Consider the following 57,671-nt stretch of genomic DNA (forward strand, 5'->3'; position numbering starts at 1 on the left):
CATGCCATGCAATCACTGGCACCAGCCAAATAAAAAAAGCCAGCGGTTAGTCGCTGGCTTATCGTTGCTATCGGCTGTAAACAGAGTCTTTTAACGGTGTCGCCCTATTTCACGTTAGGGTTTTGTCCCAATACTGTTTCAGCGGCTTGAGCATTATCAAACATCGTAAAGTTGTACTGTTCAATTTCCCATGTATCGGCACGATCTAGCGTCCATGATTGGTTCGCTTGGTCGGTGTAAATTGTCCATAACGTTGGGAATACATCATTCACATGTGCGTCGATACGGTCGTAGCCAGAGAACACATTATTAGCAACTGCTTTAATACTCAGTGCCGCTTTTGCTGGGTCTTTGACATCTCGAGCATACAAGTCTTCAACAATCTCTTTGGCGCGAAGACGACGGTCGTATGAACGGATACTGGCGTCCGCTTTTGTGCCCTCTTTGTCCATGATTAAATGCGTACTGAACTCTGGATCATTCGACATGAACTGTACACCAGGCGCAGTTTCATGGGTGCCTTCATAGATTTTTTGCTCACCCTTCACATACTCAATCACCGCACTCTTACCCGAAGCATCTGTAATTTGGTAATGAACAGGAGCAGATATACACTCATTGGCATGACCCGGTAAGTCACAAATTTTCTGGTCAATCACATCAATGCTGCGCAGCGCTGCGAGTGCTTCATCGGTTGTTGCAAAGTTATCAACCACGAAGCGTGGCACTTCACCTGCACTCACATCTGGAACACCGGTTTTACCCTCAGGGAACTCAGTGTAATCTTTACCCAGGTATAAGATACGCGCTACCAGACCTTTTTCATTCATGGCTTCAGCCACAATGCCTGGGTTAAAGGATTTAATCTGCATAGAGGCATACTTAGATTTACTTGTGATGCCATCTTCAGTATCGGCATACTGGTTTTCAATACCTCGCCCTTTACCGACAACTTCTGCTTGATCTTGACCAGCCCAATCCATAGTACGAACCGTCATGCTCACGTCACCATTATTATAAATAGCCGATGTACATGCTGTTGCTATGCTTGCCATACTCAATGTTGATGCTGCAATCAGTGTTGCGATAATTGTTTTAGATGCTTTCATTGCTTCGCCCTCATCAGAATTCGACTGGTTGTCTCGTTTATATATTCAATCTTGATGCTCAACTTGAATATTGATTGAGTCCCCCGTTTCGTTGGGGTTGATATTACTCATCTGATAAAAACAGCACCAACGAGTAGCTTTAAGTTTGACTTACAGGGCAAAGCTTCATTCTGAAGAAATGACGCATATAAACCATACCACTAGGCCTTACTATTACGATACAAACCACCTGCCATATGAAAGGTTTTTTATGCTACTATCTCTTTGGTTTACAAGGCCAAATCAAGACATGATGGCCCTAAATATTCACAAGGAGTGTGAGTTTGAGGAAATATTTTGCGATCTTTTTATCTCTGTTTTCATTCAACGCGTTCGCCGAGGATAAACCTCTCACCACGCCCACTTGCTTACCAGAAGCAGTGTTAACAACGCCTGTCACTTTGTTTTTAACAGAATCGATTAAGGCGCAATATGCCCCTTTTGTTATTGAAGGTCATATAAAGAGTTGGTTGGAACATTCCAATACCGTCATGCGTAATTCTTGCATTCCCATGAAACGGACCTTAAAAGAGGTGGTGTACATTAGTGAATTACTCGATATCAACTTCCAAGATATCTATGCTGTGCATGATCTCCTCGCCTATTACTATCCAGATAGAATGGAAGCGCTGCAGCCAAACAAATCACATCATCACGTATACCCTTACTACGGCGTAGTATTCAGCACACGAAATTCAGCGTTCAATCCCGATAAATGCGGACAAACAGACGTTGCGCTTTATCCTCAATTTTTCGTGCTAGATATAAGCTGTCCAAAAGTCGTGTTAGAACATGAATTAGGCCACTTAGCATGGGCAAATCACGATATCGATACACTCTCATATCAAACTGAGGGTTACCTATTCGATTTAGCAGCTTGGTTACCTGTTGGGCTCCATTCTAAAATAAAGCAATACGCCTATGGTTATCATTGCGGAGGCAAAGGCACAGTGATGTCTTACGCGGATGAATTTCATCCCTTCTACTCCAGCCCTTCTATCGCTTTCGATGGCATAGCTTGTGGCAATGAAGTATATGCAGATAATGCTCGCGTACTAAGAGAATACGCAGAAGCTAAACTAGCAATAACAAATTAAAATCAACCATATGCAGCGAATTATCACCCTCATCGAAAACGATAAATTACGGCAAGAGGCGCTTCATTGTGTATCGCTACTGGCACTTCCACAATGTTATTTAGCCGCTGGCTTTGTCAGAAATTTAGTCTGGGATCACCTGCATCCCGAAAAACAGATAACAACCCCGCTCAATGATCTGGATGTTATTTATTTCGACCCAACTGAAAGCGATCCAAGCAGGGATATTGCGCTTGAGCAACAACTCTCAGACATGATGCCCAATCAAAATTGGCAAGTGCGAAATCAAGCAAGGATGCACGGCTATAATGGCGATCGCCCATATTTAAGTACACTAGATGCCATGCGTTTTTGGCCAGAAAAAGAAACAGCCATCGCCATTCGAAAAGTGCCAACGACAACAGGCAGAGATGGTTACCAAGGGATAAGCGCTTTTGGCCTAGATTCTTTATTTGATCTCAAGATCACCCATAACCCTAGGCGTTCACGCGCTCTCTTCGAGCAACGAGTCCTAGCAAAGCAGTGGTTAACCCACTGGCCTAAACTCACAATTGGAAGTTTTAGTGATGCAGAATGATGAAAAGTACATGTTACGGGCACTTGAGTTATCACAACAAGCGCTACCGCAATGTCGCCCCAACCCTCCCGTTGGCTGTGTGCTGGTAAAAAATGGGAGCATCATTAGTGAAGGTTATACTCAGCCGCCCGGTCAGCATCATGCTGAAGCACATGCTATCGCGCAATACCTAGAGAATAGACTCGCTAATCAGCTAGTTAATGAACATAAAGAGAACACGCCAGTCGATTTTAGTGATGTAACCGCTTATGTCACACTTGAACCCTGCTCTTTTGTGGGACGAACGCCTTCTTGCGCAAACACCCTTGCAACATTAGGGGTTAAACGTGTGGTCGTCGCTATGATCGATCCTGATCCGCGAAACAGCGGTAAAGGCCTAGATCGAATAAAACAAGCGAACATTCAAGTTGATGTTGGAATATGTGAAGACCACGTAAAAGCCTTTATAAGCCAATATCTGATAAAGTGAATGACTGACAAGTATTCATTCTAAACAACATCTGTATCAAGGAAGATCATGAACCCAAATCAACAAGCGATGCTAGATGCGTATCTAGTACAACTGAGCCCAGAAGAACGAGCTGCAATACCTCAGGTTGTTGCGGAGTATTTTTGTGCCGATGAGTACAATGCCAATGAGTGCGCCCGTTTGATCAATAAGGGCATTAAACGCGCATCATGTAGCCTAAAAGAAGGTTATGACATCGACAATGAGCCACTGCCGCAAGTTGGCAACTTAACCCTTGTACTGAACTGGGCTGAAGAACCTGTATGTATAGTACGGCTCACTGAGGTATCCACTAGCCCTTTTAATCAAGTCACGCGTGAGTTTGCAGAATCAGAAGGTGAAGGAGATGGTAGCTACGAATGGTGGCATCAGGCCCACATCGACTTTTTCACATGTTATGCGGCTCAGATTGGTGCAACTTTCAATGATGAATCTGAACTTGTGCTGGAGCGCTTCGAAAAAGTCTTTCCTCTATAACTGCATAGATCACCAACTATTCAACTAAAAGGGCATCTACGTTATGCGATATCACCAAGTTTCACCTAATCAGGTGCCCTTAGCTTTGCTGCTCGAAGCCGACCCTTCAGAGGCGAGCATCAAGCGTTACTTACCCTACGCTTGGTGTTTTGTGGCAACTGAGAATACGGATATACGAGCAGCCTGTATTGTTGCACCTATAGAATATCAGGAGACACAAGACACGCCGACTGTCGTCGAGATATTCAATGTTTCTGTTCACGCTGAATATCAACAGCAAGGCATAGGTTCAAAACTACTAAAATTTGCTATCATCTCCCTTAAGGAAAAAGGGGTCATACGAGTAGAACTCGGTACTGGTGCCTTCGGCTATCAACTCACATACTATCATCGGTTAGGTTTTCGCATAGACAGCGTGCTCAAAGATCATTTTTTAGACCATTATACCGACCCCATATTTGAAAATGGTATTCAACACAAAGATATGCTGAGGCTTTACTTAAATATCTAGTCTGCTCACCCGCGGTAATTAACAACTAGGGAAACGAACTACGCTGCCCCACGAACTTAGGAGGGGCAATGAACAAGATAAATATTGTTGGGACAAGTGGCAGTGGTAAGTCGACTTTCACCAAAAACTGGCTAAAAAGCTGTCTTATCCTTATTACGAAATGGATACACTATGCTGGAAGGCCGACTGGGCTGAATCAAAAAGAACTATGGCCGAACTTGGGAAATAAAGAAAGTTTTAAAACGTTACTGACCAGAAAAAACTCGATACTTCTATAGACAATTAAAACCCATAGCAGTAACAAACAACGCTATCAAAAAGTTATTAATGATAAACAATATTCTCACATTCAATTTATTAGAATAACATCCCCAACAGAGGCGAAGCGATTCATTGCTAATGCTGTTTAGCTATCTTTCTGTATTTAATATCTAGCTTTACTACCTCTTTAAGAATAGAGCTAGACCGAGGCTCGCTAGCTCTAACCATTATTATTTTATCTACAGTTTCCGACCTAAACGCTTTTCTACTTGCTTCTTCTCCCAGCCAGCACCGAAGAAGTTCATGATTTCAAATGCACTCAATGCATGAGACACAATACCAATTCCCCAACCCATTGCTGGCCACCACGCCCATATATAACTAGGATCAGTCACAAAGTTAATGACAAACAACATACTAATTACAAGTGTATAAGTAATTAAATGAGAATAGAAACCTTTGATCTCTCTTACCTGAGCGAGCACTTTACTCTCTTCATCTGACACACTAACATCACTCGGTGTCTTCGTCGTCTTGATGCCAGACTCATTCATATTTGATTCGTTCATATCGGGCTCCTTTTGTAAATCCGTTACTTGAACTTCAAATACAGCAGCAAGAGACTTTAATGATTCAAGACCAGCATTATGTCCTCGTTCAATACGTTGGATGGTTCTAATACTCAATCCACTTATTTGAGATAAATGGTCTTGCGACCAACCACGTTGTAATCTTAATTTTCTGACAATCATCGTCGATTCCCTTCTGCTGTTTCGATGAATATTATCCTTTCAGGACAATAGGGGTAACGTCACGAGCACGACACAAATATGACACTTTATATTTATCAATATCTTAAAGTGAATTGTAGGCTGACTAGCTCAATAGCTTGTAATGAAAAAGTGCATCTTGCGAGCTCGCTTACAAAATCAGATGTCACCCTAACTGCAGTCGACCCAATACCGAGCAATAGGGTTCGGAAATACCTTACCTATAACGACTCTATCGAATTGACCACCATTACTTTCGATAACTCTACGCGATGCTAAATTATCTTCATCTGCGGTGATAAGCACAGAATGAATCCCTAGCGCCTTTGCTTTGGCTAACGCAAGTTTCAGCATTAGCTTGCCATTGCCTTTTTGACGAGATAAAGGCGCCATATCATAACCAATATGACCCGCTTCCAATGCAAGGAATTCATTGTCTATATTATGGCGAACACGAATAGCACCAAGTATCGATTTGTTATCATTAACTAACCAATAGTGGTTACAAGGCACATACCCATCAGCTAAATTCACGCCATTAGCTTCATCAAGAAGATGCTTTACGTACGAGGTGAAGTCTTGTTTACCCGCTAAATAGTACTCTGAATTTTCATGGTCGTTCGCTAAAAAATCATCATAAAATGCAGTAAAAGCGGCTTCAAACTCATACGAAGGTGAAACTAATTCCATTTATTTTCTCCTATACTTTTTATGCACTAGTAGCGGCAATCCATACCAGTATGACTAAAATACTTATACCATGAAAATACGTTCACAGTGAAAGACAGTTTATTTAAACTTATTAACAAGCCAAGATAAATGAATACGCCATAGGTATTGAATAACAAAAAATATCAGCTGACTGAAATACGTCTTAATGACTTCCACTTCAATATAGGCTTTATGATATGCCAATAGGCTATGATGCTGCCGTAAACAAGTAAAATACACAAAATGACATCTGAAATTAACTCATGAGTATCGTTACTCCATGGATTATTCCAGTCTTCAGTAAAAATAATAATGATCGTAGCAAAAAACGTTGCTGAATAAGCAATCATAAGATGCATTGCGACAAAAAGTGAATGCTTTAAAACAGTGAACTTCATAAAAACATATTCTTTAATAGATTTTATTTTTTATAATATCTCGTTAATACATATATATAGACACACACCTAAAATATAAATACTTATTATTAGGTATATAGTGATTAATACAAGTAACGAGAATTACAAATCCAGAAAGACGAACGAATAATATAATAGAAGTTTTACTGTAATGCGAGCGTAGATTCATATTAACCATGAATAATTAAAGATATGAGTTTTGTTGTATGAAAATAGAGCGACTTACGCAAGCGAGCGCTTAAACGTAAGCCATAACGTAAACGATAGGCCTAAGCGGTAGATGTAGGCAATGGACGTAAACGTTAATGTAAGAATAGAGGCGAAGTTTGGCCCAATCATATTGGGTGCTTTATGAGTATCAAAACCAATTCGACCAATGACCAAACCATTCTTGTCGGTGTATTAACAGAATTGGTATAACAGACGCTCAGCTCACTATTTTACGAAATCAAGCATAGGTCCAAGCTTCTAACCTGCTCGACTACCATTTGGCATCGGAAACTCGGGCATCGCTAAGCATGGAAGCTGCTTATCTGCATAGCCTATATCAAACAACATTCCCTGCGAAACCTCGCCTGCCATCTTCTGTTCAGGCAAATTAACGACAAATAAAGCCTGCTTGCCTTCAATTTCACTTGGGTTTTCACGCTCCTGCTTAATACCAGCAAGGATTGTGCGAGTATGATCGCCAAAATCAACCGTTAACTTCATTAGTTTTTTGGATTTTTCCACGTCCGAGACTGATGTGATAGTACCGACACGAATATCTAGTTTTTCAAAATCACTGAATGAAATAAGTTCTTTTATGGGTGCAGGTGTCATTTTTACCATCCTTTAAGCTGAAAGATCTATTTACTCTATCAAAAAAATACAGTGTGATGCGTGATCGTCCACACTTAACGTTATGATAAAAATCATTTTTATTGATAAGGCACAGGCTAAATTACAACCACTTCTCTAGTATGAAGTTATTCATATTTTGTCCTCTTACCGTGATTGTCTGTTCTCGCACGACGGTAAAACCGTAATGCTCGTAGAAAGGTTTAGCCGTGATGCTGACTTCTGAATACAAACGCGCGATAGCCCTTTTTATTGCCGTGCTAATAACATACTGCATTAGCGCCTTACCCACCCCTTTTCCCTGATATTGATGGTGACAAAAAAAATGATCAATCAAACCAGAGGCTTGTAGATCGGTATAGCCAACAATCACACCGTCAATTTCGGCAACAAAAGGTTGAATGCCAGCCATGCGCTGTCGCCAAATATCAAAATCAAAATTGTCTGGCGCCCACGCTTCAACTTGTTTTTGCGAATAATCCCGCGAGTTTACTGTTCGAACCGTATTAAAAAACAGCAACCATAAGGCTTTCGCGTCAGCAATAACATAAGGCCTAATTGTTATCATCGTCACTCCTGTTAACTCATCACGTTCCACTTATTATCTCTCTGCTAATAAACAATGCAGTCCATCAAAACACAATATCAGATGCAAGGTCACTAGCTAAAAAACCATGACATGATCCACCAAATAACGCCCGTTTTGATGCACAAGCACCATCTCAGCAACAAACTCACCTTTTGCTTTACTAAATGTCTGCTTCCAAACAAAAACAGCTGAGTCAGGACGTTTAAAAACGGCTACTGCTTCACGTAATGTAAATAAGCCTTTTTCTCGCTGATACTGCAAACAGACTTCCGTTAGGTGGTCAGGCGTAACAATGTCTCGCATGCGTGGTGTGAAATTTTGAGTATGCTTTGCATGATTAATTTCTGTCGATGCCGCCATCAGATTATCCATAATTGGATTAGCAATCGCCCATAACGCACTATCAGACATACCGCTGAAATCGCTTTCTATAACATCCATTATTCTCGCCTTTCCCCATTCAATTCTGTTCTTAACCTAATGCGTCCTAATAACACACACAAAACAGTTCACCATATAAATGTGCACCACGTGAACGACTTTCAAGACTCGCCCCTGACGCCAAAGTCTTTTATACACCATAGACATACAGTGCTACAGTTAGGGATGTTCTTTACTCAGCCAGTAGCTACATGAATTTCAGCCTAGAGCAACTCAATGCCTTCGTTACCGTTTACGAACAGGCCTCCTTCAGCAAAGCCGCGACTAAGCTCAATAAGCACCGCACCACTATGGGTCAGGTTATCTCCAATTTAGAAGATCAACTGGCAATAAAAGTCTTCGAGCGTATTGGCCGATCCGTCAAGCCAACCGAAGACGGTGAACTTTTATATCGCTATGCAAAACAAGCCATTGAACAAGCACGTACTTTTGATCGCGTCGCATTAAGCCTTTCTTACGGCGGGCTAGAATCCGTTACCATTGCATATTGCAGCTTTTTACCTAATAAAGTCCTGACCGATATTCGCGTCAATCTCGCAAAGTCCTTTCCGTCCATGCGTGTTAACTTTCTCGTTCGCACTAAACCTGAAATCAAGAAAGGCATCCAAGACGGTTCAATCCATTTTGGCATGGTTAACGTTCACCAGAGTACACTCATTAACAGTATCGATTATATTCTTCTTAACTATATTGCTTTCGCACCCTTTGTCGGAAAAAGCCACCCTATTGCCGCCATGCCAATCTCGGAGCAATACGGTGCATTAAAAACAAGCCGTCAGCTTGTGTTGAAATCACTAATCGATGATGAAATGGGAGATAAAGTCATTCTCTCACCCAACTATGAAGTTATCGAACAGCTGTCTTTAATTGTGAAGTTTGTAGAGCAAGGACTCGGCTGGTCATTACTGCCAACCAAAATTATCCAAGCTGAATATCTCAGTGAACATTTGCTCAAACTGTCAGCAGAACAATTAAAAGATGATTTAAAAATCCCTGTTGCCCTATGGTGCCCACATTCCAAGCAAATCACTAAAGTGAAAGAGAACATTGTCTCAACGATTTCTCAATATACCCAATAGTCACACTGCCTACGATTGATTGCTTTTGATGGATCCGATCCATCAAAAGCGATTACGAGTATCAACATTCTCCCGCTATCATAGAACGTCATTCAATTACTTCGTTTATTCGTCCAAAGGTGGCGCTAATTATGATGCCGCATGAAATTGCATTAGGTGAAGTGTACATCCCTCCACTTTTATTAGTTGTTGTCATCGCTTATGCGCTAGCAAGCTTTGTCTTTTTTATTGGCGGGAAGCTCGGGTTGTACCGTTTTATTGCATTTCCCATGATCGCAGAGCTGTGCTTAATGGTTATTTTTGTAAACGTACTCAGCCAATACATCACGATTTTTTAAGAGAAAGATTCAATGCTCAAACGTTATTTCGTCACCTTTATTTTAGTGGTGACAGCTTCAGTGATCCTCTATTCGCAATACCTCACTTACACTCAAAATCCTTGGACGCGCGATGGACAAATCCGTGCATATGTTATTCAAATCACCCCGCGTGTGACCGGGCAAATCAATAGAATGAATATTGAAGATAATGCGCAAGTTAAAAAAGGCGATGTGTTATTTGAGATTGATGCCAGTGTGTATAACAACAACCTTAAAAAAGCGATTGCAGGCCAGAAACAAGCGCTGGCTTTGTTAAATAAAGCCAAAAATGAAGAACGCCGATCACTGAATCTCGTCAAACGCACACCTGGTGCAATTCCAACACTGACCTTGAACAACCTGCACAATGCAGTTGAAACTGCACAAGCCAATGTTTTTGCAGCTGATGCTCTGATCGATGAAGCACAATTAAATTTAACCTATACAAAAATTACGGCACCAACAGATGGCTATATCACGAACTTGAGTCATCGCGTAGGGTCGCAGGTTGTCGCCAACACCCCTGTTGTGGCGTTGATCGACCAAAATAGCTTTTGGGTTGAGGGCTTTTTTAAAGAAACTGATCTCAAAAACGTAAAACCCACAGACAAGGCTTTGGTCACTTTAATGATGCACGATGATCTCCCACTTGAAGGTGAAATCAAAAGCATTGGCTATGGCATTGCGAAACAAGACGGCAGCACGGGCAATGCTTTGCTTCCAAACGTGAACCCTAACTTCCAATGGATCCGTCTAGCGCAACGGATACCAGTAAAAATACACCTTAATAATACACCTCAAGACTTGCAACTTCGTGTTGGCATGACGGCATCTATCAAAATAATGAAAAATAAAACAACAGAATAAGTGAGATCGTCATGCCGATTAGCCCATCGACAAAAAATGCAATCAAAGTTGCGGTATCTGTAGTGTTAGCCATTAGTCTTGCACTTTGGTTTCAATGGGATAAACCTTACTGGTCAGTGATCAGTATCATCGCCATGGCGGTAAATGAAACTTACGGCCACGCTTTACGTAAAGGTCGAAATCGCATGCTCGGTACGTTTTTGGGTATGGGCTACGCCGTCTTTCTTATTGGTTGCTTCTCACAAGATCCACTCCTATTTATTGTCTTCTACACGCTATTTTTAGCTTATTGTGTTTTTATGGCCGGTAACCAACGTTACGGGTATATGTTCACTATCGCTTTCGTTGTTTGCGCCATCATCGCCTCAATTGGTGGTTTTGATAGTACCAATACCTTTAATATTGCTGTATTGCGTATTCAAGAAACATTATTAGGGGTTGTCGTTTACTCCCTTGTCTTTCGCTTACTCTGGCCTCAAGAAACCGAAAGTCATTTCTTCTCAACGCTAAATAGCGTAGTAACGGATCTAAATAGTAGTTATTACACCTTACTTGATAACAAGAACCTTGATACAAGCACTATCGGCAATGTTCAGACGCAAATATATAAACTGCAAGAACTGCTGTCCCTTCCTTTAACGGGCAGTCATCAGCTTCAACATCAGCACCGGAAATGGCGATTCTTCGTTAGCGTGTGTCAACGAGTGCAATCACATATGGAGCATTTATCGCAGGGACAAAACACAGAATCGGAAAAGAACCAAACGGCTTATTCTGAAAAAGATTTACGCACTTTGGCCTGTGTACTATCGCTGCTGGATAAAGCAACAACAGGCGACGGTGATAACAATGGAAATAGTCATAAAGCGCTACGGCTCTATATTCAGGAGCATGCAGCCAAATTGAAAGTTCCGCTTCAGGAAAGCTCACCATCAACAACGGCAGCATTGGCGCAACAGCCGATGCTCAGTAACGAGACTAAAGCACGGCTGCGTAATGCATTCAAAGCTGTATGCATCTTGCTAACGTGTATGGGGTTGTGGATTTTTATTCCACTGCCTGGCGGAACAATATTCCCCATGATAGCTTCCGTTTTTGCGAATGTGATTGTATCTATGCCAGATAGCATGGTTAAGCAGGCTTTTTGGGGAACACTTGGCTGGGGAGCCGCGATACTTATACAGTACACACTTGTCATGCCAGGGTTTACAGAGTTATGGCAACTGGCGGGTTTCTATGGCGTTAATATATTTATCATTTGGAAGCTGTGTGAATCACCAAGCCTCGGAATACAAAAAGTGCTTGGCGGAAATTTACTGGTTGTTTTAACGATGAGCGCCTTACAAAGCACACCCAGCTATAGCATAGAAACACCCTTACTAATGCTGGTCAATGTCATGATATGCATGGCCGTTATTCGTTTTTATACTGGCTTATTTGCAAGCCAAGCATAAAGCTGTATGACGGCACTTGTAGTGGTCAACTAAGGCGATAAAAGTGCTGGGTAAAGGGCATCTAAGATTAAAACCTACTGATACGGCCGATTGTTAAGATCAGTTCAATTAGAGGTTTCATTTCCAGCCTTGCAGCCATAGATCTTCATTCATCAATTCACGCCAATCTATTTCCATTTGTCGCTTCGACATAACAGCCTCGATAATACATAGCTCAACAATACCCTCGTCATTAAATACTACTTTAATGACGATAAAGTGTTTCTCTCGGTTCTCAGGAGCTGTCGATGTCCACTTGCTATTATATAGTTTCTTCGGTGTGACTTTAGTCATCGTTTTCTTCCAATACAAACGTTAAAAAACTAGCCTATATGCCAAAACAATTATGAACTAAAATCAGAGACTATGGCCTGTTAGATCACGAACAAAAGGGTTATTCGTAATCCACCTTTCCTGCAATTTTCAGCTATCACGCTGCCTTTCATTACTGCCATAGATTCTTTGACTATCGCAAGTCCTAAGCCATTTCCACCCGACAGTTTATCTCGTGAATCTTCTATGCGCGTAAAAGGATCAAATATGCGCTTCAAATGCAAAGGAGAGATCCCGCACCCATCATCCGCTATTTCTAGTTTCACCTTACCATCCGCTTCATACGCTGAAACTCGAATAACAGCATCTTTACCTGCGTATTTAATGGCGTTGCCAATTACATTTTTAATAGCACGAGACGCTAATCGGCTATCGGCCATAACTAAGGGTAATGTTTTATCAACATAGCAACCAATTGTTTGTCCTGGTAGTTTACTATGTTGTGCTTCCAGCACATGTAAAGAGCAAAGAGCTTCCAGTTGCACAGGCACTAATTGAGGATCGTAGCTCGCATTTTCTAATCGACTAAACTCAAGGATTTCACTCACAAGATCGTTCATCTCGTCGGATTCCCGCTCTAGCCTATCCGCCATTACTTGTTGCTCTTCCGACAGATTACGACGAAGAAGATGAAGCGCAAGGCCATGGCGTGCTAACGGTGTTTTAAGCTCATGTGAAACATCTCGAATTAAGCGCTTTTGTTTTTCCGCAAGTTCATGGATACGATGCGTCATATGATCGAAATCTTTGGCTAACTCACTAAATTCTTTAACACTTTCACCGACTTCACTTGCTACTCGAACAGAAAAGTCACCTTCAGACAAGCGGCGGCTAGCTTCTTGAAGCTGAGTAAGCGGTCGCTGTAAATAACGCGCTAACAAGCCTGAAAATACAGTCAGAATCAACACAGCAATAACAATTTGGCTTAATGCAAAATAATAGCGAAAAGTGTGTGCCGGGTGCTTTTCATGCGGGAACTGAATAACAAGCTGATTACCGTTAGTTAATGGCACAGCAATAATAGGCTGGTTCACTCTATCATCTAAAATTGAGTCTAAACTGCGGATAAAATTGAGCTTGAACTTAAAATGTGGATGCATTTCACGTCCACTCAGTACGTTTTGCTGCGCATCAAGAACAAACAGGTAGTACTCTTGTCCTCTTTCCCAGTCTGCTAGTTCATCCATATCACCTTCTGCAATCATGATTTCAGCCTGCAGAGAAAGAGCAAGCATCTCGCTCTGTACTCGGCTTGGTACATGCAGAAGCGCTTTGATCAACGCATGTTCAGCAACGTTTTGCAGGCCTAATATCAGTAATAAGATGACAGCAAAATACGAAAAAAGCTTATAGGCTAAAGGGCCCTGACGCTTACGTTCAAAAAAGTCATGTCCCAACCATTTGCTATCCACGCTTAAATTGTCTGAGTTTTTATTTTTAAAGAGGTTGATACGTTGGAAATTAAACATGAGTTCTCAATGCAAAAGGCCACGCAATGCGCAGCCTTATGGATAAATAATGTCAGATATAGAAAGTATAAGCATCGTTTTAAAAGCTTTGATTACACGGTTTGATCAAAATGCCTGAATGCATTACCGAGTTAAATGCCGCTTTAAGAGGCCATCGCTAAGAAGCTATATCCTTTACCACGAATAGTTTTTATGTGCTGCTTAGATAAGCCAGATTGCACCATTTTCCGGCGAATATTACTAATATGCATATCAAGGTTACGATCGAATGGGCTTAGGTCTTTTTTGAGCACTTCTTTTTGAAGTTCGGCTTTAGACACCACAATTTCGTTATTTTTAATCAGATACTCAAGCAATTCGAATTCAGTACCAGTTAATGGCAAGCGAGCAATCTGCTGCGATAAATTCTGTTCATTACAATGCTGAGATTGACGTTGACGTTCAAGCCCTACCCGACGAAGGATCGCCGTCATACGTGCCAGCAATTCAGGCACACGAAATGGTTTGGGCATATAGTGATCTGCCCCAGCTTGTAAACCATCCATCATGGATGCTTCATCAGCTAATGCAGTAAGCATCAAGATAGGTGTAGCAAAACGCTGGCAAATACGCCTAGCGACTTGCATGCCATCGATGTTTGGTAGCATGACATCTAACAATACGAGATCGACGGGATAGTCTTGCATATAAGCTAAAGCAGTTTCACCACAGTGCCTACATTCAACATCATAACCCTCAGCTTCTAATACGTCAGCCAACAACTCGCAGAGCTGTACATCATCATCAATGACTAAAACACGGGACACATCAATTTCACCTTAATAAAAACTATTCGTATTTTAATTAACCTTTATAGTCGCTGCAATGATTAGCTTCATTTTTTATCATTCCAAGACGATGTATGTGTATAAGTAACAAAAAAGCACGTTTGCTCTTACACAAAAATGCTTTTTAGTAACCTTTAATGCGCTTATTGTATTATTGACAAACTAACGCTGACTTAGCATTTCTCTGAGGTTCATACCAAGTTACAAGGCCTTGTTGAATCGTTTGAGCGGCTTGAGCTGGTGTTATAGACCCGTTAATGACATCTGCACTGGTTTGCCACAACTGGTTTTCAAGTTCTGGTTTTCCGCGTGATAAAATTTGTGCTGAGTTACGAATCGTGGAATCACACTCATCTCGCCACCCTATCATTTCCGCCGCTATCGGATTTTTCACATCAAAAAAATGATTCGATAATGAGAAAAATCCCGGTAAAGCATTGGTCATCAGTTCTGCAAACTCCGCGGTAGTCATCCAGTTAAGAAACGCATTAGCCGCAGGATCATCCTTCGCTTTGCTATTTAAGCCCATCCCCAAGTCAGTATGATCACTGAAATAACACTCACCATTTGCTTTTTCTACTGGTGGTCGAAAAACACCGAGTTCTATGCTTTTATCAAAGGTGGAAATATCCCACGAACCTGTTGGGAAAATCGCAGCTTTACCCGATTTAAATAGCGCAATAGCATCGTTGTAACCGCGCTGTTGATACCCTTTGCCTAGATAAGACTGCCATGATGCAAGTTGAGCAAATGTTTGCTGATAAGCCGCATCAGAGAAACGTTCAGTACCGCGAATTAACGCTAAGCGGCCATCTTCTCCTTTCCAGTGATTAGGCCCAATATTTTGGAAGCCCATGGTGGCGGCTTCCCATTTATCTTTAGTGCCCATCGCTAATGGTATGTACTTGCCATTTTGCTTCACCCGCTCTAGCACTTGCGTAAACTGTGCGGTTGTTTTTGGTGCATCAATTTCCAGCTCTTTAAATACCGTTTTGTTATAGAAGAAGCCATGAATCACCGATGCCATTGGCAAACAAAATGTTTGTGCACCAGAATCAGTTTGCCACGGGCCTAATGCAAAACTAGGAAAGTTCTCCATTCCCGAGATTTCAGTAATATCACTAAAATACCCTTGTTTGAATAAAGACAGGGACGCATCGAATGGACGACAAGCGATCAAATCACCAGCCGTACCTGCCGCTAAATTTTCAGACAGCTGCGCGTTAAAAGTAGAAGGATCGGCTGGTGCACGATATTCCACTTTTATATTAGGATAATGTTGATTGAATGCAGGAATGATAGTGTTTTTCCATACTGCATCATCATTACGCCATGAATCAATCATAACGCTACCCTTGATACTCGTATCGGCGGCTATGGCTATATTGGTGGAAAAAACAGAGGCCAACACACTGAATACACCAGCGATTCCCCAGCGTGAGAACATCGTTGGCGAACGGCGCATAGCTTGCTTACTATTTAATAACATCATATTCCCTACACCTTAAAGCGTTCGATTAAGGTTTGTTGCTGAGACGCCAGTAACGACAGGGCCTCACTACTATCGGCAGATTCACGCGCTTCATTTTCTGCATTGTAAGCAACGTGCGCTATACCGTTAATGTGTTCAGCGACTTGCTGACTCACAGAGATTTGTTCTTCTGTCGCTAGCGCAACTTGTTCTGCCATCTCATTAATTTGCATCATACGATCGGCAATACTCTGTAAGGTTTGATCCGTTAAACGACTCTGCTCAACGCACTCATCCGTTTGCTGCTGGCTACGGGCCATAACAGAGACAACCTCAGCAGCGCTTTGCTGTAAGTTTTGAATCATATGTTGAATTTCTTCTGTCGATTGCTGTGTTCGGTTTGCTAGCGCGCGTACTTCATCAGCAACAACCGCAAAACCTCGACCTTGTTCGCCCGCTCGTGCTGCTTCAATCGCTGCGTTTAATGCCAGTAAATTCGTTTGTTCGGCAATCCCTCGGATCACATCTAAGATGCTGCCGATATTATTGCTAAACCCTTCTAGGTTGCGCGTTATACCTGCAGCTTCAGTAATGTCAGTCGCCAGGCGCTCTGTTATCAAACGGTTTTGAGCAACTTGATTACGGCCAGCTTGAGTTGCTGAATTCGCTTCATTGACTTCAACGACCGTCAAATCAGATGAGCGTGAAATTTCTTTTGCACTGACTTCCAATTCTGAAATGGCTGCAGCAACCTGATCCGTGCGGGCTTTTTGGTCTTCTACACGGCCCATTGCCTGTTCGCTGATATTGGCAGTTTTAGCGGCCTCATCCACTAAACGTGCTGAACCATGGTTAATCTGCTTTAAAATATCCGCCATGCTTTGCGAGAGTTGATCAATGGACTGCGATAATGCACCAAACTCACAAGCAGACTGGTAGTTTGTCCGCTGGGTCATATCCCCCGCTGTCATTTTACGTAAAACAACATTGATAGATTTTAATGGCGTATGAATACTTTTTGCTGTTGAGATAGCCACAATAATTGCCACGGCGGCTGAAATCAGAGCGCCAAGCATGATCATGAATTCTGCATTTGAAACCGCTTCATCGGCCATTTGTCGGCTTTGTGTCGCCACTTGGCGGGCATAACCTACATAGTTCTCTAATGCGTTTTGAGTGGTAGCAACATGATCAAGTGCTTGTTGGTTCTGATTTACAATTGCATGCTGTAATCTTTGCTGTTCTGCCATAACAGAAAGCAAGCCACTGTTACCTAACGTTAAGTCATGCACCTTATTTAAGTTTCGGCTATAACGCGCACGCACATCAGGTTCCACATTAATTCGCGCTAAGCGCTGACCTGCAATTTCAATATCTTTGGCTAATACTTTACCTAATGCGGCTAAATCAGTTTCTGCATTTGCACGACGTAAATTTTTCAAATCACGGCCAATACCACTCGTGATCAATTCAGCACGATTATGCATTGAACGTTTTACGCTCGCGCGTTGTAGTAGCAAATTAGCAGCCCATTGGTAGGTATCTTCTAAACGAAGAAACTGCTCATTAAGCTCTGCACGTTGCGTATTGACTGAAACCAGCTGGTTATGCAGTGAAATAACAGACTCTGCGGATAAGAAGAAATTGTCAGAGGCAATCAACACAGGGCGCAGCGCATCATGAGCGGATCCGCTGTTCGCTTGCGATATAACGTGCTTTTTAGCTTGTTCAAAGTCAGCTTTTGCACGCTCAAACGCTTGCTTTTTTGTCGTTAACGTTGAGAGTTCATTAGTCATTCTGTACTCCACCAGCATTAACTGGCTTTCCAGAAGATTAGCTAAAAGTTGGCTAGATGAAATAACCATCGGTGTGGAGTTTTCAGTGACATCAAGTAGACGGCTATGGATGCGATTGGTGTTGCTATAGCTAATACCGCCAACAATGGCGATCAAAAGGAACATCAATGCAAAGCCTGCAATAGTTCTTTGTACTATCGAGAGAGACATATTTTACTTCTATATTATGCGTTGCTGTAATGGTATGAACGTTACTGTTCAACACATCAGTATTTTATCAGCCGCCAATATACTTATTTCACACCTCGAATTAAAAACAATAAAATCAGATTTATTAGATAGATCACAGATTTATAAAAAGTAACCGTGGTTCGCGAATGCAGTGGCATTAAGGTTCTTTAGCACGATCCTCAATAAAAGTGACTTTTTTTCATGTTCTTTTTTCAGGAATTGAACTAAATCAAAACAAGCTATTTTTCGCTTATTTCTATCAAGCTAGAGTATTGACTTTACCAGATGCGGCATGATTTCTAGCCTGTGAGGATTTCCCACAGAGTTATTCACAGCTTCTGTGGATAACGAAAGATCTGTGATTAACTTTACCCACTATAAAAACAAACGACTCCCCCTCCTAACAAGGCGTACTAACCATTTGTTTTAAAATATTTTCCTCCTATTAAGGCACAATTTTTAATACCCTTATATAAGTCAAAATGCCCTGTTAATCATTATTTGAACTAAGCAGATGACATGAGCTTAACTTCTGACTTTTCCATAAATGAAAAACAGTTTTTCATTTATTTATAGTGAATTTTCAATTACAAGCTTATTTGCATAAAAGAGCGAATAGATACTCAACATTTATCTATAAGATCGACCACATCTCAATGTATTCATAATAAAAATACAATCATTTAGCGTTGTCAGTATCGCGTTAATAACCGATATGTTACCGATTGCATTACCCAATGCAAATATCACCCTTTATTCAATTAATCTCACATTCATCCATTTACCTCAATTAACCTTATGAAAATCGTTTGCTTTGCATTTATCTCATATAAAGCAAACGTTTTCACAATAAAACACAAAAAGAAGTAAACCAGTAAGATATTGATAAATAGTTATTTTTAATTAAAAGAATGACAAAATAACAAATAAAAATAAAAATCACTTGATAAGTTCGCTTATATCCATAGAATACGCGCCGTTTGGCTGAAATATGGCAACAATATTTTAATTTAGTGATAATCGACTGTAGAGGTTTTAAATGGCTGGCGACAATAACTATAGCTTAGGTCCCGTACCGCAATCGGCGCGAAAAGGGGTGCTATCACTAACGATGGTGATGTTAGGGTTAACGTTCTTTTCTGCCAGTATGTGGACAGGGGGGACATTGGGAACCGGGTTAACTTATGATGATTTTCTCCTCGCTGTTCTTATTGGTAATTTAATCCTCGGTATCTATACTTCCTTTCTTGGTTACATCGGCTCTTCTACTGGCCTCTCTACTCACCTTCTCGCTCGATTCTCTTTTGGTTCTAAAGGCTCTTGGCTTCCCTCTCTTCTTCTTAGCGGTACTCAAGTTGGTTGGTTTGGTGTTGGCGTGGCAATGTTTGCTATCCCAGTGCATAAAGCGACAGGCATCGATACCAACATCCTTATCGCCGTCTCCGGTTTATTAATGACAGTCACTGTATACTTCGGGATTGCCGCGTTAATGATCCTTTCTGCAATCGCAGTTCCAGCCATTGCATTACTAGGCGGCTACTCTGTTATCGAAGCCGTTGGCAGTTTAGGTGGCCTTGAGGGCTTAAAAGCAATCACGCCAAAAGACCCTATCGAATTCTCTACCGCACTGGCACTCGTCGTTGGCTCGTTCATTTCAGCAGGTACACTCACCGCCGACTTCGTTCGATTTGGTAAAAAACCCAAAGCCGCAGTGTTTATCACCATGATTGCCTTCTTTATTGGTAACTCTTTAATGTTTATCTTTGGTGCCGCAGGTGGTGCCGCAACGGGTCAAGCAGATATTTCAGAAGTGATGATTGCACAAGGGCTATTAATCCCTGCGATTATCGTGCTTGGTTTAAACATTTGGACAACCAACGATAATGCGCTATATGCCTCTGGCCTTGGTTTATCAAACGTCACAGGGATCCCAAGTAAATACCTGTCAATGATTAACGGTATTGTCGGTACTTTATGTGCACTATGGCTCTACAATAACTTTGTTGGCTGGTTGACCTTCTTATCGGCAGCTATTCCACCAATTGGCGGTATTATTATTGCGGATTTCTTGAAAAACCGTCATCGTTATAAAGATTTCGCAAATGCCGAATTTAAAACGGTTAACTGGGCAGCCATCATAGGTGTTGCTATCGGTGTTGCCGCTGGCCATTTCCTACCAGGTGTTGTTCCAATCAACGCAGTATTAGGTGGCGCATTAAGTTACTTAGTGCTGAATCCGCTTTTAAACCGTCACAATCAATCTGTTCAAGCTAACGCATAAGGTATATGACGATGCAACAGTCAGAAATGCTCATTAAAAACGTTACAATTCAAGGCAAGGAAGGCCTGCATCAAATCCTAATTGAAAACGGTCAGTTTTCTAACATTGCACCAGCTGATGAAGCTATTGCGTTTGATGGTTATGTGCTCGATGGTGAAGGTGGCATGGCTATGCCTCCTTTCTGTGAACCTCATGTTCACCTTGATACAACGCAAACAGCAGGTGAGCCTAGCTGGAATATTTCAGGAACACTTTTTGAAGGTATTGAGCGCTGGTCTGAGCGTAAAGCCCTTCTTTCGGTAGAAGATGTAAAAACACGCGCAAAACAAACACTAAAATGGCAAATCGCTAACGGTGTTCAACATGTGCGCACCCATGTCGATGTTTCTGACCCAACGCTTATTGCTCTAAAAGCAATGTTGGAAGTAAAAGAAGAAATGAAAGAATGGGTTGATATCCAGATTGTAGCATTCCCACAAGAAGGCATTTTATCGTACCCGAATGGTAAAGAACTGCTTGAAGAAGCAGTTAAATTAGGTGCCGATGTTGTAGGTGCTATTCCTCACTTTGAATTTACCCGTGAATACGGCATTGAGTCTCTGCACTTTGCTTTCGAATTAGCGCGCAAATACGACCGCTTAATTGATGTGCATTGTGATGAGATTGATGATGAACAATCGCGTTTTGTGGAAACCCTTGCTGCTCTAGCACACAAATACGAGATGGGCGATCGCGTAACAGCAAGCCATACAACGGCAATGCATTCATACAACGGTGCTTATGCGTCTCGCTTATTCCGTTTGCTAAAGATGTCGGGCATTAACTTTGTTGCCAACCCATTGGTGAACATTCACCTGCAAGGCCGCTTTGATGATTACCCGAAACGTCGTGGTATTACGCGCGTAAAAGAGATGCTAACGGCTGATATTAACGTCTGTTTTGGTCATGATGATGTATTCGACCCATGGTATCCGTTAGGCACTGCAAACATGCTACAAGTTCTGCATATGGGGCTGCATGTTTGTCAGGTAATGGGCTACGATCAGATTAACCAATCGTTAGATTTAATCAGTGTGAAATCGGCTCGTACGTTAAACATTCTGCCTGAATACGGTATTGAGCATGGCAAAGCGGCTAATTTGATTATCTTACCCGCTGAAAATGGCTTTGATGCGGTTCGCCGTCAGGTACCTGTGCGATTCTCTATTCGTGGCGGTCAGGTTATTGCTGAAACACAACCAGCAACAACCCACATTACATTAGATGAAAAAGAAGCGATTACTTTCCGTCGCTAATCGTTTGTAACGATTAACTATAAATGAACGCTAAAAGCCACTGTACATCAACTGTCAGTGGCTTTTCTTATCTACTCTAAATTACTTTCTATTGTCGCTTGCTATCTCGGCAATCTGACAGATTAACGCTTACCTCGCCTAACAAGCGCAAACATTCCCAGCAGTAATCCAATATACCAAGGCACTGACCCACCAGCACCATGGTCGATGAAATTACAGTTATTTGGCGATACCCCTTCTGCATTAGGATTGCATTTCTTATCACCATCTGGATTATTAGGATTATCTTTAATAAAGTCAGGCACAGTCACTGTGTTACTTGGTGGACCATTCACAAGGTAGCCCTGCACCCAGCCGAAATAGGTGCCTATCCGAGTGTAAAATGCCGGTCGGTTAATCGAACCACATAATGGTGAGCCACCAGGAACACCACTCATAATACCAAGTTGAATTGTTTTACCCGAAGCGTCTTTAACCGTCGCAGGGCCACCGCTATCCCCTTTACATACATCAGGGCCATATGGCGGCACATCTTCAGCTGCATCAACAGGTGGCGTACTTATTTTAGAGGGCAGCGAACAGATCTTCGTTAAATTAAACGGGCTATCAACGAGTGATGGTGCATCATCGCCACTTTCTAATCGCTCAAAACAAAGATTCATCGGTAAAAAAGCCACTTTTGCAGTTTGCAATGTATCAGCGGCAGAATCACTATTACCGTCGATTGCTGTCGTTCCCCAGCCAGTTACAGTGAGATTTTCTGGGCGATTCCCTTCATCCCACAGCTTGCCTAAGGAGGTATCAAAATCACTGGCTATTTGTGAATTAGCTAGCGTAATTGGTGTCAATTCTGGCGGGAAAGCACGATTAACCCGTAAGAGCGCAATATCGCTATCGAGAGCTAACGCTTTTACATCCGACTCAACTGAGCCATCCGGACGCAAACTGTTTACGATTTTAGATAATCGGGTGTATTTAGGGTGAACCACAACATGAGAGACCGAATAATAGTTACCGATTTGCGCATTTGATAAGGCAGTTTCACCAACAGTAATACTGATTTGATAAGGCTTAAGTACAAAAAAATCCGATTCAACAGAACCGTCAGTTCTCGCGTGTACCAGGCAGTGCGCCGCTGTTAATACCCAATGGCTATCAATGATGGTTCCGCCGCACATCGGGTGCTCATTACTCACACTTAACCGAAGTGATGCCATCCATGGGTTTTCGGCAATGCTTGTATCACTGCCATCAATGATTCGAGGGGCAACCTCAAACTCTTGTGCATAAGAAGGAAATGAAACACCAGCTATTCCTAGCCCGATAGCTAGACAAATTGTCTTTTGAAACATGATTTTCTCACTACTAACATCCTTTTATTAGCAGAATCTAATCATATTAGTTACAAGCTCTAATCATCATTCCACCTGCTTTGCGAGATAAATCATTAAATAGAGTACAAACTTTACAACCTGTTATTACTAATAGTTATGTTTGCCGAACTTTGCCAAAAAAAAACCGTACACAGTATGTACGGTTATCTTTAGTGAAAATCAACACATTGAAAACACGTTTATGGGCAAGCAACTGCCTCAATATTTACTTGATTCAATCCCTGAATGCCTAACTCTGTTGCCAACGTTGGAAAAAACTTAGCATTCTCGTAAGCAGATTTAATATCAGTAATGTCAATCTTGTACACTTTCAGGTTCAATTGCTTCATTTCAGTCGGTGTACAGCTTTTCCCATCTTCGAAACACACTGGGTTAGTGGTATCAATTTTTGCGCATGATGACGAATGTGTGCCAATGCCGTAATTATCTAAATCACTTTTTGTTCCATTCGGAAACACATCTGGCAAAATATTCGCAAAATGGCTATCTGTTACCGCATAAGTACCATCATCTAAGCCAGTAACACCTTCAACATTTATGCTCTCGACTGCAAATACTTTAGTTTTGCCTGATAGAGTGTCTTTGATTTCTTCTTCTGTGCAGCCAAATAGGGCTACTAAGCTGATAAGTACAATGGCCTTTTTCATGTTCATCCTTTTTGTATGTTTTAATTATGTTGGTTGCTTGCTACTAAATATCGGCTAATTATGCTGTTTCTTGATAGGTTCATCATCAATTAACTGCATTTTTTTACTTTTGAACCATTTATGCTTTACTAAACCGTATGTCGCTACAATATAATTGTGTGATATATGCCCATATGCCTTCCAAATTCACTAAATGGTGGCATAATACGGCCTCACAAAATCTACGGACAATTTCTAATGACTATTGAAAATATTCTAAAACAACGCAGCGAATCTAAGTGTGAGCTTTGTTCTTCAGACAGCAACCTAAGTGTTTATGAAGTACCAGCATCACCGGATCAAACTGCAGGTTGTTGTGTAATGGTTTGTGATACTTGTCGTGGACAAATCGAAGATGCAGATACTGTTGAAGCTAACCACTGGCGTTGTCTAAATGACAGCATGTGGAGCCAAACTCCAGCTGTTCAAATCGTGTCTTACCGCATGCTTAACCGTCTTGCGACATCAGAATCTTGGGCTCAAGACCTTAAAGATATGATGTACATGGAAGAAGATATGGTTGAATGGGCTGAAAAAGGTATCGCTCTTGAAGAGCTAGAATCTATTCAAACTGTTGATGTTAACGGTACACCGCTTCAAGCTGGCGATAACGTAACTGTGATCAAAGATCTTCCAGTTAAAGGTTCTAGCCTAGTAGTTAAACAAGGTACTGCGGTACGTGGCATTCGTATGAATGACAACCCACTTCACATCAGTGGTAAAGCTGCAGGCACGACTATGGTGCTTATCGCTGCTTACTGTAAAAAAATGTAATTCAAACGAATTCATTATTTAAAGGCGCTTATTTAGCGCCTTTTTGCTATCTGCTCTCCGCTAGCCACTGACAGTAATAAATCACCTCTTCTCGATTTCGAAGCCTCAGTTAGCAACCATTCAAACTGATTAACACAGTACTCTTCTGCTATGTTTTTTCTATTTTACTCATGATTAATACCAATTAATCTAGGGTAAGGGGTAGATGATCCGTGCGATTACGTTATAATCCCAGCCATACAAAATGCTAAACATATTGATATTTTCAGTATGTTATTGAAAGTTAGTCGGGGGGCCTTAGGCTGAGACTGCAAGATACGATGAGTATCAAATGCGGGACCCGTTGAACCTGATCCAGTTAACACTGACGTAGGGAACTAACAGCTGTGTCCCCTATTTCGATCACTCAAGATCGCTCTACAGGCACCTGTTATCCCTATATCAATTTTTAGGGATAAATTATGGTAACGCCATCTAAAACACCAATTACTTTAACCATCGCAGGCTCAGACAGTGGCGGTGGTGCCGGTATTCAAGCTGATATAAAAGCAATTTCTGCCACAGGTGGTTATGCTTGTTCTGTTATCACTGCGCTAACCGCTCAAAATACCCTAGGTGTCAGCGGTATATTTGCCATACCACCTGAATTTGTTGAACAACAACTTGATGCTGTCTTTTCTGATTTAGATGTAAAAGCAGTCAAAATCGGCATGTTAAGCGATACTAAGATCATCGCAATGGTGGCCAAAAAACTTCAACAATATCAGCCGAAACACCTAGTTATTGACCCTGTCATGGTCGCCACTAGCGGTGATTTATTATTACAGCAAGATGCTATTTCTACGCTGAAAGAAACCCTACTCCCCCTTGCCGATGTTATCACCCCTAACCTACCTGAAGCTGCAGCATTGCTAGGCTGTACAGTGCCTCAAACCGAAGCTGAGATGGATGCGTTAATCGAAGAAATGCGACAGCTCAATACAAAGACCGTCTTATTAAAAGGCGGACATTTAGAGCAAAGTGAGACCAGTACCGATCTGCTCATCACCGCCGATGATGTTTATCGTTTTAGCACCCAGCGCATTCAAACCAATAATACTCATGGTACAGGCTGCACGCTTTCAGCCGCAATTGCCTCTTACCTTGCTCAAGACCATGATTTAGTCACGGCAGTTACTCACGCTAAAGGCTACATTTCACACGCCATATCCCATGCTGATTCGCTACAAATAGGATCGGGGCACGGCCCAGTTCATCACTTCTTTGCTGGTCATTTTGATCCAACGGCATAAGAAGTATGAGATCAGATATGACAACTCTAATTCAGCCATTACCCACACAAGCAGGTGTCGCAGTGACACTCACTCAGTGTCAATTACGCTATAACACCAGTGATAAACCGCTCTTTACACAGCTAAACCTCACGCTACCAAAAGGCCAGTGGAGTTGTATTTTAGGTAAAAGTGGTTGCGGTAAAACATCGTTATTACGCTTATTGGCAGGCTTACTGGATGAACAAGCCGATTGGCAAGGCGTATTAACGGCATCTGACCAGCAACCCATAGATGATCGCGTGGCATACATGGCGCAGCAAGACCTGCTGTTGCCTTGGTTATCGGTACTTGAGAATGTTTGTTTAAGCTCTCGCTTTAACCCAGAACAATCCGCAGAAAGTAGCCAAGTTCGGGCGTGTGAATTACTTAACCATGTGGGCCTTGGCGATCATATCCATGCTCGCCCTGAAAGCTTATCAGGCGGTATGCGCCAACGCGTTGCACTTGCCCGCACACTACTGCAAGACAAGCCGATTGTGTTAATGGATGAGCCTTTTTCGGCGTTAGATGCCGTGACACGCCATAAATTACAAACGCTGGCCGCGACCTTATTAAAAGATAAAACCGTCTTGTTAATCACCCATGATCCACAAGAAGCGTTACGGCTTGGTGACCAAATATTGCTGATGTCGGGTTCACCCGCGACCATGGTCTCGCTCCCTACCCCACAAGGTCAGGCTCCGCGTAATTACAGCGCAGAACTCGCACAACACCAACAAAGTATTATCACGCGTTTGGAGCAAGATTATGGTTAATCATCCTCAAATTGCTTTACAAAAAGCGGCTTTGCAGAAAACGGGGCGACCAAAAAACAGACAAGCAAAATCGTGGACGAATGCGGTATCACACCCTGTGATTCGTCTGATGATCAGCACAGCTATCATCGTGGGATTATGGCAATTAGCGGTTGTTGTATTTGAACTACCCAGCTTTATTCTACCGACACCTCTGGCTGTTTTTTACAAACTGCTTCAGCGCTATGACGTGTTGTTTTATCACGCATCAGTCACCGCATCTGAAGTCTTATTAGGGCTGTTACTTGGGCTATCAATGGGGCTCATATTTGCATTGCAAATGCTATTGTTTGATCCGCTAAGACGTTGGTTATTGCCTATTTTAATCGCAAGCCAAGCCATTCCCGTCTTTGCCATTGCTCCTATTTTGATGCTTTGGCTGGGCTATGGCATTGCGTCTAAAGTCGTCATGGCTGCGCTCATCATTTTCTTCCCTATTACCACCTGCTGCTACGACGGGCTACGTCATACACCAACGGGCTATTTAGATCTGGCGAAAACAATGGGTGCCAATAAATGGCAGCTTTTACGTCATATTCGCCTGCCCGCAGCGTTACCTGCATTAGCATCTGGTATTCGGGTAGCTGTTGTTGTGGCGCCGATTGGCGCAGTGGTTGGCGAATGGGTGGGCTCTAGCGAAGGCTTAGGTTATCTGATGCTGCAAGCTAACGCACGGATGTTGATCGACGAAATGTTCGCCGCGTTATTCATTCTCGCGTCATTCTCGATTGCACTCTACTTCTTTGCGGATATAGCACTTAAGCGTCTTATCCCTTGGCAAAGCACAGAACATACACATTGATTCTATGTACTCATTTTCAGCTCATACCATGCTAGATAAGCCACTCTTTAGCTATCTGTTTAGAAAGCTAATTGGCTCAGTGGTATTGGCGTCACTATAACTATTACGATAAAGGCTCAATATGAAAAATTGGTTTACACAACAGAAAGTTACAAAGTGTGCTTTAGCACTAGGTTTAGCTATTGTAACCATCGGCAGCACAGCAGCTTCTGCAGCAGACACTGCGAACAAAGAAATGACCTTGATGCTGGATTGGTTTGTTAACCCTAACCACGGTCCAATTGTTATCGCCCAAGAAAGAGGACTATTTAACGATCAAGGCTTAACTATTCAGATCCAAGAGCCTGCCGATCCTAGCGTACCTGCGAAACTGGTTGCTGCGGGTAAAATCGATATGGCCATTTCGTACCAAACAAGCCTAACCACTGATGTTGCCGCTGGCTTACCTCTTATCCGCTCTGCAACACTCATCGCCACACCGCTCAATACACTAATGACATTAGATAATGGCAAAATCAAAACACTTGCTGATTTAAAAGGCAAAAAAATTGGTATTGCGATTGCGGGGAACGAAGAAGCGACCATAGGCACTATGTTACAGAGCCAAGGGGTGGCTTTTGACGATGTGAAAATTATTAATGTAGGCTGGGCACTCTCATCTTCACTTGCATCAGGCAAAGTCGATGCGATTTGGGGCGGTTTACGTAACTTTGAAACGAATCAATTAGCACTCGAAGGTTACAAAGCAAAAGCCTTCTTCCCAGAAGAGCACGGTGTACCGTCATACGATGAGCTTGTTGTTGTCGCCAATAAAAACAGCTACGACGCTGATGCGCTGAAGAAATTCAACAAAGCCATTGAACTTGCAACACAGTACATAGTGAACCACCCAGACCAAGCATGGAAAGAGTTTGTTGCCTATGCCCCAGACACGCTAAACAACGAATTAAACCGCCGCGCATGGCAAGACACTTTACCTCGTTTTGCATTACGTCCATCCGCTATCGATCCCGTTCGTTACGACAACTTCGCGCAGTTCATGTTTAAGCACAAGATCATCAGCCATGCACCTAAAGCGCAAGATTACGTACCAACGTTATAGATTCTGCACTTGATTTATTAGTTAATGAGTCACAAAGCAACCCATTGTTATTTAAAATATTTCCCCTGCTTATATCATTAAGCAGGCACTAAAGGACAACCATGAACTATCAGGATCTTATTTCCGCTTGCCAACAAGATTGGACGGACTACACCCAACACAGCTTTGTTCAAGATCTTGCCAATGGCACTTTAAACGCCGCTGCGTATCTACACTACTTGAAACAAGATTTTCTCTTTCTTAAGCATTACGCACGCGCTTATGCGCTAGCAGTTTATAAAGCACCGACATTGGCAGACATGCGAGAGCCGCTGCCAAGCCTTACTGCGCTATTAGAGACTGAAATTCAACACCACGTAACATATTGTGGCCAATGGGGCTTAACAGAGTCTGACATGGAAGCCGAACTCGAAGATTTTGGTACCGTCGCGTATACCCGTTATGTGCTTGATACTGGTATGGCAGGTGATTTATTAGACCTTTACGTTGCCCTTGCACCATGTGCTATTGGTTACGCCGTCATTGGTGAGCAACTTATTCAGTCACCAACAACAAAGCTTGAAGGTAACGCCTATGCCAGTTGGATTGAAATGTACGGCAGCGAAGATTTTCAACAAGGCGCGCAAAAAACCATAACTCGTCTAAACAAGATGTTGGCGGAAGTTGAGCTTAACAGCACCCGTGGTCAGCGTTTGTGTGAAATTTTCAAAACGGCGACACGTATGGAAGTGGCGTTTTGGCAACAAGGACTAAATGCCTCACTTTAAACATAAAGCCGAATAGATAGCGATTCGAGTCGGTCAGTCAATGAGTGTTAACTAAAAAGCCGCAGTGTATTGAATACACTGCGGCTTAATTCATTGTGACTGTATCTTAGGTTGAGGCAGTATTTGAATAAAATTCAATAAAATATCTAAGCAAATACCTAAAAATACCCTCTACCAGTCAAATAGATTTTGGAAGAAACGTTGTACCTTCTTCACGCATGTCACTTTCAGCAAACCGTTAGGATCCCATGCTGGTAGATGTTCTTGCCCTAAACAACGCTGACTGTAAGTACCGTTTTGATTACGCTGATAATCAAAAGTGGCTATCTCGCTAGGACGCTGCAATACCAAAGGTTCTGGATCTCGGCGTAAAATATAATCGGTGTACAAACGCAATGCACCCGATGATCCCGTGAGTTTAGAGTTAGAGTTATCGTCCTTACCAATCCATACGGTCACCACTTCACGTCCATCAATACCGACATACCAACTATCTCGCCCTTTATCTGACGTACCGGTTTTACCCGCTAAACGCGATGACGGTAATTGACCGTTAAGGTAACGCGCTGTCCCTTCTGTCACCGCTTTTTGCAATCCGTACATAGTCAACCATGCTGATTGTTCAGAGACGACTTGTGATGAAAGCGGTAACTGTTGAAATAACACCTCGCCGTCATTGGTGACTACGGCACTTAATGCTTTCAGCGGTGCTTTACGCCCACCACTCGCAATGGTTTGATACATCTGCGTCACCTCAAATGGCGTCAAGGTAAACGCCCCCAGCAGCATTGAAGGCAGTGGTGGTATTTCCTGACGATCGACACCCAACTTCGCCATGGTATCAATCACCCCTTCAAGCCCGACGGCCATTCCCAAATTTACCGTTGGAATATTATAAGACTTAGCCAACGCCAAATAGAGTGGAACTGCCCCACGGTATTGACGGTCATAATTTCGCGGCGACCAAATCTCACCACGCTCTCCTGTTAACTTCAGCGGTTTATCTTCAAGGCTAGTGGCCAGTGAAAAACGCTCTGGTTGTGATAACGCCGCTAAATAAATTGCAGGTTTCACCACAGAACCGATTTGACGTTTTGCATCAATCGCACGGTTAAAACCCGCATAGCCCGGCTTACTTCCACCAACCATTGCACGCACTTCGCCCGTCAATCGGTCAGCAATAACGATGGCATTTTCTATATTTGCGCCCGCTTTTTTAGCCAGTTTAGGCATGGTGGTACGCACCGCCTCTTCTGCTTTTTCTTGCGATAGTGGATCTAGCGTTGTAAATAAGCGAAGTCCTTTACCCGATTCAAACTTATCGCCGACTTGTTCGGTAAGTTCACGGCGAAGCTGATCAAAATACGCAGGTTGTCGGCGAGAAAGTTGTCCTTTTTCTTGCACATCTAATGGACGTTGAATTGCCTTTTTATAACTGGCGTTATCAATCATTTGGCTATCGTGCATCATACGCAGCACAAGATCACGGCGTGCTGTTGCACGTTCAGGATAACGCCAAGGATTGTAATAAGAAGGGCCTTTCACCAAGCCTACCAGTAAGGCTTGCTGATCAACTCGAAGTTCAGATAATGGTCGTCCAAAGTAAAAGCGCGCGCCCAAGGCAAAGCCGTGAATAGCTTGTTTACCACTTTGAGCAAGATAGACTTGATTCAAATAAGCATCAAGGATTTGGTCTTTCTCATAATTATGGTCAATGATCAGTGCCATATAGGCTTCTTTGATCTTTCGCCATAAGCTACGTTCACTCGATAGAAATAAATTTTTCGCTAACTGTTGAGTCAGCGTGCTGCCACCTTGCACTGTTCGCCCTGCTTTTATATTAGCAACGAATGCACGGCCAATAGCCACAATCGACACACCATCATGCTGATAAAAGTCGCGATCTTCTGTCGTTATCAGTGCATCTATTAGTGCAGAAGGCATTTGATCTTTTGGCAGATAGATACGTTGTTCGGTGGTTTGTGATTCCAACATCCCCAGCATTTTGGGTTCAATTCGAATAATACCTAGTTGTTTTAGTTCTTTCTTACCACCACGCTCAACCCATTCCGAAATACGTTTGACAGAAGTGTAATCAAATTCAACCACCACATGCCTTTCATCCTCTTTACCTTCCTTAAAGATAAAAGGACGACGGACGAACTCAAGTTTCAATCTTGAAGATGTATATTCTCCAGATCGACTCGGTCTATCGACTTGTTGGTATTTAAGCTGTTTTAATTCATTCAGTACTTCTTCGTAGCGAACTTTAGCCCCTGGTTGCAAAATCAATTCACGAGCATAAACAACTGACGGTAACTGCCACAACTGCCCGGTAAATTTATCACTAACAACTTGCTGTAACCTAAACCCCAGCAGCACAGTCGCTATAAAAAAGGCGATACCAACCGATAACAAGCCATACATAATATAGCCGCGTTTATTCCTGCCCAAGGCATGAGGTTTACTAGCAACACTCGACTTAGCTGACGTTGGCGTATCAGAGATATCGGCCCCTTGAGGCTGCTCTGAGTGCGATGTGGGTTTACGGTCTGGCATAGGGATACGCTGAATAGGTCACAAAAAACAGCGACTATATGAAAGCCTCCTTCGAGAGATGTCATCCCATTGTCAGGATCACTCCAACTAAAACTCTTAATAATCCCCCACGTTCCACTATCTTGGGATGAAACAGCAGTGGTAATTAGCCATAAAATCACTCAGAATACGCGCCCGCTCTTTTTATCATGCAGTCCCGTCATAGATAAGTTGACACTTCGGAGAAGTATTATGGAACGCGATTACACATTTGAATGCCTTGTTACTATGCCACGACACGAGCTGGAAGAATTCAGTATGCGAGTACTGAGCCGCATGGTACCCGAAGATATGATGGAAGAGCTGTTCACGTTCGATCAAGAAGAAATCGACAATGAAGACCGCCTGAAATCAGCACAATTTGATGCCATGCTTCGTATGACAGCGATTGCACTTGGCGAAGTAAAAGGGGCGTTTGAAGCCTCTGAGAATTCGCATCAAAATACTGAACGTATGACTCGCTTACTGCTTTGGCATTTCTACGCCTTGTCATTCAACCTAGAAGAAGCTGTAACGCTGGAGCAGCACTGTGAAGAAGTAGAGAAGATCTTAAAGAATGCACCTGAAAATGCATTTGGCTGGGTTTCTGTTCTTACCGAACTTTTGCATGCATACGCAACACTGAGCGATAAAGCATAAAGCCACAATGCGGCCTGCTATTGCCATTGAAATAAACAAAAAGCGGCTAAGGCCGCTTTTTATATAACTAAAATCTTGCTGTAATTCTACTTAGACCAGCGCTCTTCACGCCATGCTTGCTGTTGCTCTTCATCTAAGAAGGTCCAAGCTACGACACGCGTTATTTTCTGGCCTTGTGCCATCTCAATGGTTTGCACCTCTGATGCGCTTTCAGTTTTTAGTTGCTGATAAATCGCGGGCAGATTCTCTTTCTTCGAAACCAACGTTGTGAACCAGAATACCTGTTCGGCACACTGAGTGCTCTGCTTAATCATTCGCTGAATGAAAGCAGCCTCGCCACCATCACACCAAAGCTCTGCTTTTTGACCACCAAAATTAAGCGATGCTGATGCTTTATTCGATGACGATAACACCTTCCCACCCTTTTTAGCTGAGTTTGCAGCTAGGTTACGTACTTTTCGCTCACTCCCTGCAAGCGCTTCCGCTTCTGACGCATGAAAAGGTGGGTTACATACAGTGAAATCAAACAGATCGTCACCCTGAACCATATTGGTAAAGATATGATCCGAGTCTTTTTGTAAACGCAACTTAATACCATTTTTCAATGCTTTGTTACTGCTGACGATAAACTTAGCTGACTTTATCGATAATGGATCGACATCTGCACCAACAAAACGCCAACCGTAAACACGGTGACCAACGATTGGATACACGCAATTGGCACCTACACCAATATCTAAACCATTAACAAAGCGCCCTTGAGGGATTTCGCCATCATTCGATTTGGCTAATAAATCTGCGATGTAGTGAATATAATCCGCACGCCCAGGGATAGGTGGACATAGGAAACCAGCGGGAATATCCCAATAATCAACCTGATAAAACTGACGCAATAACGCTTTATTCAGCATTTTTACTGCCATAGGGTCAGAAAAGTCGACAGATAGATCACCAAAGCGGTTTTCTGCAACAAAAGGTGCCAACTCTGGACTAAATTGGATTAGAGCAGGGAAATCGTAACGCTCACGATGCGGGTTTCTTGGGTGTAGTCCCTTACTCTGTTTTGTTGTCTGTTTTTTCTTTTGTGTCATTCCACTTACCAATAACTGTCGGCACAAAGCCATTTATAGTCGCTATTGTAACCTTGTCATGATCATAAGGGGAAATTGATTCAATTATTAACAGACGATTGCGCCAGCACACTCAAAGGTTATTGTGTTAGCTTCGACACACTTCACCTACATATCCCTTAAAGAAATTAACAAATACATAGCAAATTCATTGTGATGGGCTTAGTATCATTAGTATGAGGCATAATGAATATGCTTATAAATGTCGTTTCACGCAAAAGGATTGTTGCTATGCGATTGACACTGTTATTGCTACTAAGCATTACATTCAATGTATTTGCGAAAACTCCCCCTTCCATCGTTTTCTACTATAACGATGTCGATTCCGTGCGTGAATTAATCAACTACGATCGCGTTGTGGTGAATGCCAAACTCATTACCGATAAACAGATACAGACCCTACATACCGCTGGTTCGCTTGTTTTTGCTTACCTAAGTGTGGGCGAATACGATGGTGAAGTATTGCCTGCTGCTCTTGCAGATGCCTCACCGGCAAAAAACGAAAACTGGCAAAGCCATGCAATGATACTCACTAATCCAGCTTGGCAAAAACACCTCCTCTCTGAAGCGAGAAAAATGACAGACCGAGGCTTTGATGGTCTGTTCCTCGACACACTAGACAGCTATTACCTGTTTGCAGATTCAAAAAAAGAGCAAAATATCCAACAGCAAGCACTGGCTAAAATCATTGACAGTTTCCACCAGCTCCCCAATCAACCTAAGCTGATTATCAATCGGGGGTTTGAAGTTCTTGCAGAAGTCGATGCCCCTATTTATGCCGTAGCTGCTGAATCTCTTTACGATAGCTATCACCCTATTGATCAGACTTACCATAAAGTCAGTGAAAGTGATCGTATTTGGCTTGCTGGAAAATTAGAGGAAGTCAAAAAGCTCGGGATTGAGGCTATCGCCATCGATTACATACCCGCATCTGATCGTGACCGACAAAAGTCCGCAGCACAACGCTTAATCAGGGAAGGTTATACCCCATATATCAGTGATGGTTTACTGTACGAATTTGGCACCAGTACCATACAGCCGATCACCAAGCGGGTTCTTGGTTTTTATGATGGCCACTATGGTGCAATGAATAGCTCGCAATGCCACCGTATGATGGCGATGCCAATCGAATACAATGGTTACGTACCCGACTGCCAAGACGTGAATACTTTCAATTTTTCACGGGTTGATATGAGCCGTTACGCGGCTGTTTTTACATGGTTAGAGCAAGCGTCTTTCCAGCGTGTCCCAGCTCTATCGCAATGGCTAAATACCATCATATTTAAAACCCCAGTGCTCTTTATTAATCAATTACCCGCCGATAATAGTTTACTTGCTCGGTTAGGTATTCAAAGCAGTGGTGATCTGAACGGAAAAATCACGCTAACAACGGGCAATAGTTGGCTTAAAAACCGCTACCCATTACGTTTTAGTCAGTTTGAAACGCAAACCAAAGTCACGATAGATAAAGCCACTGTAACACCACTTATCACGCTAAAAGACGAGCAACAAAACACATCAACATTATTTTTTAAAGCTGGCTGGGGAGGCGCTATCTTAAACCCACTCCCCGTGGCTAGCTTGGCGAATGACACCGAAGTGTGGCAAATCGATCCATTCCGCTTAGTGAATGAAACATTGCAACTCCCCGCTATTCCAGCGGCTGATGTAACCACCGAGTCTGGCCGTCGTATTCTAACTAGCCATGTCGATGGCGATGGTTTTCCGTCTAAAGGTTGGTTCCCAGGTAAACCGTACACCGCCGAAGTCTTGCTCGAGCATGTATTCAAAAAGTACACATTCCCACAAACCGTCTCAGTCATTGAAGGTGAAGTCGGTAAACGAGGTTTATACCCTAAAGAAAGTCCGCAATTAGAAGCGATTGCGCGAAAAATTTTTCAGTTGCCGCATGTGGAAATTGCCTCGCATACTTTTAGTCACCCATTCTTCTGGGATTTTGATAAAAGCGTTGATTCTAGTTCCTATGGTGAAAACTTACCGATCCCCGGCTATACCGTGGACTACGACAATGAAATTATTGGCACCATTAACTACATCAACAAAAATCTTGCGCCAAAGAATAAAAAAGCACGATTGATACTCTGGTCGGGTAAGGCTGACCCCAAAGAAGATATCCTCGCTATTGCTGAAAAAGCCAATTTACTCAACGTGAATGGTGGTAACACTTATGTTGTACGGGGCAATGACAACTTCACGCAAGTCTCTCCTACAATCACTTGGTACCCATCTGCCGTTCATGTTTACGCGCCTGTGTTGAATGAAAACCTCTACACCAACCTTTGGACAGAGCACCACGATGGTTATGGCCGTGCAGTTGAAACCTTTCAATTACTGGGTAAGCCTCGTCGCTTAAAAACAATTGCGATTTACTACCATATGTACTCAGGCGCTTACCCTGCGTCGTTAAAAGGCTTAACGAATGTCTATGATTGGGCGATTAAACAAAAATCAACCCCGCTGTATTTAAGCGAATATGCGGAACGTGCTCGAACACTCTATGAAACAGGTATAGCCAAAACCTTATCCGGAGAATGGCAAATCACTTCCACAGGTATTAAGAGTATTCGAGTCCCGAATCAAATAGGTTACCCTGTCACCTCACTACCTGAACTTGCAGGGTGGAATCAAGGACCTGATGGCCATTATTTAATCTTAAATAAAGCACGAACACGCCTTAACCTTTCAGTGAACAACCCCCAATCACCAAGGCTACTCAGTGCCAATGCTCCACTCATTAAATGGCAAAAGTATGGGCGATCCATTCAATGGTCATTTAACAGCCACGTCCCTTTTGAAATGGAACTCGTCAATATTAGCCAATGCACGCTTAGTAGTGATCAAGCGCTGACTAAAAAACAAATGAAGAAAAATACGGTACGTTATCGATCAAATAAAGCTGGCATTTTCCAAGGCACACTAACGTGTAACAACATTTAATCTGTTGTTTTTGTAGTCGGCACCGTAGAAGGATTGCAAATTATTGACATAAAAAAGCTTGAGCCAGAAAGCACACATAAAAAGCCGCCAAGGATACGACTGGTCAATAAGTTGTCATTGGTCATTCTAACGCTCACTTCACTTTGGGCGTTATGGCTTGTTGCACCAACAAAATCCATGTTGGTTAAACTGATCTCTCGCTCGACGTCGCCAGAGGTTTCACTGGCCTTCCTTAACGAACTAAAAGGCCAAGAACCACAAAGCCGTACAATTGTGTTCATGCAGGCCCAAAATCAATATGAATTGGGCTTGGTAAATGATGCACTTGAATCACTCAACCCCATTTTATTTTACTCGGATGGCCGTCGAGATTGGCACAGCCATAGCCTTTTTTTAGCCATCCTTTTACAACAGTCATACTCTGATGATGCCGCAGTGAAAGAAAAGGCGACCACTAAAATAGCGACATTCTTCTCAGGCATTGACTATATCCCAGAAGCAAACCTTGCTCGCCAATTTGCAGATGCCGCTATTTCATTAGCCATGCCGACATTTGCCTATCAGTTCTTATACCCTCACCTTAAAAGTGGGGAAACCAGCTACAAAGAATTGGTCGAGTTAGCCCTACAGACCTCTGATTATGAAAACGCAGCCAAACTGCAACGTGAAGCATTCATGGAATATCAAAGCCTTGAATCCCTTGCTTCACTCATTAAATTAAACCAAACCGCGAATAATACAGCGGCTAATCTTCATTTTTTCCATCAGTACGATGGCAAGCTCTCGAATAACCCCCAATATCTCACCCTTGTTATCCAGCATGCGAAAACGGCGGGTGAACTCGATTTAGCCTTAGATAAATCACAGCAGTTATTAGCACTTGAGCCATCTACCCCACTGTTATTGGAAACCGTAGACATTGCCATCGCAATGGGTAACTTGCCGCTAGCCACCGAGTTACTGATACAAGTAATTAACGATGACCCAACGTCCACAGCATTAACAAAATTACACAGTGTTTATCGCTGGCAAAGTGATATCCCAAATGCCTTTCAAACAAGCTTGATTTTATTACAACAAGGGGCGAACGAAGCTCAAATACGAGCAGGGATTGAAGAATCTAAAGCACTGGGTGACATCTATCATGAAGGCGTTTTCTTTGATGCTCTTGCCTATTCGAATGCTTTAAAACCCTCAGAATATGCCGCTTGGCTAAATGCATTAGAAAAAGCGAAAGGTACGCCTGATGCACTGCGTAGTATTACAAAGCTATCAGCTAAACGCCCTTATGACAGCGCACTGATTAGCCACAAAGCCCGTTTATATTCATACAACAGCGATCATCTTCAGGTCATAAAGCAGAGAAATAAACTAATACGCCTGCGTAAACCCACAACAGATGAAGCTATGCGCTTTGCAAATGCTTATATGGCGCTGTATCAACCTGAACAAGCTTTACGTGTGCTGATAGAACCAACTGAGTGGACAACAGCAAACGATGATTACCTCAGAATGGTTGCAGCGTTAGCATGGGACAGTAGCGACAAACAACTGGCCCAGCTTAGCCAACAATATTTGATGCAACGCTCGACAGCCAATGTTGATGTTTATCGTTACATCCAGCTACACGCGCCGTTTGACGTCAAGGATGTCGATGAACTAACTCGTCTATACAAAGAGTCTGGCGATAGCGAATTCTTATTGTTAGCAATTAGAGTCAGCAATGAAGCCCCACAGTCTAACCAAACGGCGACGTTGTTCGAACTAGCCAGCAAAGACACTGACTTAAAGAATAATGCTGAAGTTACCTACTACCGTGCCTTACTCGCCATTGAACAAGGCCAAACGGTACTAGCACACCAACTATATCAACAAGCCATTTCAAGCGAGGTTAGCTTTCAACCAGCGATCAATAATTATATGTGGTGGCTAATTGCCACGAATGATCACGATAAGCTAACCCGCGTTTATGACAGTTACCGTCTACCACTCGCTAATAATTCTGACTTTTGGTCTGTCTTTGCGGCAACAGCTCAACAACTCGGCCGTAATGATGAAGCCGACCTTTGGTACCGCCGTCAGATAAAAGCAACTGATAAACCAGATGTCGCTTTACTGCTGAACTACGCCTCTTTGCTTGAACTTAGAGAGCAGTACGATCGTGCCTACCAGCTACGTAAATACGCAGCTAAAAACATGACGACATCATTGTTAACTTTACCTGACGGTGACATTTCACATCGCGCATTACTCGCCTTATTTGTTGGCGATAAAACAGCTCTTAAATTAGCAGAAGCGAACACATTAGCGGCCCCATCTAGCAACAATATCGCCGAACTAATTCAATATTATCTCGCGCAAGGTCGCCCTGATGTGGCGCTTTACTGGCATGAAAAAACGGCACTCAGCCAATATCAACTTCCGGATTGGCAGCAACTCTCTTTTGCCATAGCGCAACATGATCGTGAAACAATGGAAAAACTCCTAACAGAATCACTTACCTTACCAGTCTCAGATAAAAACTATGCCTTACAGGCCGTTGGCCGACACCAGCAAGCCTGGCAACAAGCTCAGCAAGAAATTGGTGTGCTGACAGATAAAGTAGCGGAAAAGCAGCTACGCAAGAACCATGTCAACCAACACCCTAACAAAACGCACAGTGTTCGCACCCAACAAACAACTATCACACAGTGGGGCATCAATCGCTTCAGTCTTGATTACTACGCGCCCCATCACAATGGCTATTACCGCCTTGGCAGTGATTTCCAGCAAGCTGACACTCCTGATATTTTAGGCAATACACCCATTGATGATGAGTTCCGTTTACGTGGCGGATTTCATTGGCAGCAAAATGAAAGTACATGGGCGATTAAAGCTGACGTAGCACAAGGGGTTGGCGATCAGCGTATTGGTATATTAGGTGAGTTCAGTACACAGTTTTCAGGTTACTGGTCAGGTGGACTCAAGCTCGGTATTAATACCCACCTCGAGGCCAGCCAATTAATGACAATTGCAGGCCAAGATAATATTTTGGGTGCCAATCTAAGTTACCAACCGACTGCACGCGAGAATCTGGCAATGCAGGTCAGCTTCCATGATTTATCTACTCGCTTTGGTGACGATATTGGTCGCGGTTGGGATATGAATATTCGGGCCAGTGAACAATTTTTCTTTAATGACCCTGCATGGCAAATTTACAGTGAATACAGCATGCAACAGGTCAAGCATAGTAGTAACAAATTACAAGGCGTAAATGCATGGCAACAAGGTCCTAGACCACTGACACCAAGTGACTTTATTGCTGAACGTTATCAGCGATTATCGATAGGCCATCGTTTGTGGCATGGAGAACCTGGTATACCAGGGGCAACCGTACCATCCCCTCGTTACTGGTTAGATAATTCTGTTGGCTATAATGTGGAAGCCCAACAAATGGATATGATGATAAGTGCTGGCCTCGGCTGGCGAATTATAGGGAATGACGAACTCTACATGGGTGTTGATTGGCAGAGCCAAGACCGAAATGGCGACGAGTCGCTTAAAGTAGCTTTTGGCTATTACTACAGTTTCTAACAGGGAGATATCAGATGAAACGCATCTTACTTGCAGCTTCAATTGCAGGGTTAAGCGCCTGCTCTAGTTACCAAGTGCCAGACAGCCCAGTATTTGCGGCCAATAGTAGTTGGGTCATAATGCCAATGGCAAATCACTCAAATACCCCTATGGCAGCAGAAAAAGTAGAGAAGATTCTCAATGCTCAGCTTTACGCCAAAGGAATTCGTGCCACTATATATCCAGAGCTAAACACAAACGACCTTGCTGCAATTATTGATGACTCAGCAAAGCGGAAACAAGCTCAGGCGTGGTTAGCATCACGACCTGTAGACTATATTATTACGGGGTCCGTTGAAGAGTGGCATTATAAAAGTGGGCTTGATGGCGAACCAGCTGTTGGCATTACACTGGAAATACGTTCAGCGAAGAGTAAATCAACGCTGTGGCGTGCAACAGGATCTCGTGGTGGCTGGGGTCGTGAAAGTGTTAGCGGTACGGGACATATCGTGATCGATGAATTGCTTGATGGAATTAACATTGAAAAGCTTAAGTAATTATCGCTACGATTGTCGTTATAGAACAAAACTGACTCTGCGAGTAGGCTTATGAATACACTTTGGAAGCGATTCATCATTGGCTTTAAAGAAGATGGCTTTGCATGGCTGGAAACTGCCGTTATTGCATTATTGGCTATCTTTATTTGGATGAAGTCAGATTCATTAGCCCCTACATCAACAGATCACAACTTCTTCTGGCCGATTTTTGGTCCCTTACTCATCGCTTTACGTTATGGCTTCGCAAAAGGTTTTATCTGTGCACTGATCACAACAGCAGGGCTTGCAACTGCAATGCGAATTATGGGGGTTCTTGACTTCTATCCCTTTTCTTTAGCGGTGGGCACAATCTTGACAGCGATGATTGCAGGTGAGTTTCGTGATTACTGGCACAACATTAATCAACGCCATATCCTTGACCATCAGTACATGAGCCAGAAACTTGATAGCTTTACTAAAAACTATCACTTATTAAAAGTATCTCACGATCAGTTGGAACAACGTACAGCAGGCCAAACCATTAGTTTGCGCGCAAGTATTAACACCTTGCAAAAAATAGCGTCAACCCATGCAGACAAGCGTATTGAAAACATTGGGCATCCGTTATTAAACCTGCTTGCAGAGATCGGCGGTTTACAAGTCGCAGGGCTATACAAAGTTACGAATAACAAAATTAATAAACAACCTCATGCGCTTATTGGCGATCACCACCAGCTCGTACTTAAAGATCCCATGCTGCAAGATATGATGGAATCAAAAAAACTGCTCTCCCCTGCAACACTGAGTGAAAATGAAGTCCATAAATCTCGTTATCAACTATGTATCCCTCTACTCGATACTATGGGTAACTTGCAAGCCGTTGCATTGGCTGAAAATGCTAAATTCTTCATGCTAACACCAGCCAATGTCGCGCTATTGTCACTTGTTGCTAACTATGCTGCTGACTTGCTCAGTGACGACCTACTCACGCCAGTGCTTAAAGCGAATCAGCACGATCTGTTCATGAAGTACATGACGCGCGCGAAATACAATAAACGCCATTATGGTGCCGACAGTAATGTTGTTGCTTTCGTAGACAGTTCAGGAAAGCACGAAAATGTATTAAATAGCGTGGTCAACTTCCGCCGTGGCGCAGATATATACTGGACGTGTCATTCGCTCAACAACAAACCGGTTCTCGTCGTATTGCTGCCACTCACAACCATCTATGATGCCCAGCAATATATAACTCGTGTTACTGAATTACTTAAAAATACCGTCAAGGATGACATTGAAGATATCGATATTATCGGGCCTCTGTCTTTAGATGCCGATAATACTGAGATCATGGCCTTCATGGATGAACTAGGAGCTTATGATGAAAGCTTGGCTATTCCTTCAGACCCTCGCGTTTGAATCGATCGGCTTTTACATCCTGCTCGATAAAGAAATGACACAGCTGCAGTGGGTTGGCTTTATTTCAAGCCACACCATTGCATGTGCAAGTTACACCTTATTGTGCTGGATTTTATTGCCCCAAAAATACAAAACACCGATTGTTAGCTCAGTGAGCTTTTTGTTTTTATTTAACTTTCTTTTACCGTTAGTTGGCATGATCGGCACGGCATGTTCACTCTTGGTAGCTCTGTATATTCCAAGAAGGCAAAGCCTCATTACATGGCAAGAATGTGAAGAAGCCCCTCTTCCACAAAGCCCAGGAGATGTGTCTAACACCCAATTTGGCGCAGGTGCACTACGCGAAATATTGCTACACAATGATGATCCTGAACGCCGCTTATTAGCAGTAAGTGCGATTCGCCACTTACCAAAACCACAAGCCGTTCCTTTGCTGCAACTAGCATTGAAAGACCTTTCTGATGACGTTCGTTTATTGGCTTATGCATCGTTAGAAACCGTCGAATCTCAAATAAACGAAGCCATTTCTTTATTCAAGAGCCAGTTTCAATATCGTGAACAAGCCAGTAAAGCGTATGAAATAGCCCAACAGTATTGGGAGTTATGCTATTTAGGTATCGCCGAAGGTGCACTCCGTAAGCACTACTTAGAGCAAGCAGAACACTATCTTACCCTTGCTAATCACCTTTCAGCTAATGCATCCACCTTTTTACTTCTAGGCCGTGTCATGCTTGAGCAACAACGTCCTGATGAAGCCATTAAATACCTAACGCAAGCGATGGACGGCGGACTAAGAATAAAACAAGTTGCGCCCTATCTTGCAGAAGCAGCATACGAGACTGGTGATTATGAAACCGCAAAATATTACATTGGTTACTTCCCTGAACAAAAAGGGGAGAAATTAAGCCAAATCAAGGAATATTGGGCATGAGCAAAGACATAGATATATGCCTACTTCTTGAAGGCACCTACCCCTACGTGCGGGGCGGTGTATCCAGCTGGGTTCACCAAATTATCAGCGGTCTGCCGAAATTTAATTTTCATCTTATCTTTTTAGGCGGACACCCTGATTTTTACGATAAACCAGCCTATGAATTCCCTGACAACGTCGTCGGATTTGAAGTCCATTACTTACTGGCTAATAACGGAAACTTAAAACCAACACCGCGTAAAGGGAACAGTAAACTATTCAATGCTTGGGGGAAGTTTTTATCTTTCTTTGAAAAAAATGATGCACCAATTCCTGAAGATTTACTTAAGGATGTCTCTGACTTTTTAGGGAAACACGACCAACTAACTCTCAGCGATTTTTTATACTCCGAAGCCTCATGGGAAGTATTAACCGATCGCTATCTTGAATCGGCAGAACATCAGTCTTTTGTAGATTACTTTTGGACATATCGAAATATTTATCAACCGCTGTTTGTCTTGTCTCAAATCGCACAGAATTTACCAGATGCCAAAGTGTTTCATAGCGTTTCAACAGGGTACGCAGGCTTTCTTGGAGCGCTATGTCAGAAACGCACTGGGGACCCCTACTTACTGACCGAACATGGCATCTATACCAAAGAACGTAAGATCGATTTAGCCCAAGCAACATGGATTAAAGATCGCCATAAACTGATCGATATCAGTATGCACAAAGACATGGATTTAACCCGAAAAACTTGGATCCGTTTCTTTGAACAACTTGGCCTAACCGCCTATCACCAAGCCAATAAAATTGTCTCCTTGTTTGAAGGAAACCGACAACGCCAACATAAAGATGGCGCACCCGACATTCGCACCAAAGTGATCGTTAACGGTATTGATACGACTCGGTTTGGTGAAGCATATAAATTACGACCAGATACACCACCTATAGTGGTTGGCCTAGTCGGCCGTGTTGTGCCAATAAAAGACATTAAAACGTTTATTCGTACCATTCGTGGCGCCGTTGAAACACTGCCAAATATAGAAGGCTGGATTATTGGCCCGACCGAAGAGGACGAAGATTATGTTCATGAATGCCAGTTGCTAATCGAAAGCCTTGGTCTTGAGCATAATGTCAAAATGCTAGGAAGCCAGAATGTCGCCGAAATGATGCCGCAACTAGGCGTAATGATGCTGACATCGATCAGTGAAGCACAGCCACTAGTATTACTTGAAGCCATGGCGGCAGGTATACCGTGTATCGCCACTGAAGTAGGAGCATGTCGCGAAATTATTGATGGCGCAGCCGGGGACGATGCCGCGCTGGGTTCTTGCGGTGAAATCATTCCTATCGCGAGCCCAATCGATGGGGCTAACGCTATTATTAATGTGTTAGGCGATGCCGAAAAATGGCGTAAAACGGGTGATATAGGGAAGGCGCGCGTTGTGCGCTATTACGATGAAAAAATGATGTACGACGCGTACCGAAATCTCTATCAGGAGGCCATTGATGGCAGGAATCGGATTTGAATTAAGGAAGATTCTTAAAAAAAACACCATACTATCAATGTTTGAGGCGTATGGCTTAGCTGGCTTAATCAGCTCAGGTCCTTGGGTGTTATCAATTTTGGCCTTGCTAGCTATCGGTATTCTGAGCGTTGGTTGGATATTTCCGACCTACGTCATTGTGCAATTTTTGGTACTCGTTACCTATTTAATGGCGGGATCCTTGATCATCAGTGGCTTATTTCAGCTACTGCTCACGCGGTTTATATCCGACCTGATTTTTGCAAGACAAGAGCATAGGATTGTTCCAAACCTGTTAGGCTCCATGCTGGTTACCAGTATACTGGCAGGCTTCATTGGTGGTGGGATAATGGCATTTTCTGATCATATTGATCCCGCAGTTAAAGTCACCATTTTCACATCTTTAGTTTTACTCTGTAACCAGTGGCTAATTTTAATCTTCCTAAGTGGGATGAAAGAATACTATCGCATCTTTATTACTATGATGATCAGCTACGGGTTAATGGTTTCCCTGAGCTTTATCTATACGTCTAATGGTTTACTCGGTTTAATGTTGATTTTTACCTTTTGCCAAGCCTTACTGACGTTTGCTTTTTTGTATCATGTCATTCGTGACTACCCTGCTGAGCAGCTGGTTTCTTTTGAATTTCTCGACCGAAAAAAAACGTTTTTCTCTCTTATTTTATGTGGTTTTTTCTACAACCTAGGCGTGTGGTTAGATAAGTTTGTATTCTGGTTCAGAGATGAAACCTCTCACCAAGTCATTGATTTATTCCGCGCTTCATACATTTACGATTTACCCATCTTCATCGCTTACCTGGCAATTGTTCCGGGTATGGCTGTATTTATGCTGCGAATGGAAACCGATTTTGCCGATGCCTGCTTAAAGTTTTATGACTCAGTGCGGGAAGGAGCAACGCTACAATCAATCTACCTATTGAAAGATCGTATGGTATTGGCGTGTCGCCAAAGCATATATGAGATATTCAAAGTACAAGGCATGACCCTCGCCCTCCTATTGTTGTGGGCTGAAGATATATTAGTTGCGTTAAATATCGACTTATCTTATCTACATTTATTGTACGTCGATTTAGTGGGCGTGAGTTTGCAAGTGCTTGTGATGTCGATACTTAACGTAATGTATTACCTCGACAAACGCTATTCAGCATTAGCCTTAACGGTTTTCATGGCGGTAGGAAACTACATTTTTGCCCATGTCAGTATAGAGCTAGGCCCTGTGTTTTATGGTTATGGCTTTGCTGTCACTATGCTACTCACCACCATTAGTGGACTGGTCATGCTGGACAAGCAATTCAACGATTTAGAATACCAAACCTTTATGCTGCAACGTTCGTAAAACATAGGAAGACACAACACCGTAATTAGCGCTATGACGATTTATCATCAGCGCTAATTACATTCAATCTGCACACCTGCACACTAAACCATAGCTGTGGCTGTACTATCTCAGTCAAGCTAGATACTCTTCCCCTCTTTCGAGTCATTGTTATCGAAAGGCTGAGCTGATTTATTACCTTTCAGCTGGGCGCTAACATCCATCTTGGACGAAAATTTATCTACCAAATCTATTGGCATTGGGAAAATAATAGTCGAGGTCCGATCATTAGCGATTTCCGTTAAAGTTTGCATGTAGCGAAGCTGTAATGCATTGGGCGATTGATTCAGTACGTTCGCCGCTTCACTCAGCTTAGCCGATGCTTCTAGCTCACCTGTTGCATGAATCACTTTCGCACGACGAGAACGCTCAGCTTCCGCTTGACGGGCTAATGCCCTTACCATGCTGTCATCTAAATCCACATGTTTAATTTCAACATTCGCGATTTTAATTCCCCAGTTATCAGTATGCTGATCAAGGATCCCTTGCAAATCATTGTTTAACTCATCTCGTGCAGATAACAATTCATCAAGTTCATGCTGACCCAATACCGACCGTAACGTAGTTTGGGACAATTGACTGGTCGCCTCTTGGTAATTTTCCACATTATTAATCGCCATTTTGGGGTCAACCACTCGGTAATAAACCACAGCATTTACTTTGACAGAGACGTTATCTCGTGTGATCAAATCTTGCGTCGGTACATCAAGTACGATTGTCCGTAAATCAACCCTCACTATTTGTTGAATCACTGGCACAATAATGATCAAACCAGGGCCTTTAACTTCATAAAACCGCCCCAATAAAAACACCACTGCCCGTTCATATTCTCGCAACACTTTGAACATACTGGCAATCAAAGCCACTACCAGCACAATGATGGTCGCTAACGAATAGGTAAACATGATCTTATTCCTTCTTAGTGCTTTCTACATCAAGCCATAACCCTGAAATACTCGTCACTATCACATGATCTCCCCGCTGATAATGACACCCAGAACGGGCTTGCCAAATTTCGCCATCAACCATCACCTTTCCCTCACCAGGGAAACCACTAATCACGGTTGCAATTTGTCCCTGAAGAAGCTGAACACCCGTAGTGACAGGTCGGCGTCGCACTTTAAGTAGAAGTGCAATAATGACGAAAAAGAATAAAGCAGACACCACAGTTAAGCCCACAATCAAAGGAACCGCTATCTGATACCCGGGCGTTTCCGTGTCCATCAACATGACAGAACCCAACACAAAAGCGACAATCCCGCCTAACCCTAAAATGCCGAAGCTGGGGCTAAAGGTTTCTGCAATCATCAGTGCGATCCCCAGTAATAGCAGCCCTAATCCGGCATAGCTCACAGGTAGTAATTGAAGTGAATACATGGCTAAAATTAGGCATATTCCCCCAAGTACACCAGGTAAACCAACACCGGGGTTATAAAATTCAAGTAACAAACCGTAGATGCCAATAAGCATCAAAATATAAGCGACATTCGGGTTAGTAATTACAGTCAGCAGTTTAAATCGCCAATCTTGCTGGCGTTCGACATAAGCGACATTGGACAATGCCAATTCGACATCTACACCGTTCACAGCAACAATTCGCCCATTTGCTTGAGCGATCAATTGATCAATGTTGGGCGCAATAAAATCAATGACGTTCTGCGTTAGTGCGCTCTCAGCATCTAAGCTAGCCGCCTCTCTGACCGCCTTTTCTGCCCACAGCTCATTACGGCCATGCAATTTAGCCAAGCTTTGAATATACGCGGCGGCATCATTCATCACTTTCTTCTCCATCGCCGTTTTTGCCGCTATTTTTTCGCTATCATTTTCCTTGTTTGATATAGGCTGTTCGGCAGCTGTTTGTTGGTCTGGAGATGATTCAGGGGGATTATCAGGGGGTTGTTCTGGCGATTGCGTTTCTTTTTTAGGTGCAAACGGATTATTCGTTTCATCATCTTTATCACGTTGTGGTCCACCAAGCGACACAGGGGTGGCAGCACCTAAATTAGTACCCGGTGCCATTGATGCAATATGACTTGCAAACAGTATGTATGTACCCGCACTGGCAGCGCGAGAGCCCGCTGGCCCCACCCATGTCGCAATAGGAATTGCCGACGTGGTAATAGCTTTTATGATTTGACGCATGGATGTGTCGAGCCCACCGGGGGTATCCATTTTCAACACAATAAATTTCGCTTGCTGCTCTTGAGCAAGAGTTATTTCTCGAGAAACGTAATCACTAATTGCAGGCCCAATCCCACCTTTAATTTCAATCACCCATACATCATCGGCACGAGCCGTATGAGAAAAACAAAGTAAAACGATCCAAAAACATAGCAACAACCGTTTCATCTGATGCTCCTAATCAGCCACAGGAACAAACACGAAGGGAGAATCTTTGTTCACGATGGAGCCGTTATATCGCCCTTTTTATTCGTATTGTATTTACGCGGCTTCTATTAACCTTATTAGTAGTAAGGATAGACTAGCGCCTAAATCTCGGTATTAACATTCGTCGTTATCGTCTCACTGTTACACCAATCATTGTTCCTAATCACTTTTATACTTACGACATTCAACGGAGGTGACAATGAACGGTGCATATCCACGTTTGGCCACATATCTCATCGCATTAGCAATATTTCCACTTTTAATGGGCTCTATCATTACCTCAGCATATGCCAATACGCAGACTGTTAAAGTAGGTAGCTACGACTGCCCTCCGTTCGTGATTACAGATGAAAATGGCAACTATAGTGGGCTAAGTATATTTCTGTGGCAAAAAATGGCAGAAAGTCTGGATGTGAACTTCGAAATATCAAGCCACGAATTAAAAGAGCTTCTCGATGATGTAAGCACTGGCAATGTCGATATTGCGGTATCCTGCATCTCAATCACCGAAGAGCGAGAGCTCATCCTCGATTTCACGCACTCTTTCTATGAAACATCACTCGCGATAGCCGTAAAAGAACAGGGGCACTTTACAACCCTGCTCAACATCATCACCAATAAAAAACTGTTATTTATATTAGGCGTTGTGTTCGCTGCTGCTGCTTTTGTGGGCGGAATTTATTACATGTTAGAACATAAGGTAAATGACAAACTGTATTCAATGCCATCACGTGCAGCTCGCTTATTAGAAGGGTTCTTATTAGGGTTACTCTTCATTACTAAAGGGCCCTTTAACTATTACGAGTTCAAGACATTAACTGGTCGCTTCATTACCGTATTACTTGCTATTACCACGACGCTGTTTATTGCCAGTATTACCGCAATATTGGCCAGTACTTTTACACTAGGGTTATTAAGTAGTGACATTAAAGGCCCTAATGATTTAGCTAATCTAAAAGTTGGGGCTAAACTGGCTTCAACCTCGTCGATATATTTAACCAATCACAGTATTGTCCATAGGACTTATGAATCAACAGATGAGATGCTCATTGCGTTAGATAGTCGTGAAGTCGATGCTATCGTTGCTGATGATGCCGTATTGAAATATCTCATCAAGAAATTCAAAGAAGAGGGTAACTATACAGACCTGTCTGTTTTACCTTACCAGTTTGAGAAGCAAAACTATGGTTTCGCGATTGGCGATAATAGCCCTTATGAAGAAGCGCTAAATCGTGCGCTACTTAAAGTACGAAAAAGTCCAGAATGGAAACAAGCACTCAATAAATACTTTGCAGAAAGATAAGAACTTCTGAAATAAAAAAATCGGCTAACAAGCCGATTTTTTTTCATTACTAACTGAGTCAAAAATCCAGTTTAACGCCACTTCATTAAACGACTGAACTTTGATGGATGGTACGACCAACAATGATCAAATATATCCATCAATGCAGGGTTACCATATTTAGACAATGTTACGGCGTGAAAACGATTTCGACTCGCTTTCAATTTATCAATCCGACGTAGCATTTCTTCTGGTTGAGACGGCGCTATGAAATCAGACAGCACCACTAAGTCTGCATTTTTGTATTTCTCGCCACACATCAAATCAATAGACTGATCTAACACTGGCGACAAATCTGTCCCACCGTGGAATGAATACGATAAGAAATTTAAAACTTCGGTTAACCCATCTTGTTTAGTGAGCTCGTAAGTAATTTGTTGGGTTGAAAACATGATCACAAAGCAATCACGATCTTCTGCCAATGCAATTTGTGTCAAACCGTAAGCTAATGCTTTAGCGCATTGCTCTGGAAAGCCAGACATAGAGCCAGAGGCATCAATACACACAATGAACGGACCTTTATCTTGCTCGACTTGCTTGCTCTGACGTTTGTACGCTTTTACTTTACGAAGCTTACGCTGCGTGCCCTGAACACGATAATTCATCAAGCGTTTATCAACCAAATGCTTGTAAAACACCACTTCTAATTCAGGGTAAGCCAAAAACATAGTTTCGTTAGGCAGTAACTTCGATAAATCATCACTTTCATGCACACCGACAATGTCATCAGACACATTATCGCTGCACTCTTCAACCAGACGTAAATCTTCTGACCGTACTCTTTCTTTATTTGGGTCGTCGACTTCGTTAGCCATACGGCCCAACTTTTCAGCAATCTCTTTTAAACCGTCGTTACGCTTAAGAAAGCGCGCCACAGATTTCATCGATTCAACATCTGTGCGCGTTAGTTTGGCTTTTGCCATATCCCATAAGCGACCAGCTTTTGTTTCATCACCAGCATCTGTTACCTGCTCCATTTGCTGCATGGTTTCAATGCGTTGGTATAGATCTGACAGTAATTGCTCTTTGTGCTGCTCCAATTCTTCTAACTGAGCTTGCTTAAGCGTATCAATCAAATGCTGATGCCATTGGCTACAAAAGTAAGTTTGAAACATGGGATTATGTTTCGCATGCTCTTTCGTTACGAGTGACTTTGCTTTGAAATAAAACGTAGAGTGCCCTTCGAGCTGCTTCACAATGCCATCAGCTTGACCAATGAAATACTCTTCATCCCACTTAATAGCCTGCTCGTAAAGGGTTATTTCTTGCTTGAAACGGTCCTCAATACTGACTTTAGTAATACGCTGTTGAACCTGACCACGCCATTTGATGATCTGGTTTTTCATGGCCATTTTAATACCAGGGTTCGCTTCTGCCGCCATGATCAATTGTGGGCGCATGAGAAGCTCATGAATAGCAGAATCAACCATTCCGGATTCTGCCATCATCATTGCAAGGTTAATACTTTCAGATACTGGCATAAGTCAGGCTCCTCGTTACATGCATTAAGTATAAATGCTGATTTATGCGAAGTAGTCTGAAAGGTGAGCAATTCGAAATGCACCTTTCTCAACTAGATGTTTCAATTCGGTCACTGAATCTGACGCGGTTGCAATACTATGTTCAATCAATTCAGGCAGTTCCGACTCCACAAAGTTATGCGGCAAAGCACCATGGAAAGAGCTACGTGATTTTTTGATATTATGTTCTGCATCAACCACTTTTTCAGAAGCACGATCCAGTTCTTTCTGCCAACTGGATTTTTGAGTCGCACTAATCCCACGGGAACCAGCAATGCCCACTAACACCGCGCGATTAGCGATATCTTTGATCACTAAACGTAAATTCGCATCAACTTCAAACTGTAATCGACAAAGATTGGTGTTCTTATTTACGAAACCATAGATGTCACATTGGCCAGCTTTGATTTTCTTTTCAAACTCATCGCCATCAACATATACCCAACGACCATCCCCTTTTTCTTGTTCAGACACAGAAGGATTTTGTTGCAGCATCACTAATTTGATCATGCGTGGGTTATGATTCACGGTGTAACGCTTAGCACCAGAGAAGTCGTATTTAAACCACTCTTTACGCATCATCGTTTCACGAGAAAATGACATGCTCAGTGCATCCGCAATTTCTTGATTAACGGTATCTAGAATGGCTTGCGCTTCATTGGCATCAGCTTGTGAGGTTTCTTGGTTAAACGCTTTTTGAGTCGCAAAATCACGAATGATATTACGCACAACATGACGAGATTCAGGGCTATGCCATAAGCAATCTTGCAGTAATAACAGATCAAGCGGGCTAATTGCGCCACGACCATTAAAGAACGCACTCGCTTTTAACAGGCGTACAGACTTTTTCCAGCGGCGGTCAGAAATATACAACTCACTGTCATGAGCACTGCCTTCACCCGATTCAACTTTCTCTTCAATCATGCTTTTTAGCTGATAGATCTTTTCAAAGATAGTTTCATCCAGCACGACATTTTCTAAATGTGTTTGCCACTGCTGATATTCTTCGTCTTTAATCGTTAGGCTCGGATCGACTTCCTGAAGCGTCATTTCGCCCATCAGCATGGCTTTGAAATTTTGCTTTTCTTGAATGCGATTAACGAACACACGTACTAACATGCGATCGTAAAGTGCCTCTAACCCACTGTCTTCATCTGGTAGTTCATTGGATGCCGTGATCAGCAAGCGCATAGGAACAGGCAAAATATCCTGACCATTTTTAAAAGTACGTTCATTCACTACCGTTAGTAGCGTATTTAATATCGCAGGACCGGCTTTCCAGATTTCATCCAAAAAAACCACTTCAGCGGTTGGCAAGTATCCATCTACAAGACGTACATACTTACCGTTGTCTTTTAATTCCTGAATTGAAAGGGGGCCAAACACCTCTTCAGGTGTGGAAAAACGGGTCATCAGGTAATCAAAAAAACGGCTGTTATCGAATGCTTGAATTAAACGCTTGGCAATAAGGCTTTTTGCGATACCTGGCGGACCTAATAAGAAGGCACTTTCTCCAGCCAATGCAGCAAGCAAGCATAGCTTAATGGTTTCTTCTCTTTCATAGACCCCATTGGATAGCGCTTTGATGAGCTTTTGAATACGCTCCGATACCAACGCACCATTAGGTGGTGTTGATTTAGCCATAGTTAACATATTGTCCGACCTCTATTGTTATGTCCTTGTGCCTATACTGCCTGCTGTAATGCACAACAATTCCTAGTCATTTCAAGAATAGACATAAACCACCAAATGTTACAGGGTTGTAAATTGAAATATTTTGTTACATACCTATATACCAAACACGACGTACACAATGTAGCTTGGAATCTATGTTTTCAGTTATGAGAGTTAAATCACAATCGGTATTATTCCCTACATTTGCGTTTCAACAAAAACGTGCTCACTAATAAAGCCTCAAGATATAAAACACTTAGGTGTCAGATTTAACACAAAAACATGCAATATATTCGTGTCAAAAAAGACTCGTATAGCGTTTATCAGTATTATTAATTCGCAGGCTTGTTCCACTTTATTAAGTTTGCGAAGATAGCGTGAGTTTTATAAAGTAAGCCGATGCATATGAACAAAGTCTCTCAACTCCCGACACGTTTAACTGTCGTCGTTTGTATCGGCGTACTGATCTCTGCTTTTGTTCCTTCTAGCGGTATGCTTGAAGTCATGACGTCGATAATGACGTTAGTACTGATTATTATGCTGCTAAGAGAAGATTTTGGCCGTGAAATGAAAGGCTGGCTGATGTTGGCTTTAGGCACATATGCTATTGGTGTCATTGCTGACTTGCTGGATGAAGTACCTGAATTGAATGACCATTGGCTAATAGATAACTCTGATGATGTTTTCATGCATATCGGTGTTTTTCTGATGTGCCTCTGCTTTATTAAAATGCTACAGCAGCGACAGAACTTAATTGCAAACTTAAACGCTCAAATTGAAAAATCCCACCGCTTAGAAGAAGAACTCAGCAAGCATGCATTTCAAGATGATTTAACACAACTAGAAAACCGACGCGCTTTATTTCGTCGTTTCGATGCAATTGCTATTCAACTTCAACGTGGCGTCTTAGCCTATATTGATATTGATAATTTCAAAAAAGTGAATGATCGCTTTGGTCATAAACGTGGGGATGAGTTACTCATTGAAGTTGCTGCTATGCTTAGCGCCACCAGCCCTGAGGGTAGTAATATATACCGTATTGGTGGGGATGAATTTGTCGTATTACTACCAACTGACAATAATGAAGCGACTCATCAATGGGTTGAGCATTTATACCAGTCAACTAAAATGATGCGACAGAGCTTCGATATTGATTTAAGTATAGGTATTGTTCCCTACCATGCTGGCAACCTCTCTGATCCCGATAGTATATTGGCACATGCTGATAAAGAAATGTACAAGACAAAAGCCAGTAAAAATCCAGCAATAGCACAGCATTTGGTGTGAATAAAATGGCATCACGTTATTGCTATAACAAAGTAACCTAACTACAGACAAAGCGAGTTATCGTCGCAATAACAGTTCAAGCTCTTCTTGGGTAATAATTTCGCTTACTTCTAACACTCGTTGTTGGCAATATGCCTGCTTCGATTGTAGATACAACGTCTTTAATTGATCATCATCTAATGCATCAATTTTCGACAATAATTCAGTAAATTCGATACTCTTCATCGTTTCCCCTGCCTATATTCTCAGCAATGCACACAGAGCTACAACACCCTGCCACCCACAAAACTAAATCATCATCACAACATTCATTCCCTTCAGGGATTCACTATCGCTGATAAGTTCCCTTTGAGAATGATACAACACTAACAACAAGTGCTAGTAGTTTCATATATAGCGTGTTGACGCCCAATTGCAACAATGAGCATAATAAAGTGCGGGGTAACTCAATATTCGCTCAACAACTCCATGGATATGAACAAACCTCTCAATTACTAACAATACTCTATGAAGTAAAATCACACATTTGTATATTTTAAACCAAACATGACGACTCAGCCTTTAGTGCTAACGATCACCAGCACACCTATCTCCACACTTTTGGCTACGCCTGCATACTATTCACACCTAGCACGCACTCTATTCAAGTCTTACCGCTTAAAGAATAAGTAAAAATCGAGACCATATTAACTTTCGTCTTCACATAAATGTCATATCTTCGTAATAAGATGTCGCAAATTAATTCAATATGGAGAAAGTCTATGTTCCCACGGGCTACCACTCTGCTAGCACTGTGTGCTGGTTTGGCATTCAACGCACAAGCAGAAACACTTACTGTGTCAGGTTCTACATCAGCAAGTCATATTGTTGAAGTGTTAGCTGAAACATACTCAGCAGAGAATAAGAACAGTCAGATTGCCGTACAAGGGATTGGATCGTCTGCGGGTATCACTGCGGTTAAACAAGATGTTGCAGAGCTAGGAATGAGCTCTCGCTACTTAACGGATGAAGAAATCAGCTCAAAACTTAAAAGCGTGACTTTCGCCCATGATGGTATTGCTCTGGTTGTAAATAAAAACAACCCAGTCAAAAACCTGACGAAAGAACAAGTTTCTCAGATTTATCACGGCGAAATCACCAATTGGCAACAAGTTGGTGGCCCTGAACGAAAAATAGCGGTTGTTAGCCGTGAGAATGCTTCAGGCTCACGCTTCTCTTTTGAAGATTTCATCGGATTAACCAAAGACATAAAAGGTATCCGTGTCTCCGACATTAACCCACAAGCTATTGTTGTAAATACAAATGGCATGGTGAAAAGTTTAGTTTCTGGCAATCCAAATGCTATTGGTTACGTATCGCTTGGTTCGATTGATCAATCAATCAAAGCACTGTCTTTTGAAGGCGTATCGCCAACTATCGACAACCTAGAATCTGGTGAATATGAAATTTCGCGCCCTTTCCTCATGCTTTACAAAGACAAAGTACTGAAAAAAGACAAAAATGCAAAAGCCTTTGTTGATTACATCGTGTCACCTGAAGGTCAGTCTATTATTGATGAAGGTGGCTACCTTGCCTCACAAATTCAATAGTATAAACACGCTTTAGTGGCGGGTTAGCTTAATAAGCTAAATACGGTGCGCTCGTGTAGCAAACACGCAGCGCATCATATTAAATTTATACTCACTTCTCATGAAGAAATAGAGCACTTTGAAGATCCAAATAACCTCAATCTCCTTTAACTACAGGAAATTGTTCATCACTCCCCCATTCCGTCCAAGACCCATCATAAACTGCAATATGATTTCGCCCTGTTTGCTCAGCGCCAAGCGCTAAAATACACGCTGTGATCCCAGAACCACATGTGAAAATATACTGCTGCTCTTGCTTTCCTATTTTATCGAAATGGCTTTTTAGGCGCTCAACAGAGGCTAATTTCCCGTCAAACACTAACTTAGGAAATGGAAGGTTTTTTGCTCGTGGCATATGTCCACTGCGTACACCTTGACGAGGCTCGGCTTGTTTACCTGTAAATCGTTCCAAGGGCCTTGCATCGACAATGGTTACGGCTTCGTTGTCGAGATGATTCACCACATCTTGCGCACTAGCAACCCATTCTGGACGAAAAGTAGCGGTATACTTTGATGATGGGATATCAATGATTGGTTGCTCTGTTTCTATTGCGCCACCAGCCTTTTCCCATGCTGATAACCCACCATCTAATACTGCAACATTTTTATGACCCATTGCTTTAAACATCCACCAAACCCGAGGTGCTGAAAATATTCCGTGGCTATCATAAACAATCAAGACGCTATCATTACAGATCCCAAGCTTTGCAACCTGTTGAGAAAAATACTCTGCTGTTGGCAACATATGAGGCAGCAATGAATCTTGTTCTTTTATCACATTATCGAAATCAAAAAATCTTGATCCTGGAATACGTTTAATTGCCCATTCCAGCTTCGGATTACGATCTGACCCCGGCATAAACCAACTAGCATCAAGTGTAATGATTGAGGGGTGGCTTATATGCTGGGTAAGCCAAGTGGCGGTAACAACTGACGAAGGTATATCCAAAATATGTCCTTTTATCTTTTCACGTTATTAGGCTGAATGTTAATTATAAATTTGGCTACGGTGTCCGTGTTTTAAGATAGCATATCGTATAAATTGCATTATACGGATATATGTTAAGTATCAATAAGGCTGTTGATGAGAATAAAAAATAGAGTCCTAAATGGATTCAAATGCCTAACTTTAGCTACCACAGTCTTCACGAGCCCAATAACTCTTGGCGTAGAAGCCGTAAGTGCGCCCAAAACAAATACATATAGCAGTATTTCGTTCTCTATAGAGAATGACGGCATTGTTCAAACTGATCAAAACTACACCAACGGTATTTTTCTTAACTATAGCTCGGCGGTCACACGACAATTATCAGGTGATGCCCCACTACCTATCTCAACTATCGCAAGTTGGTTGCCTCTCGATAGCAATGCATGGCAAGGTTGGCGCCTTAATCTTGGCCAACAAATGTGGACGCCAAGCGATATCACTTATGAAGAGCCTCAACCAAATGAACGCCCCTATGCTGGCTTGCTATTCTTCGACATAGGAGTCTTTCAATACACAGAAAGTAAAGCTGACAAGTTAACCTTTCGTTTCGGAACCGTAGGGCCAAATTCGTTGGCTGAAAACGCGCAAAAGCTGGTTCACTATTTAACGCCATCGACAGAACCGCAAGGCTGGGAGTATCAAATAGAGAATCAAATCATTGCGAATCTAAACTATGA

At 42.5% G+C, this 57,671-nt stretch carries 50 protein-coding genes, 1 pseudogene and 1 riboswitch (2 of these 52 running past the window's edge); of the genes and pseudogenes, 30 read left to right on the forward strand and 21 right to left on the reverse strand.

Annotated elements, in window-relative coordinates; translation table 11 throughout:
• On the forward strand, positions 1–33 hold the 3' end of the coding sequence (locus tag OCU87_RS21380; RefSeq protein ID WP_062687713.1) for a DUF4144 family protein. The gene continues 336 nt to the left of window position 1, outside the view; only the last 33 of its 369 coding nucleotides appear in the window; its start codon lies off the left edge, out of view; its stop codon occupies positions 31–33.
• 71 nt (positions 34–104) lie between these two features.
• Here the strand turns inward: OCU87_RS21380 and OCU87_RS21385 are convergent, their stop codons facing one another.
• Positions 105–1,109 carry a linear amide C-N hydrolase gene (locus OCU87_RS21385; RefSeq protein WP_062687712.1) on the reverse strand — a complete coding sequence of 335 codons (1,005 nt, stop codon included), beginning with the start codon at positions 1,107–1,109 and terminating at the stop codon, positions 105–107.
• A 323-nt stretch (positions 1,110–1,432) separates the two neighbouring features.
• On the opposite strand from OCU87_RS21385, the gene OCU87_RS21390 reads away from it, so the two are divergent.
• Genes OCU87_RS21390 through OCU87_RS21410 form a run of 5 tightly spaced genes read left to right on the forward strand, consistent with a single transcriptional unit; the run spans position 1,433 to position 4,318 of the window.
• Positions 1,433–2,245, forward strand: coding sequence for a hypothetical protein (locus tag OCU87_RS21390; protein ID WP_261858424.1), 813 nt, complete (start codon positions 1,433–1,435; stop codon positions 2,243–2,245).
• A gap of 10 nt (positions 2,246–2,255) precedes the next feature.
• Entirely contained in the window at positions 2,256–2,822 is a 567-nt protein-coding gene (locus OCU87_RS21395) for a nucleotidyltransferase family protein (protein WP_261858425.1), read from the forward strand.
• Positions 2,812–3,291, forward strand: a complete 480-nt coding sequence (locus OCU87_RS21400; RefSeq protein WP_261859349.1) for a bifunctional diaminohydroxyphosphoribosylaminopyrimidine deaminase/5-amino-6-(5-phosphoribosylamino)uracil reductase RibD — start codon at positions 2,812–2,814, stop codon at positions 3,289–3,291. Before OCU87_RS21395 ends, OCU87_RS21400 begins: the two co-directional genes overlap by 11 nt.
• Before the next feature lie 48 nt (positions 3,292–3,339).
• Positions 3,340–3,807, forward strand: coding sequence for an ASCH domain-containing protein (locus tag OCU87_RS21405; RefSeq protein WP_261858426.1), 468 nt, complete (start codon positions 3,340–3,342; stop codon positions 3,805–3,807).
• 43 nt (positions 3,808–3,850) lie between these two features.
• Positions 3,851–4,318, forward strand: coding sequence for a GNAT family N-acetyltransferase (locus OCU87_RS21410; protein ID WP_261858427.1), 468 nt, complete (start codon positions 3,851–3,853; stop codon positions 4,316–4,318).
• Positions 4,319–4,818: 500 nt separating this feature from the next.
• Here the strand turns inward: OCU87_RS21410 and OCU87_RS21420 are convergent, their stop codons facing one another.
• From OCU87_RS21420 to OCU87_RS21440, 5 genes are all read right to left on the reverse strand, one after another.
• Positions 4,819–5,331 carry a 2TM domain-containing protein gene (locus tag OCU87_RS21420; RefSeq protein ID WP_261858428.1) on the reverse strand — a complete coding sequence of 171 codons (513 nt, stop codon included), beginning with the start codon at positions 5,329–5,331 and terminating at the stop codon, positions 4,819–4,821.
• A gap of 189 nt (positions 5,332–5,520) precedes the next feature.
• Positions 5,521–6,039 carry a GNAT family N-acetyltransferase gene (locus OCU87_RS21425; RefSeq protein ID WP_261858429.1) on the reverse strand — a complete coding sequence of 173 codons (519 nt, stop codon included), beginning with the start codon at positions 6,037–6,039 and terminating at the stop codon, positions 5,521–5,523.
• 908 nt (positions 6,040–6,947) lie between these two features.
• Positions 6,948–7,301 carry a tRNA-binding protein gene (locus OCU87_RS21430; RefSeq protein ID WP_261858430.1) on the reverse strand — a complete coding sequence of 118 codons (354 nt, stop codon included), beginning with the start codon at positions 7,299–7,301 and terminating at the stop codon, positions 6,948–6,950.
• 121 nt (positions 7,302–7,422) lie between these two features.
• Positions 7,423–7,887 carry a GNAT family N-acetyltransferase gene (locus OCU87_RS21435; protein ID WP_261858431.1) on the reverse strand — a complete coding sequence of 155 codons (465 nt, stop codon included), beginning with the start codon at positions 7,885–7,887 and terminating at the stop codon, positions 7,423–7,425.
• 96 nt (positions 7,888–7,983) lie between these two features.
• Positions 7,984–8,349, reverse strand: coding sequence for a hypothetical protein (locus tag OCU87_RS21440; protein WP_094958152.1), 366 nt, complete (start codon positions 8,347–8,349; stop codon positions 7,984–7,986).
• 191 nt (positions 8,350–8,540) lie between these two features.
• Between OCU87_RS21440 and OCU87_RS21445 the strand changes: the two genes are divergently transcribed.
• The 4 genes from OCU87_RS21445 (at position 8,541) to OCU87_RS21460 (ending at position 12,108) form a co-directional block, all read left to right on the forward strand.
• Positions 8,541–9,428: a LysR family transcriptional regulator gene (locus OCU87_RS21445; protein WP_094958151.1), complete on the forward strand. Its 888-nt coding sequence runs from the start codon at positions 8,541–8,543 to the stop codon at positions 9,426–9,428.
• A 134-nt stretch (positions 9,429–9,562) separates the two neighbouring features.
• Positions 9,563–9,766, forward strand: a complete 204-nt coding sequence (locus OCU87_RS21450; RefSeq protein ID WP_062687795.1) for a DUF1656 domain-containing protein — start codon at positions 9,563–9,565, stop codon at positions 9,764–9,766.
• A 12-nt stretch (positions 9,767–9,778) separates the two neighbouring features.
• The gene (locus OCU87_RS21455) at positions 9,779–10,654 is read left to right on the forward strand and encodes an HlyD family secretion protein (protein WP_261858432.1); all 876 of its coding nucleotides are present in this window, start codon (positions 9,779–9,781) and stop codon (positions 10,652–10,654) included.
• A gap of 11 nt (positions 10,655–10,665) precedes the next feature.
• Positions 10,666–12,108, forward strand: a complete 1,443-nt coding sequence (locus OCU87_RS21460; RefSeq protein ID WP_261858433.1) for an FUSC family protein — start codon at positions 10,666–10,668, stop codon at positions 12,106–12,108.
• Between the two features lie 117 nt (positions 12,109–12,225).
• Here OCU87_RS21460 and OCU87_RS21465 read toward each other — a convergent pair whose 3' ends face one another.
• The 5 genes from OCU87_RS21465 to OCU87_RS21485 all read right to left on the reverse strand — a co-directional run bounded on the left by OCU87_RS21465 (position 12,226) and on the right by OCU87_RS21485 (position 18,253).
• Entirely contained in the window at positions 12,226–12,441 is a 216-nt protein-coding gene (locus OCU87_RS21465; protein WP_261858434.1) for a TIGR02450 family Trp-rich protein, read from the reverse strand.
• Positions 12,442–12,521: 80 nt separating this feature from the next.
• On the reverse strand, positions 12,522–13,949 hold the full coding sequence (locus OCU87_RS21470) for a histidine kinase sensor domain-containing protein (RefSeq protein WP_261858435.1): 1,428 nt from the start codon (positions 13,947–13,949) through the stop codon (positions 12,522–12,524).
• 143 nt (positions 13,950–14,092) lie between these two features.
• A complete protein-coding gene (locus OCU87_RS21475; protein ID WP_062687697.1) occupies positions 14,093–14,755 on the reverse strand; it encodes a response regulator transcription factor in 663 nt (220 codons plus the stop codon).
• Positions 14,756–14,927: 172 nt separating this feature from the next.
• A complete protein-coding gene (locus tag OCU87_RS21480; protein WP_390961492.1) occupies positions 14,928–16,223 on the reverse strand; it encodes an ABC transporter substrate-binding protein in 1,296 nt (431 codons plus the stop codon).
• A 50-nt stretch (positions 16,224–16,273) separates the two neighbouring features.
• Positions 16,274–18,253, reverse strand: coding sequence for a HAMP domain-containing methyl-accepting chemotaxis protein (locus tag OCU87_RS21485; protein ID WP_261858437.1), 1,980 nt, complete (start codon positions 18,251–18,253; stop codon positions 16,274–16,276).
• A 1,060-nt stretch (positions 18,254–19,313) separates the two neighbouring features.
• On the opposite strand from OCU87_RS21485, the gene codB reads away from it, so the two are divergent.
• Positions 19,314–20,555: a cytosine permease gene (codB, locus tag OCU87_RS21490; protein ID WP_261858438.1), complete on the forward strand. Its 1,242-nt coding sequence runs from the start codon at positions 19,314–19,316 to the stop codon at positions 20,553–20,555.
• A gap of 11 nt (positions 20,556–20,566) precedes the next feature.
• On the forward strand, positions 20,567–21,850 hold the full coding sequence (locus OCU87_RS21495; protein ID WP_315972489.1) for a cytosine deaminase: 1,284 nt from the start codon (positions 20,567–20,569) through the stop codon (positions 21,848–21,850).
• 122 nt (positions 21,851–21,972) lie between these two features.
• Here OCU87_RS21495 and OCU87_RS21500 read toward each other — a convergent pair whose 3' ends face one another.
• Positions 21,973–23,202 (reverse strand): S1 family peptidase, encoded by a 1,230-nt coding sequence (locus OCU87_RS21500; protein ID WP_261858440.1) that lies wholly within the window; start codon positions 23,200–23,202, stop codon positions 21,973–21,975.
• Between the two features lie 221 nt (positions 23,203–23,423).
• Positions 23,424–23,891 carry a hypothetical protein gene (locus tag OCU87_RS21505; RefSeq protein ID WP_062687692.1) on the reverse strand — a complete coding sequence of 156 codons (468 nt, stop codon included), beginning with the start codon at positions 23,889–23,891 and terminating at the stop codon, positions 23,424–23,426.
• A 237-nt stretch (positions 23,892–24,128) separates the two neighbouring features.
• Between OCU87_RS21505 and OCU87_RS21510 the strand changes: the two genes are divergently transcribed.
• The 6 genes and pseudogenes from OCU87_RS21510 to tenA all read left to right on the forward strand — a co-directional run bounded on the left by OCU87_RS21510 (position 24,129) and on the right by tenA (position 29,503).
• A complete protein-coding gene (locus tag OCU87_RS21510) occupies positions 24,129–24,704 on the forward strand; it encodes a PhnA domain-containing protein (RefSeq protein WP_062687691.1) in 576 nt (191 codons plus the stop codon).
• 278 nt (positions 24,705–24,982) lie between these two features.
• Positions 24,983–25,097: riboswitch (TPP riboswitch) on the forward strand.
• A gap of 68 nt (positions 25,098–25,165) precedes the next feature.
• The gene (thiD, locus tag OCU87_RS21515; protein WP_062687690.1) at positions 25,166–25,996 is read left to right on the forward strand and encodes a bifunctional hydroxymethylpyrimidine kinase/phosphomethylpyrimidine kinase; all 831 of its coding nucleotides are present in this window, start codon (positions 25,166–25,168) and stop codon (positions 25,994–25,996) included.
• Positions 25,997–26,013: 17 nt separating this feature from the next.
• Positions 26,014–26,793: an ABC transporter ATP-binding protein gene (locus tag OCU87_RS21520; RefSeq protein WP_261858441.1), complete on the forward strand. Its 780-nt coding sequence runs from the start codon at positions 26,014–26,016 to the stop codon at positions 26,791–26,793.
• A 94-nt stretch (positions 26,794–26,887) separates the two neighbouring features.
• Positions 26,888–27,634 (forward strand): annotated as a pseudogene (locus tag OCU87_RS21525) (ABC transporter permease); the annotation flags it as partial.
• Between the two features lie 121 nt (positions 27,635–27,755).
• Positions 27,756–28,736 (forward strand): ABC transporter substrate-binding protein, encoded by a 981-nt coding sequence (locus OCU87_RS21530; RefSeq protein WP_261858443.1) that lies wholly within the window; start codon positions 27,756–27,758, stop codon positions 28,734–28,736.
• Between the two features lie 101 nt (positions 28,737–28,837).
• Positions 28,838–29,503 carry a thiaminase II gene (tenA, locus tag OCU87_RS21535; RefSeq protein ID WP_261858444.1) on the forward strand — a complete coding sequence of 222 codons (666 nt, stop codon included), beginning with the start codon at positions 28,838–28,840 and terminating at the stop codon, positions 29,501–29,503.
• 171 nt (positions 29,504–29,674) lie between these two features.
• On the opposite strand, the gene mrcB is transcribed toward tenA, so the two are convergent.
• Positions 29,675–32,062: a penicillin-binding protein 1B gene (gene mrcB, locus OCU87_RS21540; protein ID WP_261858445.1), complete on the reverse strand. Its 2,388-nt coding sequence runs from the start codon at positions 32,060–32,062 to the stop codon at positions 29,675–29,677.
• A 231-nt stretch (positions 32,063–32,293) separates the two neighbouring features.
• On the opposite strand from mrcB, the gene OCU87_RS21545 reads away from it, so the two are divergent.
• Positions 32,294–32,740 (forward strand): hypothetical protein, encoded by a 447-nt coding sequence (locus OCU87_RS21545; protein ID WP_062687688.1) that lies wholly within the window; start codon positions 32,294–32,296, stop codon positions 32,738–32,740.
• A gap of 86 nt (positions 32,741–32,826) precedes the next feature.
• On the opposite strand, the gene rlmF is transcribed toward OCU87_RS21545, so the two are convergent.
• Positions 32,827–33,831 carry a 23S rRNA (adenine(1618)-N(6))-methyltransferase RlmF gene (gene rlmF, locus OCU87_RS21550; protein ID WP_261858446.1) on the reverse strand — a complete coding sequence of 335 codons (1,005 nt, stop codon included), beginning with the start codon at positions 33,829–33,831 and terminating at the stop codon, positions 32,827–32,829.
• Positions 33,832–34,101: 270 nt separating this feature from the next.
• On the opposite strand from rlmF, the gene OCU87_RS21555 reads away from it, so the two are divergent.
• The 7 genes from OCU87_RS21555 (at position 34,102) to pelG (ending at position 46,128) form a co-directional block, all read left to right on the forward strand.
• Complete coding sequence (locus OCU87_RS21555) at positions 34,102–36,828, forward strand: endo alpha-1,4 polygalactosaminidase (protein WP_261858447.1); 2,727 nt, start codon at positions 34,102–34,104, stop codon at positions 36,826–36,828.
• A 111-nt stretch (positions 36,829–36,939) separates the two neighbouring features.
• Complete coding sequence (locus tag OCU87_RS21560) at positions 36,940–40,401, forward strand: tetratricopeptide repeat protein (protein WP_261858448.1); 3,462 nt, start codon at positions 36,940–36,942, stop codon at positions 40,399–40,401.
• A gap of 14 nt (positions 40,402–40,415) precedes the next feature.
• Positions 40,416–40,937: a hypothetical protein gene (locus tag OCU87_RS21565; RefSeq protein ID WP_062687682.1), complete on the forward strand. Its 522-nt coding sequence runs from the start codon at positions 40,416–40,418 to the stop codon at positions 40,935–40,937.
• Positions 40,938–40,988: 51 nt separating this feature from the next.
• Entirely contained in the window at positions 40,989–42,332 is a 1,344-nt protein-coding gene (locus OCU87_RS21570; RefSeq protein WP_261858449.1) for a PelD GGDEF domain-containing protein, read from the forward strand.
• On the forward strand, positions 42,292–43,263 hold the full coding sequence (locus tag OCU87_RS21575) for a HEAT repeat domain-containing protein (RefSeq protein ID WP_261858450.1): 972 nt from the start codon (positions 42,292–42,294) through the stop codon (positions 43,261–43,263). The genes OCU87_RS21570 and OCU87_RS21575 overlap by 41 nt, the downstream gene beginning before the upstream one ends.
• A complete protein-coding gene (gene pelF, locus OCU87_RS21580) occupies positions 43,260–44,774 on the forward strand; it encodes a GT4 family glycosyltransferase PelF (protein WP_261858451.1) in 1,515 nt (504 codons plus the stop codon). Before OCU87_RS21575 ends, pelF begins: the two co-directional genes overlap by 4 nt.
• Entirely contained in the window at positions 44,755–46,128 is a 1,374-nt protein-coding gene (gene pelG / locus OCU87_RS21585; RefSeq protein ID WP_261858452.1) for an exopolysaccharide Pel transporter PelG, read from the forward strand. The genes pelF and pelG overlap by 20 nt, the downstream gene beginning before the upstream one ends.
• Before the next feature lie 119 nt (positions 46,129–46,247).
• Here the strand turns inward: pelG and OCU87_RS21590 are convergent, their stop codons facing one another.
• A complete protein-coding gene (locus tag OCU87_RS21590; protein WP_261858453.1) occupies positions 46,248–47,072 on the reverse strand; it encodes a slipin family protein in 825 nt (274 codons plus the stop codon).
• A gap of 4 nt (positions 47,073–47,076) precedes the next feature.
• A complete protein-coding gene (locus OCU87_RS21595; protein WP_261858454.1) occupies positions 47,077–48,516 on the reverse strand; it encodes an NfeD family protein in 1,440 nt (479 codons plus the stop codon).
• A 238-nt stretch (positions 48,517–48,754) separates the two neighbouring features.
• Between OCU87_RS21595 and OCU87_RS21600 the strand changes: the two genes are divergently transcribed.
• The gene (locus OCU87_RS21600) at positions 48,755–49,858 is read left to right on the forward strand and encodes a substrate-binding periplasmic protein (protein WP_062687678.1); all 1,104 of its coding nucleotides are present in this window, start codon (positions 48,755–48,757) and stop codon (positions 49,856–49,858) included.
• A 71-nt stretch (positions 49,859–49,929) separates the two neighbouring features.
• Here the strand turns inward: OCU87_RS21600 and viaA are convergent, their stop codons facing one another.
• The gene (gene viaA / locus OCU87_RS21605; protein WP_261858455.1) at positions 49,930–51,378 is read right to left on the reverse strand and encodes an ATPase RavA stimulator ViaA; all 1,449 of its coding nucleotides are present in this window, start codon (positions 51,376–51,378) and stop codon (positions 49,930–49,932) included.
• A 42-nt stretch (positions 51,379–51,420) separates the two neighbouring features.
• Positions 51,421–53,070, reverse strand: coding sequence for an ATPase RavA domain-containing protein (locus OCU87_RS21610; protein WP_261858456.1), 1,650 nt, complete (start codon positions 53,068–53,070; stop codon positions 51,421–51,423).
• A 426-nt stretch (positions 53,071–53,496) separates the two neighbouring features.
• On the opposite strand from OCU87_RS21610, the gene OCU87_RS21615 reads away from it, so the two are divergent.
• The gene (locus tag OCU87_RS21615) at positions 53,497–54,378 is read left to right on the forward strand and encodes a GGDEF domain-containing protein (RefSeq protein WP_261858457.1); all 882 of its coding nucleotides are present in this window, start codon (positions 53,497–53,499) and stop codon (positions 54,376–54,378) included.
• 57 nt (positions 54,379–54,435) lie between these two features.
• On the opposite strand, the gene OCU87_RS21620 is transcribed toward OCU87_RS21615, so the two are convergent.
• A complete protein-coding gene (locus tag OCU87_RS21620) occupies positions 54,436–54,603 on the reverse strand; it encodes a hypothetical protein (RefSeq protein WP_157072505.1) in 168 nt (55 codons plus the stop codon).
• 536 nt (positions 54,604–55,139) lie between these two features.
• Between OCU87_RS21620 and OCU87_RS21625 the strand changes: the two genes are divergently transcribed.
• The gene (locus OCU87_RS21625) at positions 55,140–55,967 is read left to right on the forward strand and encodes a phosphate ABC transporter substrate-binding protein (protein WP_261858458.1); all 828 of its coding nucleotides are present in this window, start codon (positions 55,140–55,142) and stop codon (positions 55,965–55,967) included.
• A gap of 136 nt (positions 55,968–56,103) precedes the next feature.
• Here the strand turns inward: OCU87_RS21625 and OCU87_RS21630 are convergent, their stop codons facing one another.
• Positions 56,104–56,955 carry a sulfurtransferase gene (locus OCU87_RS21630; protein ID WP_315972490.1) on the reverse strand — a complete coding sequence of 284 codons (852 nt, stop codon included), beginning with the start codon at positions 56,953–56,955 and terminating at the stop codon, positions 56,104–56,106.
• Positions 56,956–57,090: 135 nt separating this feature from the next.
• On the opposite strand from OCU87_RS21630, the gene OCU87_RS21635 reads away from it, so the two are divergent.
• On the forward strand, positions 57,091–57,671 hold the 5' portion of the coding sequence (locus OCU87_RS21635; protein WP_261858459.1) for a lipid A deacylase LpxR family protein. 460 nt of this gene lie beyond the right edge of the window; only the first 581 of its 1,041 coding nucleotides appear in the window; the start codon lies at positions 57,091–57,093; the stop codon falls past the right edge of the window.

Origin of the sequence: Photobacterium sanguinicancri (assembly GCF_024346675.1) — a bacterium.
GTDB lineage: Bacteria > Pseudomonadota > Gammaproteobacteria > Enterobacterales > Vibrionaceae > Photobacterium > Photobacterium sanguinicancri.

Bases quoted from the DNA above. Each gene is read 5' to 3' on its own strand.
- thiD (WP_062687690.1), top strand. From the start codon at position 25,166: ATGGTAACGCCATCTAAAACACCAATTACTTTAACCATCGCAGGCTCA.
- OCU87_RS21455 (WP_261858432.1), top strand. From the start codon at position 9,779: ATGCTCAAACGTTATTTCGTCACCTTTATTTTAGTGGTGACAGCTTCA.
- pelG (WP_261858452.1), top strand. From the start codon at position 44,755: ATGGCAGGAATCGGATTTGAATTAAGGAAGATTCTTAAAAAAAACACC.
- OCU87_RS21625 (WP_261858458.1), top strand. From the start codon at position 55,140: ATGTTCCCACGGGCTACCACTCTGCTAGCACTGTGTGCTGGTTTGGCA.
- OCU87_RS21430 (WP_261858430.1), bottom strand. From the start codon at position 7,301: ATGACACCTGCACCCATAAAAGAACTTATTTCATTCAGTGATTTTGAA.
- viaA (WP_261858455.1), bottom strand. From the start codon at position 51,378: ATGCCAGTATCTGAAAGTATTAACCTTGCAATGATGATGGCAGAATCC.
- OCU87_RS21620 (WP_157072505.1), bottom strand. From the start codon at position 54,603: ATGAAGAGTATCGAATTTACTGAATTATTGTCGAAAATTGATGCATTA.
- OCU87_RS21505 (WP_062687692.1), bottom strand. From the start codon at position 23,891: ATGAAAAAGGCCATTGTACTTATCAGCTTAGTAGCCCTATTTGGCTGC.
- OCU87_RS21410 (WP_261858427.1), top strand. From the start codon at position 3,851: ATGCGATATCACCAAGTTTCACCTAATCAGGTGCCCTTAGCTTTGCTG.
- OCU87_RS21500 (WP_261858440.1), bottom strand. From the start codon at position 23,202: ATGTTTCAAAAGACAATTTGTCTAGCTATCGGGCTAGGAATAGCTGGT.
- OCU87_RS21485 (WP_261858437.1), bottom strand. From the start codon at position 18,253: ATGTCTCTCTCGATAGTACAAAGAACTATTGCAGGCTTTGCATTGATG.
- OCU87_RS21600 (WP_062687678.1), top strand. From the start codon at position 48,755: ATGAACGGTGCATATCCACGTTTGGCCACATATCTCATCGCATTAGCA.
- OCU87_RS21575 (WP_261858450.1), top strand. From the start codon at position 42,292: ATGATGAAAGCTTGGCTATTCCTTCAGACCCTCGCGTTTGAATCGATC.
- OCU87_RS21465 (WP_261858434.1), bottom strand. From the start codon at position 12,441: ATGACTAAAGTCACACCGAAGAAACTATATAATAGCAAGTGGACATCG.
- OCU87_RS21615 (WP_261858457.1), top strand. From the start codon at position 53,497: ATGAACAAAGTCTCTCAACTCCCGACACGTTTAACTGTCGTCGTTTGT.
- OCU87_RS21460 (WP_261858433.1), top strand. From the start codon at position 10,666: ATGCCGATTAGCCCATCGACAAAAAATGCAATCAAAGTTGCGGTATCT.
- rlmF (WP_261858446.1), bottom strand. From the start codon at position 33,831: ATGACACAAAAGAAAAAACAGACAACAAAACAGAGTAAGGGACTACAC.
- OCU87_RS21440 (WP_094958152.1), bottom strand. From the start codon at position 8,349: ATGGATGTTATAGAAAGCGATTTCAGCGGTATGTCTGATAGTGCGTTA.
- OCU87_RS21400 (WP_261859349.1), top strand. From the start codon at position 2,812: ATGCAGAATGATGAAAAGTACATGTTACGGGCACTTGAGTTATCACAA.
- mrcB (WP_261858445.1), bottom strand. From the start codon at position 32,062: ATGCCAGACCGTAAACCCACATCGCACTCAGAGCAGCCTCAAGGGGCC.
- OCU87_RS21570 (WP_261858449.1), top strand. From the start codon at position 40,989: ATGAATACACTTTGGAAGCGATTCATCATTGGCTTTAAAGAAGATGGC.
- tenA (WP_261858444.1), top strand. From the start codon at position 28,838: ATGAACTATCAGGATCTTATTTCCGCTTGCCAACAAGATTGGACGGAC.
- codB (WP_261858438.1), top strand. From the start codon at position 19,314: ATGGCTGGCGACAATAACTATAGCTTAGGTCCCGTACCGCAATCGGCG.
- OCU87_RS21530 (WP_261858443.1), top strand. From the start codon at position 27,756: ATGAAAAATTGGTTTACACAACAGAAAGTTACAAAGTGTGCTTTAGCA.
- OCU87_RS21610 (WP_261858456.1), bottom strand. From the start codon at position 53,070: ATGTTAACTATGGCTAAATCAACACCACCTAATGGTGCGTTGGTATCG.
- OCU87_RS21590 (WP_261858453.1), bottom strand. From the start codon at position 47,072: ATGTTTACCTATTCGTTAGCGACCATCATTGTGCTGGTAGTGGCTTTG.
- OCU87_RS21555 (WP_261858447.1), top strand. From the start codon at position 34,102: ATGCGATTGACACTGTTATTGCTACTAAGCATTACATTCAATGTATTT.
- OCU87_RS21445 (WP_094958151.1), top strand. From the start codon at position 8,541: ATGAATTTCAGCCTAGAGCAACTCAATGCCTTCGTTACCGTTTACGAA.
- OCU87_RS21425 (WP_261858429.1), bottom strand. From the start codon at position 6,039: ATGGAATTAGTTTCACCTTCGTATGAGTTTGAAGCCGCTTTTACTGCA.
- OCU87_RS21435 (WP_261858431.1), bottom strand. From the start codon at position 7,887: ATGATAACAATTAGGCCTTATGTTATTGCTGACGCGAAAGCCTTATGG.
- OCU87_RS21405 (WP_261858426.1), top strand. From the start codon at position 3,340: ATGAACCCAAATCAACAAGCGATGCTAGATGCGTATCTAGTACAACTG.
- OCU87_RS21545 (WP_062687688.1), top strand. From the start codon at position 32,294: ATGGAACGCGATTACACATTTGAATGCCTTGTTACTATGCCACGACAC.
- OCU87_RS21385 (WP_062687712.1), bottom strand. From the start codon at position 1,109: ATGAAAGCATCTAAAACAATTATCGCAACACTGATTGCAGCATCAACA.
- OCU87_RS21395 (WP_261858425.1), top strand. From the start codon at position 2,256: ATGCAGCGAATTATCACCCTCATCGAAAACGATAAATTACGGCAAGAG.
- pelF (WP_261858451.1), top strand. From the start codon at position 43,260: ATGAGCAAAGACATAGATATATGCCTACTTCTTGAAGGCACCTACCCC.
- OCU87_RS21420 (WP_261858428.1), bottom strand. From the start codon at position 5,331: ATGATTGTCAGAAAATTAAGATTACAACGTGGTTGGTCGCAAGACCAT.
- OCU87_RS21520 (WP_261858441.1), top strand. From the start codon at position 26,014: ATGACAACTCTAATTCAGCCATTACCCACACAAGCAGGTGTCGCAGTG.
- OCU87_RS21595 (WP_261858454.1), bottom strand. From the start codon at position 48,516: ATGAAACGGTTGTTGCTATGTTTTTGGATCGTTTTACTTTGTTTTTCT.
- OCU87_RS21565 (WP_062687682.1), top strand. From the start codon at position 40,416: ATGAAACGCATCTTACTTGCAGCTTCAATTGCAGGGTTAAGCGCCTGC.
- OCU87_RS21495 (WP_315972489.1), top strand. From the start codon at position 20,567: ATGCAACAGTCAGAAATGCTCATTAAAAACGTTACAATTCAAGGCAAG.
- OCU87_RS21510 (WP_062687691.1), top strand. From the start codon at position 24,129: ATGACTATTGAAAATATTCTAAAACAACGCAGCGAATCTAAGTGTGAG.
- OCU87_RS21470 (WP_261858435.1), bottom strand. From the start codon at position 13,949: ATGTTTAATTTCCAACGTATCAACCTCTTTAAAAATAAAAACTCAGAC.
- OCU87_RS21480 (WP_390961492.1), bottom strand. From the start codon at position 16,223: ATGTTCTCACGCTGGGGAATCGCTGGTGTATTCAGTGTGTTGGCCTCT.
- OCU87_RS21450 (WP_062687795.1), top strand. From the start codon at position 9,563: ATGCCGCATGAAATTGCATTAGGTGAAGTGTACATCCCTCCACTTTTA.